Here is a 56,849-nt window from a genome sequence, read left to right as displayed (position 1 = left end):
ACATATGCTTACCGCTTCTGAATACGCAAAGACGAGGTCTCTCCGCAGTCCCATTTACGGTCTTGCGGATTCTGATTTTCTTTTTGAGGCGATTTACTTTTCTATCGCTTGTATGCTTATTAAATTTCAATTTCATATCTTACCTCAATTATTTACCAGCCGACTTACCAGCTTTACGTCTGATATGCTCACCAGTGTAACGAACACCTTTACCAAGATACGGCTCAGGAGGACGGAAAGAGCGAATTTTCGCTGCAACCTGCCCAACAAGCTCTCTGCTTGCGCCAGTGATCGACAAACTTGTTTGCTTATCAACTTTGATTTCGATTCCTTCAGGTATGTCGAAAACCACAGGGTGTGAGAAACCCAAAGAGAGTTCCAACTTCTTACCGGATACGTTTGCACGATAACCGACACCTTGAAGTTCAAGGCCCTTAGTAAAACCTTTAGTTACGCCAGTTACGGCATTTTGAATAAGCGCTCTGTAAAGACCGTGCAATGCGCGGCTTTCTTTAGAGTCATCTTTACGAGTCAATACAACTTTGCCACCCTCTACTTTTGCAGAGACCGCAGGCTGCATGCCGATTTTCAATGAGCTCTTTGCACCTTTAACGACAACTTCGTTAGCAGGTGTTACGCTTACTTGTACTGTGTTATCAAAAACAACGGGTGCTTTTCCAATACGAGACATGATTCACCTACCAAAGTGTCGCAAGCAATTCACCACCGAGCTTTTGCTCAGTAGCTTGCTTACCGCTCATGATTCCTTTGCTTGTGCTAAGAATGGACATACCCATTCCAGAACGAACTGTCGGAATCTTGTCAGATTTAACATAAACTCTGCGACCAGGTCTGCTCACGCGGTCGATAGAGTTGATCACATGGTTTCCAGCTTCGTCGTATTTCAAGTAAACACGCATAATGCCTTGTTTGCTGTCTTTTGCGACTTTGAAGCTTCTGATCAAACCTTCGTTAACGAGGATTTGAGCAATACCCGCTCTCACTTTAGAAGCAGGAAGATCCACTTTTTCGTGTCTTGCTGCTCCCGCATTTCTAATCATTGTAAGGAACTGAGAAATAGTATCCATATTGATCCTCTTACCAGCTAGCTTTCGTTACGCCAGGCAATTTACCATCAAGAGCAAGTTGTCTGAACGCAATACGAGACAATCCAAACTTTCTGTAGTTACCACGAGGGCGACCAGAAATTTCACAACGTGTGATAACACGGTTTGGAGAGGTATCGCGAGGAAGAGCTTGAAGCTTCTTGCGAGCTGTAGCTCTTTCTTCGTCAGAAAGCTTCATATCAACAGTCTTCTCTCTAAGCTCTTTTCTATATTGAGCATAGCGCTTAGAAAGCTCTTTTCTTTTATTATTCTTTTCGATGCTTGCTTTACGAGCCAAGTTACACCCCTCTTACTTTCTGAAGGGCATGCCAAGTGCTTCAAGAAGCGCTCTGCCCTCAGCGTCGTTTTTAGCAGTTGTACAAATTGTGATGTTCATACCACGAACTTTATCTACTTTATCGTAGTTAATTTCCGGGAACACGATTTGCTCTTTTAAGCCCATGTTGTAGTTACCACGGCCATCGAAACCTTTACTTGGCAAGCCACGGAAGTCTCTTACGCGAGGTAGTGCCAAAGTGTTCAAACGGTCCATGAAAGACCACATTCTGTCTCTTCTCAAAGTTACGCGGACACCCAATGGGATCCCAGCACGCAATTTGAAGTTAGAGATGGCTTTTTTTGCTTTCGTGATAACAGCTTTTTGACCAGTGATTGATGTGATTTCATCAACTACTGTATTCAAAATTTTTGGATTTTGAACAGCTTCACTCAAGCACACGCTCAAAGTAATTTTCTCTAAGCGAGGAACTTGCATCACGTTTTTTGCTCCCAATTGCTTCAGAAGAGCGGGAGCGATCTCTTTTTTATATTTTGTATGTAAGCGATTCACATCACACCTCTTAGAGAACTTCCGGAGCCAAAGAAACGATCTTAACGAACGCCTTAGCTCTCAATTCTCTGGCTACGGGTCCAAAGATACGTGTACCGATGGGCTCTTTAGAAGCGTTGATCAAAACTGCAGAGTTGTCGTCGAAACGGATATAAGATCCATCTGGACGGCGAAGCTTTTGCACAGTTCTAACAACTACTGCCTTAGCAACATCACCTTTTTTAACTTTAGCGTTTGGCAAAGCTTCTTTGATAGACACAACGATAATGTCGCCGATAGAGGCAACACGACGTTTAGAACCACCAAGAACCTTTACGCACATAACTTCTTTTGCGCCAGAGTTGTCAGCTACATTTAGTCTAGTTTGCATTTGAATCATGACAACCCTCCCTACGCCTTAGCCGTTTCAACGATTTCAGCCAAAGTCCAACGCTTAGATTTGCTAAGAGGACGTGTTTCACGGATCTTAACGATATCGCCAGTTTTAGCCTGGTTCTTTTCGTCGTGAGCCTTGAATACAGATGTCTTCTTAACATACTTACCGTATTTTGGATGTTTCACCATGCGGTAGATGAGGACAGAGATAGTTTTATCCATCTTGTCACTGATAACTTCACCTACGACTTCAATTTTACGTCCTCTAGTATTAGTTTCAGTACTCATTTCCTACCTCTATCTCGCCACTTTTTTAACAATCGCTGTATTGATTTTAGCGATGCTGCGACGAAGATCACGAATTTCAATTGGGTTCGAAAGTTGACCAATTGAATTCTTGATACGTGCTTGGAACAACTCTTCGGAAAGAGCTGCTCTTTTTTTCTTCAATTCAGTTACAGAAAGATCTTTAATCTCAACGAACTTCATACAACTACTCCCTCACCAAGAAACGAGTTTTGAAAGGAAGCTTGTGAGCTGCACGTTCGAAAGCTTCTTTAGCTTGCTCACGAGTCACACCGTTCATTTCGAAAAGAACTTTTCCAGGAAGAATACGGGAAACCCATAATTCAGGGTTACCTTTACCACTACCCATACGAGTTTCAGCAGGCTTTTTAGTAACAGGAATATTTGGGAACACACGGCACCAAATCTTACCACCACGCTTAACACTTCTAGAGATAGCAATACGACCAGCTTCCAATTGACGTGCAGTTAAGCGACCTTCTTCGATCGCTTGAAGACCGTAGTCACCGAAATCTAGGTGACAACCTCTTACTGCAAAGCCAGTTGCGCGGCCTACAAATTGTTTACGCCATTTTACTCTTTTAGGACTTAACACGACCTGCCTCCTCAACTTCGCGAGCAGATAAGATATCGCCTTTATAGATCCATACTTTCAATCCGATGATACCGTATGCTGTCAAAGCTTCTGCTGTACCGTAGTCGATATCAGCACGCAATGTATGAAGAGGAACGCTCTTCTCATTGTACCACTCTGAACGAGCAATTTCGGCTCCATCAAGACGTCCAGAAACACGGATCTTGATACCTCTCACGCCGCCTTTGATCGCAGCTGCAATTGATTTTTTAAGTGCTCTTCTCCAAGAGATACGTTTCTCAAGTTGTTGAGCAATGCTCTCAGCAACGAGCTGAGCATCGAGGTCTGGTTTGCGCACTTCTTGGATGCTCAAGAAAACTTCGTTGGGTGTAAGTTTTTGAACTTCCGCTTTTAGTGAATCAATACCAGTACCTTTTTTACCAATAACGACACCGGGACGAGCTGTAGAGATGATGATTTTAATCTTCTTTGCAGCACGTTCCATTTCAATTTTCGCAACACCCGCGTGCTTGAGCTTGTCTTTCAAGTACTTTCTCAAACGGATGTCTTCGTGGAGATTGTCAAAATATTGTTGACCCTTCGCATACCAGCGAGAATCCCAAGTTCTGATAACACCAACTCTTAAACCAATTGGATTAACCTTTTGTCCCACGACTATTTCTCCTCGAGTACGACGTTAATGTGGCTGGTCTTCTTACGAACACCGAACGCACGACCTTGAGCGCGAGGACGGAATCTCTTAAGAACGGGGCCTTGATCAACCCAGATAGCTTTAACATAAAGATTATCTACGTCCATAACCTTTTTGTATTCAGCGTTAGCTACCGCAGATTCGATTAGTTTTTTCACCATTCCAGCAGTCTTCTTGTTCAAGAAAGTAAGAGTTTTAACTGCCTCGTTCACGTCTTTGCCGCGAACAAGATCAACAACCAATCTTGCTTTCTGAGCGCCTACTCTTGCATATTTCAAGCTTGCTTTAACTTCCATAATCAACCTCTATTACTTCTTAGCAGCAGCAGGAGCAGCTGCCTTCTTCTCGGCGTGACCGTGGAAAGTTCTTGTTGGAGCAAACTCACCGAGTTTGTGACCAATCATGTTCTCTGTAATGTACACAGGAACGAACTTTCTTCCGTTATGAACCGCAAAAGTCAGTCCAATAGCCTCTGGAAGAATTGTTGAGCGGCGAGACCAAGTTTTAATAACTTTTTTATCATTTTTTTCGATCGCAGTGTCGATCTTCTTTTGAAGATGAGTATCGACGAATGGACCTTTTTTAATCGAGCGTGCCACCTTTTACTCCTACTTACGTCTCTTGATGATTGAAGAGTTGGTTCTCTTGTTATGTCTAGTTTTGTAACCCTTACAAGGCTGACCCCAAGGAGTTACTGGGTGATGACCCTTACCAACACCCTCACCACCACCGAGAGGATGGTCAACTGGATTCATATGCATACCACGAACTGAAGGACGGATACCTCTCCAGCGAGAACGACCTGCTTTACCAAGATTAATGTTCTCATTATCCGTGTTACCAACTTGACCGATTGAAGCCTTGCACACAGACAAGATTTGCTTCAATTCACCAGAAGGCATACGCACTTGACAGTACTGCTCACCTTTACCAGCCAAAGTCGCGGAAGCACCAGCTCCACGGCATACTTGACCACCCTTACCAGGGCGCATTTCGATATTGTGAATCACAGTACCTACAGGGATTGCCGCCAAAGAAAGGCAGTTACCTGGCTTGATGTCCGCTTTATCAGAAGACATCACTGTATCACCAACATTCAAACCTACAGGAGCGATGATATAAGCCTTGGCTCCATCGATGTAGGAAAGTAGAGCGATACGGCAGGTTCTGTTTGGATCGTATTCGATCGCCACAACTTTTGCTGCAACATCAACTTTAGTTCTTTTGAAATCAATCAAACGGTATTTTCTCTTGTGACCGCCACCTTGGTGACGAATCGTGATTTGACCGTGATTGTTACGAGCTGCTTGCTTCTTAAGAGGAGCTAGCAAAGACTTCTCTGGAGATGTCTTTGTGATTTCTTTGAAATCGAAACCAGTCATTCCTCTACGACCATGAGAGCGTGGGGCAAAACTTTTGATACCCATCTTTATACTCCCTCAAAAAGAGCGATCTTCTCACCTTCAACAAGCTTAACGTAAGCCTTTTTCCAGTAAGGGATCTTGGTTAATCCGAATTTAGTGTACTTTGAGTGACCGCGACAAACGCTAGTTCTAACGCTGTCCACTTTCACTTTAAAGTTTTTCTCTACCGCAGCTTTGATATCTGTCTTAGTAGACTTCAAGTCTACTTCGAACACATATACGCCAGCAGCATTGTGATATGTATTTTTCTCAGTAATGAGAGGAGCTTTAATTACTTGTTTCATCGCGCCTTCTCCAATGAACAACGGTCTACGATTTTTGCTACAGAATCTTTAGTGATAACAGCAGCGTCATACTTCAATAGATCGAATACATTCAAACCTTCCACTGGGAAGTACTTGAAAGATTGCAAATTCTTAGAAGCACGGCTGAACTTATCGTTCACTGAAGAATCTACCAATACAGCTTTAGTCAAACCGAAAGCCTTCAAACGCTTGTTAAGCTCAGCGGTCTTACCTTCAGACTGCATGCTGTCCACGATGAACAACTTGCCTTCTTTTTGAAGGTGAGAAAGCGCCATGCTCAAACCTAAACGGCGAACTTTTTTAGGAAGAACGAAAGCGTAGCTGCGAGGTTGTGGACCAAACATAGTACCACCACCAGGCATCAAAGGAGAACGTGAAGAACCTTGACGAGCTCCACCAGTTCCTTTTTGTTTAAATGGCTTCTTACCGCCACCAGACACAAGACCTTTGGTCTTAGTCATGTGCGTACCTTGACGACGAGCAGCCAATTGCCACTGCACAACAGTGTGAAGAACTTCCTTTTTCACAGGAGTCTCAAACACGTCAGCAGCCAATTCAACTGATCCGACTTTTTCTTTTTTCCAGTTTAATACATTTACTGTTGCCATACTATTCTCTCACCAACTTAACCAAAGTGTTTCTGGCACCAGGAACTGGCCCCTTAACCATGAGAACGTTTTCATCAGCTAGAACTTGAACGATCTCTACGTTACGGACTGTAACTGTCTCAGCACCCAAGTGACCGGGGAATTTTTTACCAGGCATTACACGACCAGGCCATGTTCTGTTACCAGAAGAACCAGGACGACGGTGGAATTTAGAACCGTGAGAAGCAGGGCCTCCCGCGAAGTTCCAACGTTTTACTGAGCCCGCAAAACCTTTACCTTTTGACTTAGAAGTGATCTTTACAACATCACCTTTAGCCAAAGAGTCGATAGATACTTGCGCACCAACAGAAACGCCCGCAGGAATAGCTTGGCGAAGTTCTTTTACAAACTGAGCGCCATTCTCAAAGCCAGCCTTATTAAGGTGACCTTTTTCTGCTTTGTTAGAGTTTTTAGCTTTTTTGGGTTTGCAAGCAACTTGGATTGCTTCATAACCATCTGCCTCGTTAGTCTTGATTTGAGAAACAAACCAAGGCTCATAACGAAGAACAGTCACAGGGATGGCCTCACCCTGCTCATTATAAATAGTAGCCATACCTTCTTTGAAGGCGAACAGGCCATTCAGCTTAAGGCCTTGTTCTGATGTATTTGTAGTTTGTGTAGTTTCGCTCACTTGTTACTCCTAGATCGCTGAAAGCTTAATTTCAACATCAACACCAGCAGAGAGGTCGAGTTTCATGAGCTGATCGACAGTCTGTTGAGTGGGTTCTAAAATATCGAGCATACGCTTGTGAGTTCTCACTTCGAACTGCTCACGAGATTTTTTATCAACGTGAGGAGAGCGCAATACCGTGTAACGGTTGATGCGAGTTGGCAAGGGAATAGGACCCGCAACTTTTGCGCCTGTACGACGAGCAGTCTCAACGATTTCTTTCGTCGACTGATCAAGCAGTTTATGATCGAATGCCTTCAATCTGATTCTAATCTTTTGACTTTGCATATGGACACTCTTCTTCTTTTTTTAAAGTATCGTAATTACTAGCAAATTTGTTAACGTTCAACGCCCTAATCCCATCGAAAACTGACTCCGAAATAGCCCTTGCGGCTGCGATTTCGCTCTACGCGGAGAGTTTTTTGTAGATATAGACGCTATGAGTGCGCGAGTATGCGCACACTTAAACACTTTGTCAAAGGGAAATTATTAATTTTTTAATATCTTCCCATTTTATGGAGAATCTCAGTCTTTACCTTAGGAGGAACGACTGCATACTCCAAAAATTCCATACTAAAACTAGCTCGCCCTTGACTCAGACTGCGCACATTTGTGGCATATCCAAAAAGGTTTGCTAAAGGGGCCTCTGCCGAGATCACCTGACCGCCACCGACTTTAGCGTTCATTGTGAGAATCTTTCCACGGCGGGCATTTAAATCCCCCACCACATTCCCAACGAACTCATCAGGGCAAGTCACCTCAAGCTTAAACATAGGCTCCAGAAGCTCTACAGAGGCATTTTTAACGGCATCCCTGAAAGCCAATGAAGTAGCCGCTTTAAATGCCATTTCATTGGAGGACTCAGGACGCACTTCAACGGAATTTAAAGTCCCCTTAATACCAATCATCGAATAGCTCGCCAGAGGTCCAACCTCGGCTGCCTCTTTAAAACCACTTTCCACAGCTTTAAGGAAAGGGGCTGTAAATTCTTTAGACACTGCCACCTTAGAGTGGAACTGAATTCCATCATGCTGAGAAATAGGTTCAATCGTTAAAGACACCTTCGCAAAATTGGCTTCTCCAGCCACTTCGCGCTCATAGACGTACTCAGCCGTCGCCACCGCCGAAATACTTTCGCGATAAGAGACCTGGGGTTTACCCACGTTCGCTTGAATTTTGTGCTCTCGCAAAAGGCGATCGACCAGAATTTCTAAGTGCAGCTCCCCCATGCCAGACAAAAGAATCTGCCCTGTCTCAGGGTCTGTTCTTAAGCGGCAGGAAGGATCTTCTTTTTCAAGCTTCGCCAAACCTTGGAGCATTTTCTCCTGATCCGCCGAAGATTTGGCCTCGATAGCCACGGAAATAACCGGCTCCGGGAACGTAATCGACTCCAAAACAACAGGGTGGGAACTCTCACAAAGAGTATCCCCTGTTCCGGTAAATTTAAGACCGATCACCGCTCCGATATCCCCCGCTTTAAGACTTGTGATCTCTTCGCGGGAATTGGCGTGCATTTTTACTAATTTCTGAATTCGTTCTTTTTTCTCAGTGCGAGGATTTAGAAGCTGGTCGCCCACCTTCACCTCACCAGAATAGACTCGAATATATGTCAAAGTTCCAGCAAACGGATCGTTGGCAATCTTAAAGGCCAATGCCGCCGCATGAGCATCAAAGTCCGTCTTACAAACAATTTCTTTTTCAGGCTTAGCCGGATCGTGACCCACGATATCTGGAACTTCAATAGGGGATGGAAGGTAATCAATCACACCGTCCAACAAGGGCTGAACACCCTTATTTTTAAAGGCAGCACCACAGAAAACTGGGAACGCCTTCAGCTCAAGAGTGCCCTTACGAAGAGCTCGCTTTAGCTCAGCAACGGAGATGTCCTCCCCGTTTAGATATTTTTCAAGAAGTTCATCTTCGAACTCAACAATCTTCTCAATGACCTCAGTACGGAAGCGATTTACTTCTTCCTTCATGTCATTAGGAACATCAGTAACTTCGAAATGGTCACCCATTCCTGATTGATCCCACTGGTAGGCCTTATTCTCGATTAAATCAACAACACCGCGGAAGGTGTCTTCCATACCAATTGGAACTTGAACTGGGATTGGGTTCGCATTGAGCTTGTCTTTGATTGTCCCGTAGGACATCACAAAATCAGCACCCACACGATCCATCTTATTTACAAAACAGATTCTTGGAACTTTATATTTGTCAGCTTGTTTCCAAACAGTTTCAGACTGAGGCTCAACCCCATTCACGCCATCAAAAACAGCGATAGCACCATCAAGAACACGCAAAGAGCGCTCCACCTCAATAGTGAAGTCTACGTGCCCTGGAGTATCGATGATGTTGATTCTGTGATCTTTCCAGAACGCCATGGTCGCAGCAGATGTGATAGTAATACCACGCTCTTGCTCTTGAACCATCCAGTCCATGGTGGCATCACCATCATGGACTTCGCCGATTTTATGACTTTTACCTGTATAGTAAAGAATGCGTTCGGTGGTGGTCGTCTTACCGGCATCGATGTGAGCCATGATGCCGATATTACGAGTGAACTTGAGATCAGCTACAACTTTAGGATCTTTAGCTGACATGTATCTAGATTACCAATTGTAGTGAGAGAAAGCCTTATTCGCTTCAGCCATTCTGTGAACATCGTCTTTCTTCTTAATAGAGTTGCCTCTATTATTGTAAGCATCGATGAATTCACCAGCCAAACGCTTCGCCATATCTTTTTCACCACGCTCACGTGAGTACTCAACCAACCAACGCATAGCCAAAGCCAAACGACGAGAAGGACGAACATCAACGGGAACTTGGTAAGTAGCTCCGCCCACGCGGCGAGAACGAACTTCGATAGAAGGCTTTACGTTCTCAAGAGCTTTTTTGAAGATAGACATAGGCTCTTCACCTTGAATTTTACCTTCTAGCTCTTTCAATGCTCCGTAGAAAAGCTTCTGTGCAGTTGCTTTTTTACCTTGGATCATCATTTTATTTACGAATTTAGCAATTACTAGATCCTTAAAAACGGGATCTGGAATAATTTCTCTCTTAAAGGTCTTTTTACGACGAGACATTTGTCACTACCCCTTATTTCTTAGGTCTCTTAGTACCATATTTAGAACGACTACGTAGACGTCCATTCACACCCTGAAGATCCAATACACCACGTACGATATGGTAACGAACACCCGGCAAGTCCTTCACACGACCACCGCGGATCAAGACCACGCTATGCTCTTGAAGGTTATGACCGATACCAGGGATGTAAGAGATAACTTCGAAACCGTTGGAAAGACGAACCTTAGCTACTTTACGAAGAGCTGAGTTCGGCTTCTTTGGAGTCGTCGTATAAACACGAGTACAAACACCACGGCGCTGAGGGCAAGATGCCAAAGCTGGTGATTTTGTTTGGTTCTTTTGAACTTTACGCTCACTTTTGATGAGCTGGTTAATTGTAGGCACTTTAAAACCCCTTAAACAATTTATTCGAATCCAGGACGCTGGAACTTACATTGCCAAAAGCGCTCTGGTCAAGACTTTGTTATTAAATTTCTATTTCAAAAAGAGGCGTGAGTTCCTCTTTTTGAGTTTTTTACACTTTTTCTAATCCCTAGCCCTGGTGAGGCTGAGTTGAAGCCGACATTCCGGGCAATGCCACGAAACTTGTATCGTCGTCTTCAGCAACAGACACCTTCCAACGCTTGTAGGATGTCAAACCAGTTCCCGCAGGAATCAAGCGACCCATAATAATATTCTCTTTCAGACCACGAAGATGATCTGTACGAGAATTGATCGCAGCTTCCGTAAGGACTTTGGTTGTCTCTTGGAATGACGCAGCTGAAATCCAGCTGTCAGTACTCAAAGAAACTTTCGTAATACCCAAGAGAAGCGGGCTGCATGTAGCAGGCTGGCCGCCCTCACGGTTGATACGAGAATTCTCTTCATCGAAAGCATATCTTTCAGCTTGTTCGCCAGACAAGAAGCGGCTGTCTCCAGCGTCCTTGATCTCTACTTTACGTAGCATTTGACGAACAATCACTTCGATGTGCTTGTCGTTGATACCAACCCCTTGAAGTCTGTAAACTTCTTGGATTTCATTCACAAGGTATGCAGACAAGGCCTTCGCACCTAGAACCGCCAGAATGTCATGAGGATTTGTTGGACCATCCATCAAAGCCTCACCGGCTCTTACGTACTCACCTTCTCTTACTGCAACGTGCTTACCTTTAGGGATGAGATATTCTTTTTGCTCACCCACTTCAGGAGTAACAATCACACGCTGCTTACCTTTTACGTCCTTACCGAATGTCACATAACCATCGATCTCAGAGATGATAGCTGCTTCTTTCGGCTTACGAGCTTCAAACAATTCAGCGACGCGAGGAAGACCCCCTGTGATATCCTTCGTTTTCGAAGCTTCACGGTGCATCTTCGCAATTACGTCACCGGCATGAACCTCCTGCTGGTCAGAAGCCAGAAGCTGTGCACCCACTGGGATCAAGTATCGTGCAGGGATGTCACGGCCAGGAAGATTCAATGTCTTACCATTGCCATCAACAAGGAATACTGTTGGCTTAATGTCAGAAGACTTAGATTCCATGATAACTTTAGTCGCAAAACCAGTTACCGCGTCGACTTGCTCCTGCATTGTCGAACCTTCTTCGATATCATGATATTGGATCTTCGCAGAAACTTCGGCGATGATCGGATTCGAATATGGATCCCACTCAGCAACAGTTTGACCTTTAGTGACTTTGTCACCTTCTTTGAAATTCAAAACAGCCCCGTAAACGAGTTTGAAATTTTCTCTTTCACGTCCTGTTTCATCAATAACAAGGGCAGAACCGTTACGATTCATCACAGTCAACTTACCATTACGGTTTGTCACTGCATGAACGTTTAATAACTTAATAACACCATCATGACGAGTTGTATGAACTGATTGTTCAACTGCACGAGACGCCGCACCACCCAAGTGGAACGTTCTCATTGTCAACTGAGTACCCGGTTCACCGATAGATTGAGCTGCGATAATACCCACAGTTTCACCGAGGTTCACAGTCGCACCACGAGACAAGTCACGTCCGTAACACTTCACACAGACGCCGCGCTTAGATTCACATGTCAAAGCTGAACGGATTTCGACTTTATCGATTCCAAGCTCTTCCACTCTCTTAACGTCAGATTCTGTGATCTCATGACCCGCCTTAAGGATCACGGTGTTCGTCATTGGATCTACAACTTCTTTAAGAGTTGTTCTTCCCAAGATACGATCGCCGATATTTTGGATGATCTCACCAGCTTCATAAACTGGAGTGATTTCCAAACCGTCTGTCGTACCGCAATCAATTTCAGACACAACAACGTCTTGAGCCACGTCAACCAAACGACGAGTCAAGTAACCAGAGTTCGCTGTTTTCAATGCAGTATCGGCCAAACCTTTACGCGCACCGTGCGTAGAAATGAAGTACTGGATAACTGTCAAACCTTCACGGAAGTTCGCAGTGATCGGAGTTTCGATGATCTCACCAGAAGGTTTCGCCATCAAACCACGCATACCACCCAACTGACGGATCTGAGCTGCGGAACCCCGGGCTCCGGAGTCAGCCATGATATAGATAGGATTGAATGAAGGTCCTACGAATTCTTTTCCATCAACTACGAATGTTTGCTTTTCGATCGCATTCATACCTTCTTTTGCGATCTTGTCACCCGTCTGAGCCCAGATATCCACTACTTTATTGTAGCGCTCACCATCTGTGATCAAACCTTCATCGTACTGCTGTTGAATTTCAGTTACTTGTTTCTCTGCATCAGCGATCATCGTCGCTTTTGCTGCTGGGATCACCATGTCATCGATACCGATAGACATACCTGCCGCAGTTGAATATTTGAAACCAAGTTCCATGATTTTATCAGCCAAGATACAAGTCGCTTTGGCACCGGCAAGACGGAAAGTCTTATCGATCAAAGCCGCGATTTGTTTCTTATTCATTGTTACGTTCACTTCGTTGAACGGAACTTCTTTAGGAACGATGTCAGACAAGATAGAACGACCTACGGACGTCTCTTGAACCTTGCCGTTCAAACGAACTTTACAAGCCGCTTGAAGGTCTACAAGGCCCGTCTCATAAGCGTATTGCGCTTCTTGAACACTTGAGAATGCCTTGCCAGTTCCTTTGGCTCCAGGACGAATACGAGTCAACCAGTACAAGCCCAAAACGATATCTTGTGATGGGTTGATGATCGGCTTACCGTTCGCTGGAGAAAGGATGTTGTTCGTAGACATCATCAATACACGAGCTTCAACTTGAGATTCCACAGAAAGTGGAACGTGAACCGCCATTTGGTCACCGTCGAAGTCGGCATTGAACGCCGTACACACTAGAGGATGCAATTGGATTGCTTTACCTTCGTGAAGTACCGGCTCAAACGCCTGAATACCAAGTCTGTGAAGAGTTGGCGCACGGTTAAGAAGAACGGGGTGTTCTTTAACTACGTCAGCCAAGATATCCCAAACCTCTACAGTTTCTTGATCAACCAAACGTTTCGCTTGCTTAATCGTTGTCGCCAAACCTTTTTCTTCAAGTTTGTTGTAAACGAACGGCTTGAAAAGCTCCAAAGCCATCTTTTTAGGAAGACCGCACTGGTGAAGTTTCAAAGTAGGTCCTACCACGATCACAGAACGACCAGAGTAGTCCACACGTTTACCCAAAAGGTTTTGACGGAAACGACCTTGCTTACCTTTCAACATATCAGAAAGAGAGCGAAGAGGACGTTTGTTTGGACCGGTGAAGGTCTTACCACGACGACCATTATCCAACAACGCATCAACCGCTTCTTGCAACATACGCTTTTCGTTGCGGATGATGATATCTGGAGCGTTCAGCTCCTGAAGACGCTTCAAACGGTTGTTACGGTTGATAACACGACGGTAAAGATCGTTCAGATCTGACGTCGCAAAACGTCCACCATCAAGTGGTACCAATGGACGAAGATCAGGAGGCAACACAGGAAGTGCTTCCAACATCATCCACTCAGGCTTGTTGATAGAACCTTTGAAGGCTTCAACAACACGAAGACGCTTTGTTAATTTTTTGATTTGCGCTTCTGATTTCGTCTCTTTTACTTCCATGCGAAGTTTGCGAGACAAATACTCAGGGTCAATTTTACGCAAAAGTTCGCGAACCGCTTCACCGCCCATACCGGCTTTGAAACTTGGGCCAAACTCGTTCAGAGCGGCTTGGTAAGCTTCTTCAGTCAAAATTTGACCTTCTTCCAATGTTGTATCCATTGGATCGATTACAACGTGCGCTTCACAGTATAGAACCTTCTCAACGTCTTTCAAAGAAAGGTTGAGCAAGTTACCAATACGAGAAGGCAAAGAGCGCAAGAACCAAATGTGCGCTACAGGCGTTGCCAATTCGATGTGACCAAGACGCTCACGGCGAACCTTGGTCTGTGTCACTTCAACGCCGCACTTTTCACAGACGACGCCACGGTACTTCATACGTTTATACTTACCGCACAAGCACTCGTAATCCTTAATAGGACCGAAGATTTTCGCACAGAACAAACCATCACGCTCTGGCTTGAATGTACGATAGTTGATAGTTTCAGGCTTCTTAACTTCACCAAATGACCAGTCACGAATCATTTCTGGTGACGCCAACGATACTCGTACGGCGTCAAACGAAAGTGGATCTTTTGGTTTATCGAAAAAATTCAACAAGTCTCTCAAGGAACACCCCTGTTGTTAAAAATTAATTAGTGTTGTCCTGGCTCTTCACTTGGAGCCGGAACAATTGCTTCTTCAACCTCGATACCGTCGTCGCCAAGATCTTCATCTTGATCACGAAGGATATCAGACTCCATCAACTCAACATTCAGCGCTAGAGACTGAAGCTCTTTCACTAGAACGTTGAATGACTCTGGCAAGCCTGGCTCGAGGATGTTCTCACCTTTTACGATGCTTTCATACATGCGCGTTCTTCCTGCCACGTCGTCAGACTTAACAGTGAGGAACTCTTGCAATGAATAAGCAGCACCATAGGCCTCGATCGCCCAAACCTCCATCTCTCCAAGACGCTGACCCCCGAACTGAGCTTTACCACCCAGAGGTTGTTGCGAAACGAGAGAATAAGGTCCGATAGAACGAGCGTGGATCTTTTCTTCCACGAGATGGTGAAGCTTCAACATGTACATGATACCCACGGTAACAGGGTTCGTGAACGGTTCACCAGTACGTCCGTCAAACAAGACTGACTTACCAGATGTTGGAACTTGTGCTTTTTCAAGCAAGCCCTTTACGTCAGATTCACGAGCACCGTCGAAAACTGGCGTACCCACGTGGATACCGTTTTTCATACGCGTTACCATTTGTTTCAACGATCCATCGTCCGCTTTATCAAGCTTCGCGGAGATGTCAGCATCATTGAAGATGTCTTTCATGTCTTTACGTGCATTTTCGGCATTCCACTTGTCGAGGTATGCTCCCAATTGCTTACCCAAGTTGTGCGCAGCCCAACCCAAGTGAACTTCAAGGATTTGCCCGATGTTCATACGAGAAGGAACGCCCAGTGGGTTCAAGACCATGTCAACAGGAGATCCGTCAGCAAGATATGGCATGTCTTCCGCAGGCAATACCTTAGAAACGACACCCTTATTTCCGTGACGGCCGGCGAACTTATCACCGACTTGCATTTTACGTTTAATAGCAACGTAAACTTTAACCATCTTGATCACGCCCGGAGGCAATTCGTCACCCTTACGGAGACGATCGATCTTCTCGTTGAATACCAATTTAACAGCGTCAAGTTGGTTACGAGCGTTGTCGATGATCTTGTTCACTTGGAACTCAAGATCTTGCTCAAGAGGGATATAGTTCAACAATTCGAAAGGAACTGTTTCAAGATCCGCCTCTGTGATGATTTGACCTTTATTAAGAAGCTTTTGGCTTCCGTCTTCGTTCAAAAGAACACCCGTTGTTGTTTTACCAACGAGGATATCACGAAGCTTAGAGATCGCGTTATTTTTGATAACGTTTTGCTCTACGGCCAAGTCTTTCTCAAGTTTACGTTTTTTCTCTTCGATGATGGAAGACAAACGCTCATCGCGGTCTGCGCCTTCACGAGAGTAAACTTGAGCATCGATCACAGTTCCGTATACGCCCGATGGCGCACGAAGTGACGTATCACGAACGTCGCCGGCTTTTTCACCGAAGATCGCTCTCAAGAGTTTTTCTTCAGGAGAAAGCTGAGTTTCACCTTTTGGAGTTACTTTACCAACGAGGATGAAGCCTGGACGGACTTCCGCACCAATGCGGATGATACCAGAGCTGTCGAGGTCTTTAAGAGCCTCTTCACCGACGTTAGCGATATCGCGAGTGATCTCTTCCTTACCAAGTTTTGTATCACGCGCTACGCACTCGAATTCTTCGATGTGGATAGACGTGTAAACGTCGTCTTTCAACAAACGCTCAGAAATAAGGATAGAGTCCTCGAAGTTGTAACCTTGCCAAGGAGTGAAGGCTACCAGGATGTTTTGTCCCAGAGCCAACTCACCAAGCTCTGTAGAAGGTCCGTCAGCGATGATGTCGCCTTTAGAAACCTTGTCACCTACAGTTACGATCGGCTTTTGGTTAAAGCATGTATTTTGATTTGTACGTTGGTACTTCGTGAGGTTGTAGATGTCTACGTTCGCACCAAGTTCCCCGCCTTTTGCAAAACGACGAACTACGATACGAGAAGCATCCACTTCTTCAACGATACCGTCGTTTTGAGCAACGACAGAAGTACCAGAGTCACGAGCAACAAGTCTCTCAACGCCTGTTCCAACAAGTGGAGCGCGAGAACGGAGCAAAGGCACCGCTTGACGTTGCATGTTCGATCCCATCAAGGCACGGTTGGCGTCATCGTGCTCAAGGAAAGGAATCAATGAAGCCGCGATAGAAACGAGTTGAGATGGAGAAACGTCCATCAACGCAACTTTGTCTTTATCTACGATTTCGTATTCACCGTCACGACGAGTGATTGTCGTAGCCGTTTGAATAGCTTTGTTTCCAGCCTCATCACGAGCCGCAGGAGCGATGTGGTGACCAGCTTCTTCAAGAGCAGATAGATAGTTGATATCCTTAGAAACGTTACCTTGATCAACTTTACGATATGGAGTCTCAATGAAACCATAGTTGTTGATACGAGCGTAAGTCGCCAAAGATGCGATCAAACCGATGTTTGGTCCCTCTGGAGTTTCGATCGGGCAGATACGGCCGTAGTGCGTAGGATGTACGTCACGTACTTCGAAACCTGCACGATCACGAGTCAAACCACCAGGGCCGAGAGCTGACAAACGACGTTTGTGAGTGATCTCTGACAATGGATTTGTTTGGTCCATGAACTGAGACAATTGAGAAGAACCGAAGAATTCTTTAACAACCGCGTTCACTGGTTTTGCGTTCACAAGATCGTGAGGCATCATTGTCTCAACATCTTGAAGAGACATACGTTCACGAATCGCGCGCTCCATACGAACAAGGCCGATACGGTATTGATTCTCAAGCAACTCACCTACGGAACGAACACGACGGTTACCCAAGTGATCGATGTCATCGATAACGCCGCGACCATTTTTAAGGTCGATCAATGTTTTAATAGTGCTCAAGATATCTTTATGAGTGAGTGTTCTATGAGAAGGAGGGCACTCGTCCATAGAGATAGAGAATCTGTGGTTGATCTTAATACGACCCACTTCAGAAAGATCATAGGTCTCTGGATCGAAGAACAAGCGACCGAAGAAAGTCGTTGCCGCTTCCAACGTTGGAGGCTCACCAGGACGAAGACGCTTGTAGATCTCGATCAAAGATTCTTCTTTGTTAGTTACTTTATCAACTAACAATGTGTTTCTAAGATAAGGCCCCACAGTCAAACCATCAAAGAAGATCATGAAGAAACGGTCAATGCCCGCCTCGATAGATCTTTTGATGATAGAAGAGTTCAACTCTGCATTGGCGTCAGCAATGATCTCACCAGTAGATTCATCGATAAGTGGTTTCGCCAAAACTTTACCATCAAGGTCCGCGGGCTCAACTTCAAGCTCCGTGATATTAAGATCCTTGATTTTCTTAACGATCGCGCGAGTGATACGACGACCTGCTTTAACAAGCGCCTCACCCGTTTTCGGATCCATGATATCAGTCAACGCTCTTTGACCAGACATTCTTTCGATATCAAGTTTACGATAGAGTTTGCCGTCACGAGCATAAACTTCATCAAGATCGTAGAAGTACTCAAGAAGTTGTTCTGCATTGTAACCAAGAGCCTTCAAAAGGATTGTTACAGGGAACTTACGACGACGGTCGATACGAACGTGGATCAAATCTTTTTGGTCAAATTCAGCATCCAACCAAGAACCACGGTATGGGATCACACGTGCAGAGTAGATCAATTTTCCAGAAGCATTGTTCTTACCACCATCGTGGTCGAAGAACACACCTGGAGAACGGTGCAACTGAGACACAACAACGCGCTCTGTACCGTTGATAATGAAAGATCCATTCGCAGTCATAAGAGGAATTTCACCGAGGTAAACTTCTTGTTCTTTTACGTCTCGGATACTGCGTGCTTCTGTTTCTTCATCAACGTCGAATACGATCAAACGAAGAGTCACCTTGATCGGCGCCGCGAAAGTCATACCACGCTGACGGCACTCGTCCACGTCGTACTTAGCTGGCTCTAGAGTGTAGCTTACGAACTCAAGGCTTGCTGTATTGTTGAAATCTGTGATTGGGAACACAGATTTGAAAACGCCATTGAGTCCCGCATCGCCACGGCGATCTGGGTCCATATCTTTTTGAATGAAAGCTTCGTAAGAGCTTTTCTGCAATTCAATCAGATTGGGAATATCAATGACCTGCTTGTTTTTGGCAAAAGACTTTCTAACTCGAATGTTAGAAGCTGTAACTGGAGTTTTTTCCATTTACTCTCCACAAGAAAATCGGAAGTTCACTTCGGGGGGAAGTTTCCAAGGCCCACATTAAATAAAAGATAAGCAATTTAAACTACCGGAAGTTCTGAAGAAATCAAGTGATTATAATGGTTTTTGGCACTATTCTAGGGCTCGGGATATCGCCAAATGATGCGCCGTGCGGAGCGCTCACTTTAGCACCTCAACTTGTCAAACCACAAGGGCACCCCTAGCATATCATCACGTAAATCGAGGAAACTATGAAAACACTACTTGGACCCACCCTGCTTATTCTTTTATCAGCCTGTTCCCATACGATAAACTTTCGCGCCTCACATTTCGCCGCCCCTGTCGTGAGCGAAAAGCAATGGGGCGGCCACGTCGCCCTTGTTGGAACTGCCGTCACTAAAGTCACCGTCGTCAATGATATCACGAGCAATCCCCCCAGCCGAAATACCCTCACAATAAACGAAGACGTCGACGCCGCAGACCTTCTTCTTGTGAGAAATATCGGCCTTGATGCCAGCTTGTCCCTTTACAGAGGCCTTGACCTCTACCTGGACAACTCCCTTTTGGGCGTACGCTTCCAGTTTCTTAACCACGGTGCCGGTCCAAACAACTGGGTCGCTAGCCTTTTGGGGTCTTATGGAGAAAGAGAAACATCGACCACTCAAGACCCCGGCGGAACTGCCAAATCCAAGGTCATCAGCAGTCAAGCCGGAATCAGTTTGGGTTATACGCTCGAATATATCGTTCCTTACTTCTCATACATCCATGAAGCTCACGAGGTCACAACGGACGTCACGAATAATAGCGGAAACTTTGGACCCTATAAAGACAAGGGGACTCACCAATACTACTCCATCGGCATCGCTTCCCATGGAAAGGGTCTGGTTTATGGCGTGGAATACAGTCGCTTAAATATATCTTGGGATCGCAGCAGCAAAGCCGAGCCTCAAGACGCGCTAGGAATGAAGCTCGGCTTTGCCTGGTAAGATCCAAGCTTCAAAATGCAAAAAGCCCCTGGTTTCCCAGAGGCTTTCGGCATTTTGCTTTTAGAACAAAAATTACTTAACAGTAACTTTCGCGCCCGCAGCTTCAAGAGCTTTCTTGATTTTCTCTGCGTCTTCTTTAGTAGCGCCTTCTTTAACAGCTTTGTTACCAGCTTCAACAAGGGCTTTAGCTTCAGCAAGACCCAAACCAGTCAAGCCACGAACTTCTTTAATAACGTTGATTTTGTTGGCGCCAGCGTCAACAAGGATAACGTCAAAAGCAGTTTTTTCTTCAACAGCAGCAGCAGGGCCTGCGCCAGCAGCAGCTACAGGAGCAGCAGCAGAAACGCCCCATTTTTCTTCAAGCATTTTTACAAGTTCAGCGATCTCAATAACAGTTTTCTGAGACAACGCATCAACTAATTGATCGTTAGTAAGAGACATTTTAAAATCCTCCACGGATAAAAAATTATTTATAATTCAAATATTTAGCACCATTATTCCCCGTTAAGCCGGAGAGCAAGCATTATGCCTGAGGAGCTTCTTCAGTACCAGTAGCGCCGCCACCAAGCTTCTCGGCATATGCATTCAAGCATCTAGCAAGTGCAGAACCTGCACCCAATAGTGTACCAAGGAACATAGCGCGAAGTTGGTCTTTGCCCGGAAGTGTCGCCAAGAACTTAATTTTAGCGTCATCCAAAGCTTCGCCATCCATAACACCTGACTTAATTTGAAGAACTTCAACGTCCTTTGCAAATTCAGCCAATGTTTTTGCAGTAGCGTTCACTTCACCGTATGAGAATACGATGGCGTTAGTACCTTTCATTGAATTAGCAAATGCTTTTTCAATAGCTGGGTGATCTTTGAACGCTCTTTTTGCAAGAGTGTTGCGGACAACCTTCATCTCTGATTCAGCAGCATTCAATTTTTTACGCAAGTTAGTAACCTGCTCAACCTTGATGCCTTTGAAGTCGACGATGAAAGCTCCTTTAGCTTTACCAAACTTTTCAGTGATAAGCTTAATCTCTTGCTCTTTATCTGCGCGAGTGATCATAAGTGAGCCTCCTTTCGTTAGATTTTGCGTGCCCCGGCTTTCACCGAAGCAGCCTGTGCGAATCAGGTCGGGTTGGAGGTTAGTGAAACCTTTTTGCCTTATCTCGGTAGGCCCCTCACAATCGAGGGATTACATCCACAAGAAGAAACCTACTGTCTCTGATCGCAATTTAAAAAACTTAAAATACTCCGACCGAAGCCGGAGTATAAAAATCAACTTAGTTCAAACCAGCTGCAGCTGCTGCCGCATTTGGTTCGATCTTAACACCAGGACCCATAGTTGAAGCTACGGATACGGTTCTAAGATAGATACCTTTAGAAGACGCAGGCTTCGCTTTCACGATAGCACCCAAAAGCGTCATGAAGTTTTCACGAAGCTTAGTGTCTCCCATAGATTTTTTACCGATACCAGCATGTACGATACCTGCTTTATCAACGCGGAAATCAAGTTTACCTTTTTTCTCAGCAGTAACTGCTTCGCCCACGTTCATAGTTACAGTACCGATCTTTGGATTCGGCATCAAACCACGAGGTCCGAGAATTTTAGCAACTTTAGAAACAGTCGCCATCATATCTGGAGTCGCGATACATTTATCAAAATCCAACCAGCCGCCTTGGATCTTAGCAACAAGATCGTCAGCACCAACGAAGTCAGCGCCTGCCGCTTTCGCCTCAGCCTCTTTAGGGCCTTTTGCGAAAACAACAACTTTAACTTCTTTACCAAGACCGTGAGGCAATGCGATCGCGCCACGAACTTGTTGGTCAGATTGCTTAGGGTCAATACCCAAGCGCAATGCTACGTCGATAGATTCATCAAACTTCGCTGGAGCTGTCTCAACAACGAGTTTGAATGCTTCTTCAACAGTGTACTTTTTTTGAGAATCAACCTTCTTAGAGGCTGCTTCGAATTTTTTACCTGCCATAGATCACCACCCCTTACGCGATGTCGATACCCATGCTCTTAGCTGTACCAGCAACTTGTGACATTGCGGATTCAACTTTCAAGCAGTTCAAATCAGGCAACTTCGTTGTAGCGATTTGCTTAATTTGATCGTTATTGATTTTGCCAACTTTGTCTTTTTGAGGTTGCTTGGAACCAGATTCCAATTTCAACGCCTTTTTGATCAAAGAAGACACCGGTGGTGTTTTTGTGATGAAAGTAAACGATCTGTCTTGATAAACAGTGATGATGATAGGGATGATGCTATCACCCAACGCTTGTGTACGAGCGTTGAACTGCTTACAGAATTCCATGATGTTTACCCCGTGCTGTCCAAGTGCCGGTCCAACGGGAGGAGCTGGATTAGCTTTCCCTGCCGGTATTTGCAGCTTGATCATTCCTGTAACTTTTTTTGCCATGACCCACTCCTGCAAGAGGTTGTGTTTTGTTAATTTCCAATGACCACCCTATGTGGCCACTAGCTTAATTCTTTTCTACTTGAACGTAGTCCAACTCCACAGGAGTTGGTCTACCGAAGATGCTCACAAGAACTTTGAGTTTCCCCTTGTCCTCGTTCACTTCTTCTACGGAACCCTGGAAGTTACTGAACGGACCATCGACAACAGTCACATTCTCTCCAATGGAGAACTTCACTTTAGGTTTTGGTTTTTCGCCGACACCAGCCATTTGCTGGGTCACACGAAGAACCTCGGCTTCCGGAACCTCAGGAGGACGAGTTTTAGTCCCACCCACGAAGCCGGTCACTTTAGACGAATTTCGTACCAAATGCCAAGTCTCATCGTTCAAAAACATCTGAACAAAGATGTAACCTGGGAAAAATTTACGCGATTTGGTTTGTTTTTGGCCTTTAACAAGCTCAACCACGCTTTCAGCGGGGATGAGGATTTCGCCGAAGAACTCTTCCATTTTTGAAGATTTGATCTTTTCTTCAATAGCTTTTTTTGCTGTATTTTCACAGCTCGTTTGAACGTTAACGATGTACCACTTTTTTTCCATGTTTCCGTCCTACTTCATGAGGTAGTTAATAAAAAAGCCTGAAATCAAATCAAATGAGCTGATAATCACGCTAGAGATAAGAACCATGATCACACAGGCGATAGTCATTGCCGTTGTGTCTTTACGAGAAGGCCATACCACCTTACGAATTTCGGTCACAACTTCTTCACCCCAAGCTAAAACACGTGGGTTGAACTGAAGAACCGCAAATACAGCAAAACCTAAAACAACGGGAAACCCGTGTCTTACTATGTCGGAGTCAGCAGCTCTCGCAACTACACCAAAAGCTCCAGCGAAAGCTTTGATGAGGAGAGAGGTTGTTAAACCGACCAAGATAGCTGCAATCGCAAAGCTGAGAGTCAAAATCTTAGAGTTGGCTTTTTCCATAGTTCCTCTTTTGAATTATCAAATTGGCAGGGGCGGAGGGATTCGAACCCACGACCTAACGATTTGGAGTCGTTCGCTCTACCACTGGAGCTACACCCCTGCACTTCAAAAAATTAAAAAACGTACGTGCCAAGAAACACCGAGGGGGACCCTTTTGTCAAGGAGTCCCCCGGGTGATTTTAAATAGCAGTTACGCTGCGTTACTACTCAAGGATTTCAGTAACAACGCCGGCTCCAACAGTACGACCGCCTTCACGGATCGCAAAGCGAAGCTCTTTCTCCATAGCGATTGGCGCGATAAGCTCTACAGCTACTTCTACGCGGTCGCCAGGCATAACCATCTCAGTTCCAGCTTTCAAAGTACAAACGCCTGTAACGTCAGTAGTTCTGAAGTAGAATTGAGGACGGTAACCGTTGAAGAATGGAGTATGACGTCCACCTTCTTCTTTAGTAAGGATGTAAGCTTCAGCCTTGAATTTCTTGTGAGGCTTAACTGAACCTGGCTTAGCCAAAACTTGACCACGCTCAACGTCTTCTTTTTTAGTACCACGAAGAAGAACACCGCAGTTGTCCCCTGCTTGACCTTCATCAAGAAGCTTACGGAACATCTCGATACCAGTAACAGTTGTTTTTTGAGTTGGACGGATACCGATGATCTCGACCTCGTCACCAACTTTAACGATACCACGCTCAACACGGCCAGTAACAACTGTACCACGACCAGAGATAGAGAACACGTCCTCTACAGGCATCAAGAAAGTTTTGTCAGTAGCACGAACAGGCTCTGGGATGTAAGCATCACAAGCGTCCATCAATTTCATGATAGCTGGACGACCGATTTCAGAAGTATCACCTTCCAAAGCTTTCAATGCAGATCCTTTAACAACAGGGATCTCATCGCCAGGGAATTCGTATTTAGAAAGAAGCTCACGAACTTCAAGCTCAACTAGCTCAAGAAGTTCTTTATCATCAACCATGTCTACTTTGTTCATGAAAACAACTAGAGCAGGCACACCTACTTGACGAGCAAGAAGGATATGTTCACGAGTTTGTGGCATTGGACCGTCAGCAGAAGAAACTACCAAGATAGCTCCGTCCATTTGAGCGGCACCAGTGATCATGTTTTTTACGTAGTCAGCATGGCCTGGGCAGTCAACGTGAGCGTAGTGACGTTTGTCAGTTTCGTACTCAACGTGAGTTGTAGAGATAGTGATACCACGCTCTCTCTCTTCAGGAGACTTATCGATTTGATCGTAAGACATCGCCTGAGCTTTACCAGCCGCTGCAAGAGTAGTAGTGATCGCAGCAGTCAAAGTTGTTTTACCATGGTCAACGTGACCGATTGTGCCGATGTTCACATGCGGCTTCGAACGGTTAAATTTCTCTTTAGACATTCATTCCTCCTGCAGAGATTTTTTTTAATCTTAATAACCCGTTTTAACAAAAAAAACAAAGTAACAAGTGGAGCCCATGATCGGAGCCGAACCGACGACCTCACCCTTACCAAGGGTGTGCTCTACCACTGAGCTACATGGGCACAAGTTCTGAATTTGGAGCGGGAGACGGGTCTCGAACCCGCAACCCTCTGCTTGGAAGGCAGATACTCTAGCCAATTGAGCTACTCCCGCCCATCAGAACGCCCGAAGAGAATAAATTCTCTTCCCATTCCCTTCTAAGTCAACATTCAAATGGTGGGCAGGGAAGGATTCGAACCTTCGTAGACGTGAGTCAGCGGATTTACAGTCCGCCCCCTTTAGCCACTCGGGCACCTACCCATTGTGAATGTATCCTCAGAAAAAAATGGAGCTGGTTATGGGACTCGAACCCGCAACCTGCTGATTACAAATCAGCTGCTCTACCAATTGAGCTAAACCAGCATTACTGAGATAACCGGAATGTTTTACGGATAAAATCTACATCCGTCAAAGACAATTATTTGGCAGATTACGATTTTTTTCGATTTCCGCGCGGCGCGTGCTGTCTCAGAGTTTCAGTCAAAGCCATGGCTGTCGCCACAGATGCGTTGTAACTCGCCGAAGAACTAGCCTGCGGAATGAACACCAATTCATCACAGAGGCGCTCTGTTGTCACTCTCAAACCTTTGTCTTCTGAACCCACGGCCCAGACCACTTTATCCGGCAAATCTAATTCAAAAATAGACCGCTTCCCGCGAGGACTCAAGCCAAAGATCCAATATCCTTGTTTCTTTAGATCTTCTGCATACTTAGAGAAATTTGTCGTCTCTTCCACCGGAACATGCTCGACGCCTCCGCAGGCCACCTTGTGGACCGTCGGGGTTAGACCCACCGCGCGATCTTCAGGTATTAAGACCCCATGAGCCCCTGTTAACCAAGAAGTTCTCACAATCGCCCCTAGGTTATGAGGATCTTCGATCCCGTCTAACATCAAAATGATCGACTTTTCAAAACCTTCTAGACCTTCGATATCTAATACGGGAGCTCCATCGACAAAAATAGCCGCGCCCTGCTGAGAGGATCCGAACTTTTCGATCACACCTTCAGGCTTGATATCGACCTTCACCTTTTTTTGCAGAGCCAACTCATGCATCTCTCGCAAATCGCCAGAATTCTCCCAGCCCTGACGAATCCACATCCCCTTCACCTGATGAGGGCGAATATTTAAAACCTCATTGATTGCGTGAGTCCCAATGACAATTCTCCACTCGCGAGGAATTTGATTTTCAGAGCGTGCCGCTGGGGCAGGGCCACGCCCACCGCCCTGAGGACGACGCTGCGAAGTTTGAGAGTGAGATTTACGAGCAGGGGGACGAGAATTATTTTTCTTCATAAACAGCCATTACAAAATCAGTTGCAGTTTCTTTGATATCTTTTGCCTCAAGAATGGGGCGACCCACGACCAAAGCTGAAGCCCCTTTACGCAGAGCCTCTTTAGGACCCATGATCCGCTTTTGATCTCCAGAATCCTGCATACTAAAGCGAATTCCCGGCGTGACAAGGTAAAGCTCGCGGTTTTGTAAAAGGTCCAATTCGTGCGGGGAACAAACAACGCTGGATAAACCCGACGTTTTCACCAAAGTCGCCAAGTCCGTCACATGCTGAGCGATCGGCTGTTCCTTCATATTTACTGGCAAGGAGTTTTGATCCCAAGAGGTGAGGATTGTCACAGCAAGGATCTTAAAGGGACGTATTTGATTGAGCTCCCTTTCAACCTCTGCCATCTTTTTAAGAGCCTCTGCTCCACTCAAAGCATGAACTGTCACCAAAGATGCGCCCGCCTCAAAGCTTGCCCGTACGGCAGCCTCCATCGTCGAGGGAATATCAAAGTGTTTATTGTCTAAAAAAATGGGGCCCCGTTGCGCCACTTCCTTCACGAAATCCATTCCATAACGAAGACAAAGACGAGGGCCTAACTTAAAGCCTCCCACCACTTCCGAGAGATCATCGGCAATCTTCAAAGCCTGATCTCGGGTGTCCACATCCAATGCTAAGATGATGGGGTTTTTCATGGGATGGGCACGCAGATTTTTATTCATTATAGACTCCACAGCGAAGAACTTCTCACTCTTGCGCGGTCGAGGCAATCGTCGGCGCACACCGCCGCCATAAACTTTGGCCAAGTTCTATTTTTTTTAGCAGTAAGTCTTGGATCTAGAATGAGCCCTTTGACACATCCGCAAGACCGACCTTGGATGACAAGAAGTGCATAGTTGAGATAGCTTTTGCCCCCACGAACCTCCCTCGAAAGAATAGAACTATCAGGAGGTGCTTATGAAACGTCTATTGCTTCTTCTGCTGGGATTTTGCTTTGCGAATCCGGCCCTTGGAGATAAGTTGCCCACCCCAAGTCCCCTTTCGCAAGAAGAATCTTTTCAGATCAATTTGAATCAAGAGGTTCAAGTACAAGATCAAGACTATTACTACAACTTTGGACGGACCCCCATCAACACCAGCCGGTCTGTGCGTTTTTATCTGCGCAACGACGGGCGTATCCCCATCTACATCAATGACATCAACATTCAAGGCGATGGATTTCGACAAAATGAAAACTGTCCAAACTTCCTTTTTGAAGGCCAGCGCTGTTCGGTTCGCGTGGTGTTCCGGCCTACACATACTGGGCCCTATAACGGCCGACTGGATTTTGAGCTGACCGCCGCCGAAGATATTCAAATTCACTTAAGAGGCCGCGGCGTCTTTAGATTTTGATAATTTAAGGGCATTGCCTAGCCTGCAAGCCGTACTAAAAAAACAGCCAGTTAATTAAGATCGAAATCTTTTTCTTAACTGGCTGCCTTGTCGACTCAGATTTTCAAACCCGTCATTTGAATCTCTCCCCGGCCTTCCTCAATCTCTCCCAAACGCCATGCTTTGACGTTCTTTTGAGAAAGAAAATCCAAAACGGCTGATGCCTGGGCCTTTTTTACTAAAAGAGTTAAGCCCACTCCCATATTGAAGGTGCGAAAGAGTTCCTCTTGAGGGAGATCCACCCTTTGCATAATCGTTTTAAAGACCGGAGCGACCTCCTCTAAGGAGGGCCATGATGTGATCTTATAGTCAAATCGTTCACTCATGCGCGGAATATTGTCGATGCCCCCGCCGGTCATGTGAGCTGCGGCTAAAAGTCCCGTAGGAAAGGTGCGACGAAGCTGCGTGAAAATCTCGACGTAGATTTTTGTAGGCACCAAAAGCTGATGAAGAAGATCTGTTTCGCCGTCTTTGACAAGTTTTCTGAGCAAAGAATATCCGTTGGAGTGAAAACCGCTGGAGGCCAGACCGAGCAACACGTCCCCCGCCTCCATATGTTTGTCAGTGAACATTTCTGAAGGGGCCAATTCCCCGACGCTGAAACCCGCCAAATCGTACTCCCCGTCTTGGTAGACGCCGGGCATTTCTGCGGTTTCTCCTCCAATAAGAGCCATCCCCGACTGGCGGCATCCATCAACCATTCCCGCAATCAACTCTTCACTGACTTGGGTGTCGAGTTTGCCAAAGGCCATATAATCAAGAAAAAACAGAGGACGCGCGCCAACACACAGAAGGTCGTTCACGCACATCGCAACCAGATCGATCCCGATACCGTGATGTTTGTCCAACTTCTGGGCAAGTTTCAATTTAGTGCCGACTCCATCGGTGCAAGAGGCGAGATATTTCTCTTCGTTCAGCTTATAGACGGCGGCAAAACCGCCAATACCCTGAAGGACTTGTTCATTAAAGGTGGTCGGCACGAGATTCTTGATTCGCTCGACAAAGGCATCGGCCTTGGTTACATCCACTCCGGCTTCTTTGTAATCAATCTTCGACATATTCTCTCCTCGAAATTTTTAAACCTATGACTATATCCCTCGCCATAGCGTCATGTTTAACTCCCCGCACTGCAAAAAGGTACGGCGTACCTCTAGTGGAGGAAGTGGCGGCGGTGGGTGAAGATCATGGCGAGGCCGAGGTGATTGGCTTCGGCGATGACTTCGGGATCTTTGATTGAGCCGCCAGGTTGGATGATGTGTTTTACGCCGAGCTTCGCGGCGACTTGCACGGAATCTGGGAACGGGAAGAAGGCGTCGGACGCCAGAACGACGCCGGAAAGATCTTGGATTCCTTTATCAGCCAGTCTGGAAGTGATGAGCTTTTCAATGCAATCAATGCGATTGGTTTGGCCGGAACCCATCGTGAGAAGTTCAAACTCGGGGCCTTGCTGACGACAGAGGGCTATGGCGTTGCTCTTCAAGTTTTTCACCGCGAGCATCGCAAAACCGGCCAGACGTTGTTTGTCTTCTGCAAAGGTCTTCTGCGTGACCACCTTCATATTCGCAAGGTTAAAGCTGTCGGATTCTTGCATCAGAAGACCGCCCTCGATGGAGCGTGCCTGCCAGGCGTTTGATGGCATCAGCGCCACCTCCATGAGGCGACAATTTTTTTTGAGTTTTTCACGAGCCCCCTCCTGAAACGAAGGAGCCAAAATCACTTCGACGAATTTTTCAGAGAAAAACGCCGCGATGTCCTCGGTGACTGCAAAGTTCAAGGCAATGATGCCGCCAAATGAACTCTTTTCGTCCCCTTTCCACGCCATCTCCAAGGCGCGCAGAGGCGTTTCCCCAACGGCCAATCCGCAAGGCGTGTTATGCTTCACAACCACAACCGTCGGGAGGGCTTTAGGCCCCTGCCAGGAATGCACATCTTGCAACGTCTTAAGGGCAAAGTCCGCATCGAGGTAATTATTGTAAGACATCTCTTTCCCCTGTAAGGACCGCGCGTGCGCGAGCCCCTCTTGGAAGGGATCTTTTAAGACAAATGCTTTTTGATGAGGATTTTCGCCATAACGAAGGACGGCCCCCGTTTTCTGTGTCAAGAAACCGGCAATGGCCATGTCATAAAAGGAGGTCATCGTATAAACTTGAGCGGCACATTTTTGACGAAACTCAAAAGTAGTTGTGCCCTTGTGTTCTGCGAACTCTTTCATAAATTCTCGATATTGAGTGGGCTCACAAAGCACAGTGACTGACTGAAAGTTTTTCGCTCCCGCGCGGAGTAATGTCGGTCCGCCGATGTCGATGTTCTCGATACATTCGGCAAAACCGCGGACTTCGCTTTGTTCTTGTTGTTTTTTTAAAGTCTCGTGGAAGGGGTAAAGATTCACCACAACCAAATCAATGGGTTCAATTCCCAACTGCGCGGCCTGATCACAGTCCTGGGGATCTTCACGGCGAAACAACAACGAGGACGCAATTTCAAAGCTGATCGTCTTCATTCGTCCTTGAAAGGCCTCCCCCTTGCCACTTAAGGTTTCCACTGGAGTGACTTTGTAACCAGCCTCTTGCAACGATTTTGCGGTTCCCCCACTGGCAATCAACTCAACGTTCTGAGCGACCAGAACTTTCGCCAAATCCAAAAGTCCGGTCTTATCTGAAACACTCAAAAGAGCTCTGCGAATTTGTGTCATCTTTCACCCCTTAAAAAATCAACAGCACTTTTAAAAAATTCCAATCCCCAGGCTTTCCCTTCAAACGGCAGATGCCAATCATGAAGGGCCGCTTCTGGATGAGGCATCAACGCAAAAACCAAGCCCGATGAGTCACAGACCCCGGCAATTTGTGCCATCGCCCCATTGACATTTTCTGTGTAGCGCAAAACCGTTTGATGATTGTTCAGCAAACGCTGCAATGTCTTTTCTTCCTGACAGACAAAACGCCCTTCGCCATGACGAATAGGTAAAACAAAATTTTTCGGCAACGATCGCGTCCAGATGCAGGGAGACTGTTCATCGCGATCGAGTTCCACCCAACGATCGATGAAATGACCTTGTTCATTTTTAACCAAAGCGCAGGTTCTTTGAAAATCCGCATCTGGCAACAGACCCAGGCGAAGCAAGGTTTGAAATCCATTACATATACCCAGGACTGGCTTTGTCTTTACAAACTTTTGAAGTTCTTCCTTCAAGGTTTTTTCCAACTTCAGAGACAGAATCTGCCCACTTCCCAGATGATCCCCAAAAGAAAACCCTCCGGGAAAAACCATCGCCTGATAGTCGTGAAGACTTTGTGGATTCTTAAGAAGTTCATTCACATGAACCTTGTGGGCTGTCCCGTTCGCCAATTCAATGGCTCTGGCCGTTTCATTCTCGCAGTTAATTCCGTCACCCCAAAGAACTAAGAACTTAGGCTTCGTAGACATTCTGCACTCCTTGTGACCAGATGTTTTGTAGGTCTTGGATGGACACTTGGCATTTTTGTCCTTCAAAACTCCACTCTAATTGTGTGGAATCCGTGACAACTCCCAAGTGACGGAAGTTATTTGCAAAATGCCCTTCAAAGTCCGCCTTCTTTTCCTGCGGCACGCTGACGACAAACAAAGAGCCTGTCTCAGACCAAAGCTGATTCCAGGTCATTCCGTTAAAGTCCACAGAGGCCCCCAAGGAGTTTCCAAAACAAGATTCTGCCAGTGCCCCGAGAAGTCCGCCCTCGGAAATATCATGGCAAGACGAGAGAAGACTTTTTTGAATTCCCGCATAGATCAATTCATAGAGATTTCGATTGGCTTTCAGATCGGGATATTCGGGAGCCCGCTCTATTTTCACTGCAAACTCCTGGGACAGAGTTGAGGCATAAAGGCTCTCGGTCAGACGACCCAAAACATAAATTTCGTCCTTCGCTTTCTGAAAAAATCCGGGAACTACTTTTTGTGCGTCAGGAATTTGACCTATCGCAGTCACAAGCAACGTCGGAGGAACCGAGATTTTGACGGTGTCGCCCGACTTCGTTTTGCCAATGAAGTCATTTTTCATGCTATCTTTGCCGCTCACAAAAGGGGCCGAGAAATCTTGGGCCGCCTTGTACAGTCCCTCACACGCCCGCACCAGCTGGGCCATCTTATGAAGAGCATCGGGATTGCTGGATTTAGCAACAGGATCAGGCCAGCAGAAGTTATCCACTAAAGCCATCTTTGACGGATTCACTCCCGTCGCCACTAAATTTCTGACAGCTTCATCGACCGCTTTTTGCGCCATCAAATAAGTGTCATAGTAAGAAAACTGCGGGCAGAGGCCGTTGGAAACCGCCACCGCATTATTTTCTTCGCCTCCGTGGACAGACAAATCCAAAACACCCGCATCGTTCGCACCCTGTTGTGTTTTTCCACCATAGGGTTTTAAACGGGTCGCTCCTTGGACTTCGTGATCATAATATCGCACCAAAGGTTCCCGTGACGCCACATTCGGAGAAGCCAAGACCTGCTTCAACACCTCGCCAAGTCCTGCGGCCGTATTTTCTGGCATCGCCTTCTTCGCGTGTTCACGATGAAACTCGGAATACGCCTGGGGCCCCTCAAAATGGGCTTTGAGTTTCATGCGGCTTAAACCTTCGTGAAGAAAATGAAGATCTAAAGAGGCCAAGGGAGTGTCACCATGATGAACCTCAAAAGTGCCGCTGTGAGTGAACTCTCCCAACACACTGGCCTCAACACCCATATCCTGAGCGAGCTGCAGAAAAGCTGGGACGTTTTGCGGCTTCACCGCATAGGACATACGCTCTTGGGATTCACTGACTAACATTTCCCAGTATTCAAGATGACCGTACTTGAGAGGGTGTTTGCTAAGATCCAAACGAGCTCCACCGCATAACTGTGCCATTTCTCCAATGGAGGAGCTGACACCGCCGGCGCCATTGTCGGTGATGGCTTGTATCCAACCACGATCCCGCGCCTGCAAAGTGAAATCCAACAAACGCTTCTGTGTGATGCTGTCACCGATTTGCACAACGTTTGACGAAACCTGATCATGAAGAGCGAGCGAACTGAACGTCGCCCCGTGCACTCCGTCTTTTCCAAGACGTCCTCCAGCCACCACAATTAAATCGCCGGAATGGATCTCTTTGACCTCGGAAGCGCGGCCTTGAACGGATTTGGGCATTACCCCCAACGAGCCAACAAAGATCAAGGGTTTTGCGGCAAACTCACTCGCAAAATAGATACTTCCATTGATCGTGGGAATCCCACTTTGATTGCCCCCTTCTTCGACACCTTGATGAACACCACGGAAGATGACTCCGGGGTCTTTCAGAAGCTCGGGGCGCTTCGCGGAATCTGACTGTGGAAAAAGATCTTTCTTTGAAAGACAGAAGACATCGGTATTGGCGATGGGTTTTGCCCCCAATCCGCATCCAAGAATATCTCGATTGACCCCCAAAATCCCCGTCAGCGCCCCTCCAAAAGGGTCCAACGCCGAAGGGCTGTTGTGAGTTTCGACCTTTACACAGATATTGACGTTCTTATCGAAATCAACGATCCCGGCGTTGTCTTTAAAGACCGACACAAGGTAACCGCAATTCTCAAGGTCTTTTGTGGCCTTTTGAATATAGCTTTTATAAAGACTGATGATCTTTTTATCCCCGAGCGCAGGATAAACACCTGGGGCTTCAGAGTAGTCTACTTCGGCTGCGAATATCTTATGCTTGCAGTGTTCACTCCATGTCTGTGCAAGACATTCCAACTCCACTTCGGTGATTTTTTGAGACCACCCCTTGTGGGCTCTTTGTGACTGTAACTGGGGTTGGGAAAAGTGAGAAATGATGGTGTAAATTTCTTCGTCGCTGAGAGCCAATCCCCGCTCTTCATTGATTTTCTTTAGCACTTCTTCTTTGAGTTCAAACAACTGCAAGGTGCGGTTTTCCATTTTTGGAGAATCCCAAAATTTCGTGAAGTGCTGCCACGGATTGTATTTCGCGAGTTCTGCTCCTTGTGCAAATTCCACCTTATTCAACAAAGGGTTGGCCAAAGATTGAAACAAAACATTTTCAATTTGTTTTTTAGAAATATCCCCTTCGATTTCAAGAGCCCACCCACTGTGAACTTCGATGCCAAACTCCTGCCAAGAAGAATTATGTTGCGAAGAAAATAGCATTAAGGCTTCCGTGGCTGATCGAGCCAGATTGTCAGTAACACCGGCAAGAAATCGAACCTCGACGTAAGTGGCCGAGTCCTTAAACTGAGGAAAGCCGTGTTGAATTTCTTCGGCGATGGGGTCAAAAAAGACTTTATCCAGCAAAGCTTCCAAACGCAGCTCTTTAGCCAATCCCGGTTTTTTTTCAACGAGCCAATACACCCGGCGCAGATGAAGACCCGTCACTGGCGCTTCTTTTTCTAAAGCTCTTTTGAGGGCTTTTTCCGTGCTGTGGTCATAGAGGCTGCGAACAGAAATTCTTTGCATCACTGGTTCTCCTCAAAATAAAAAGTTTTTTGTTGGCCAAGAGAAAGAGATTCTAAAAAATTCGAATACATTCGGTGTTCCAAGCGGTGAATCATTTCCTTCCAATCCGCCAGAGAAGCCTCTGGAGATAAACTCAAAGCCTCTTGATGTATGATCTTCCCGGTGTCCATGCCCTCGTCAACGAAGTGAACTGTGACTCCGGTGTGCGAAACCCGATCCTGATATGCCCGCGCAATCGCTTCCGCCCCCGGATAAGCTGGCAATAACGACGGATGAATATTGACGATCTGAGAAGCGTCCCCGTGCCACAATGCAAACTGCCGTAAAAAAGTTCCTGATAGCAGGCGCATATAACCCGCCAGAAAAATCCAGTCGATGCGATGCTCGCGCAAGATATTCAGAATGGCTTGTTCGTGGTTTTGGCGATCTAGCTTTTTTTCTACCAAGTAAGTTCGCACTCCCAGCTCTTCAGCTTTTTTAAGAACAGGTGCTGTTGCTTTATCAGAAAGCACAAAAGAGATTTCAAGCGTTTCTCCTAAGGCCTGTGCTTTTTCGATCAAGGTCCGCGCATTGGATCCCGTTCCCGAAGCAAAGATAGCGACTCGCAGGGGTCTCATTCGGCAATGTCCTCTCTGAAGTACATGCCTTCGAACGAGATCTTCTTCAAATCCTGGTAAGCCTGAACCCGCGCCTCTTGACGTGTGGGCGCAACGGCCGTAACCCCGAGAACGCGTCCTCCGGTGTTTATGAGGTGATTCTGTTTTTCTGAGACACCAGCGAAGTAGATTTGATTTCTTAATGTCGCCAGAGCGGGATAAGAAATCGGACTTCCTAGAAGCATGGGCGTTTGGGGGTACCCTTGACTGACGGCCACAACGTGCACCGCCTTTTCACTGGAGAGTTCACAGCTTTGACCCATAAGTTCATGAGTGACGGCGGCTACAATCAACTTTGCCAAATCAGTTTTCAATCTTGGCATTAAAGCTTGAGTTTCTGGATCCCCCATACGCACGTTGTATTCTAGAACATAAAGCCCTTGCGCCGTCTTCATCAGACCCGCAAAAAGAAATCCCTGGTAAGGCTTCTTCTGTGATTTGAGATACTTTAAGGTTTTAGCGAAGATCGAGTGAAGAGCCACCTCGTCCTCGGGCTCTAAAAAATCGCAGGGACTGTAAGCTCCCATCCCTCCGGTATTGGCACTGAAGGGATCGGCTGTGATGCGCTTGTAATCACAAGCTGTTCCCAGGACAACAAAGTCTTCCCCATCACATAGAGCAAACGCGGAAAGCTCTTGGCCCTGCAAACACTCTTCAAGAAGCAGAGGGAAACCAAACTGACTTCCCAAAACTTGTACGGCTTCTTCCGCTTTTGCTAGACTGTCGCAAACCCAAACGCCTTTCCCTGCCGCAAGACCGTCGGCTTTGACGACAAGTGGCTCTATAAAATCATGCTCTCGAACCGACTTTAAAGCCCCCTCTGCAGAATAAGCCACCATACACGGGGCTGTCGGAACTTGGGCGGCATTTAAAACACCTTTGCAAAAAAGCTTAGATGATTCCAGTTCTGCGACATTCGGAGAAGGTGCAAAACAGTAAATCCCTTTTTCTTCCAAGCGCTCTTTGAGGTCCGAAAGGATGAAGGCCTCGGGGCCAATCACGACTAAAGAAACTTTTTTCTCAAGACAAAACTTTTCAATGGCTTCAGGGCTTTCCACCGGCGCGCACAACAAGCCCGCCTCTCTCATGCCGGGATTCCCAGGGCAGACCCATAAATCCGTCACCAAAGACGATTCCTTCAGCTTTTTTGCCAAGGCATGCTCACGTCCGCCTTTACCAACAACCACAATATTCATAAAGAGTTCCCTAAAACCTGCTGAGCTCTTTGATGCCACAGCTTCAACGTGACGGATTCGGCAAAAGGCTTCTTTCGTCCCACAACTCCGGCCACTTCGTTTGCTAAAGCCTGATAAAGTAACGAGCTGACTTCGATCTGTTCTTGAGAAAGAGATTTCGGATCTTCCTTGAGTTCCTCACGACAAATGGATTTCCAGTTTTGTGTTTTTCTTTCTTGCGCCAGTTCTTTGGCTTTTTTTACAGCCTCGTGCCAGGCCGTCTTTCCGTAAAGCTGGCGTAAAAATTCTTTTGAGAGAGGAAGGCCTTCATAAGTGAGGCGCAGTTCATCCGGCCCGATCGAGTCGACCAAAAGAAGCTGGCGCGCGCCTTGTGTTTCAGGACCAAATGCAAACTCTACTTTGCCATCCCATAACTTCACACCAAAAGAGGCAAAAAGTTTTTCAAGTTCTGTGGCGACTTCCTGAGTCTGCGTGCGCAGATTTGCTAGCTCCCCTTCTGACAAGATGTTCATCTCTGCAATTTCTTCGCGGGTCAGATATCGATCCGAGGTTTCAAGTTTGGTTGAAAACTCAATAAGAGGCGGAGTGAACGTCGTTTCTCCCGACGGCATCTGGCTTAGTCCCAAATCAGCAAGGTAAGCCGGGTTCTTTTTGAGACGCCCCTCTAAAGAGTTGCCTTGGCCCAAGTGTTTTCTAAAAATAACTTCCAACGGAACAAGGCAGTGGATGGGGCGATCTTGATAGGCTGAATAATCATACTGTCCCTCGATCCAATCGGGACGCAAGACGTTGACGGCTTGAACTTCGATCGAAGTTGCATCTAAAGATGAAATAAAATGCGAGGGAATTCCTTTTTTTGCCAGGTATTCAAAAAAGGAGGCCGCCATGGAGGCTAGAGCTTCCCCTTTATGAGGGACCTCGTCGGGCATTTCTCCCCAATCAAAAATAGAATAACGATTGCTGTATTTAAATACGAGATGATTTTCTTTTTTATAAAGATCTTTAACGGATCCTTTGTAAATTAGTTCCATGCGGTTTTCCCCATCTCAATAAGTTTTTTCCATTGCGCCACATAGTTACCAATATTGTTGGCGCCAACCCATGCACCCCCGTGGCGAGCTTTGGCAAAAAAATCCAAAGCCAGGTTGGAACTGGCCAGTTGTTCTTTTTCACATAAAAAAAGATTTAAACCACTGACGTGAGGCAACTCCCAAGGGCTGACAATTTCCCCCAGACATTGGATCTCGTTCACATCACACCATTCCACCTCAACACCACTTTGTGCTTTGATTTCTTCAAGAGCTTTCTGAATGGGCGAGTAGGACTCAAGATGACGATTCCAATGCAAGAAGATTTTGTCCTGAGGTAAGGCCTTCCACCGCAGCAGAAGATCCGCGATGCCCGAACTGTTTTCTTCTGTGACCGCCATCACGGGAACGCCCTTTGGCATTTGCACGATCGACAAAAAAGCATCCAGTCCCGCAAAGGCGCCGTTCACCGCAACCCCAAAGACCGGTTTTGTCGTGAGAGAGGCGACCACTCCAGGAAGATGGGCGGCCAATCCCGCACCGGCAACAAACACGTCAGCTCCACATTGAGCCACGACTTCATGCACGCGATCCGGGTTGCGATGGGCCGAGGCGACTTCCATCTTGACCTCTCCGCATTTTTCAAGGAAACGACAAAGCGGCCCATAAACTCTTTCATCACTGGGACTACCAAAAAGAACCTGAATTTTCATAGAGGCACCTCACTCTTACCATCACCACCGATATTCACTTTTCGGGTCTGTAAAAAACTTTCGCTAGAGACCGGCACAGGATAGTCACCGTCAAGACAAGCACTGCACAGGCTTTCCAAGCCAAGGCCTTCCTTTAAGCGCTTCAAAGGCAAAAACACCAATCCATCGACTTCTAAAATTTTTGCCACGTCCTCTTCAGTTTTCTGATAGGCGACCAAGGATTCACCCTCGGGAAAATCAATGCCGTAAAAGCAGGGATGACGAATCGGAGGACAGGTGCTGGCAAGATAAACTTTCTCGGCTCCCGCCTCTCGTAATAAACGAATGATTCGCGCCGAGGTGGTTCCCCGCACAATACTGTCATCGACCAAAAGAATCTTTTTCCCGCGAATCTCACTTTGCACCGGAGACAATTTAAGATTCACCATCATCTTACGCAGCTCAGGTTGATTGACGATGAAGCTGCGTTGTACATAACGATTTTTAATAAGGACTTCGCGATACGGCTTTTCCAGAACCTCCGCCAAACGGCACGCAGCCGCACGAGAGGTGTCGGGGACGGGAGCCACCACATCGACCTCAAGACCTTTCGCTTTGACTTCTTCGGCTAAGATGCGGCCGAGATTAAGGCGCACCTCATAAACGGGGCGTCCATGCCATTCGGTTTCAGAACCGGCGAAATAGATCCATTCAAACATGCACGGGCGCGCCTTTTTTTCGCTCAAAAGAAAGGAATGAAAATTCAAGTCTCGATCGACAAAGATCAACTCGCCCGGACGCAGATCCCGCCAATACTCGTAGCCAAGACCAAAGAAGACTTGTTTTTCCGAAGCAAAACAGTAGCTGAACTTATCACCCTTCTTTTTTCTTCCGATCAACAGGGGGCGAATGCCGTGTTTGTCACAGAAGGCGAAAATTCCTTGATCTGCTAAGATGCCGATCGCACTGTAAGCTCCTTGGACGGTTCCAAGGAGCTCAGAGATCGAGGCGGCCAGGTTCTCTGGTAAATTTTGATTTTCTTTGCGCGAAGCCAAGCCTACCGCTGTCATATGCAAAAGAATTTCCAGATCATTCCTACTGAAGGTCCAACGTAATTTTCGATTGCGAAGGTAGTCGACGACCTCGTCATAATTTGTGACGTTCCCATTGTGAATCATGCCGATGCCGTAGGGATAACTCAAAAACAGCGGCTGTAAGTCCTCTTTATCGACGGTTCCAATCGTCGAATACCGAGTGTGGCCCAAGGCCATGGAACCTTTCAGGCGCTGCTGACGGTCCACCGTAAAAACATCTTCCACAAGTCCCAAGTCTTTTTCCAGATGGAACTGCGAACGCTCAAAGTCATAACTTAAGATCCCCGCCGCATCCTGCCCCCGATGCTGGAGAGCAAAGAGAGCCGGATATAGTTTTTCGCCTGCGTTGTCTTCACCAATCAGACCGACGACTCCACACATTCAAAGGACTCCCTTAAAAAACAAAAACGGCGTCATTGAGACGCCGTTTTTCATATTGATATTCAAATTTTTTAGACACTTCGGGTTTGCGGACACACGGAGGGCATGAAGTCGGGATTTTTCCCCCGGACTGCCACCCGACGAAGGGGGCCTGAAAAGCGATTTATCTTTGAAGAACAGTCGCTGAGCCATACTCTCTCTTTAATAACTTTGTTTGGTTTTCCAAAGCTATCGACGATGACAGAGTTTGGTCAAGGGCCCTAACACAATCCTGACAATTCAACACGGGCTGGCGGGAGCCCCTTCTAGTACCCAGCCGGAGTCGCCGCAGACATCACCTTTTGCATCATCGGATTGACCAGAAAATCGCTTAAAATCCATTTAGGACTAGGCTCCTTCTTGAGAATATCAATCAAGAGCAGGATCAGATCCTCGCTGGTCACGATTCCCTCGATCTCATTGTCATTGGTCACTAAAAAGGCCGACATCTTTCGTTCGACCATGGCAGAGGCCACCACTAACATCGGAGTATTGATATCGAAAGAAAGAATGGGCGAGCTCATGAGTTCGTAAACGGGTTTGTCTGGATGAGGACTTCTGAGAAGATCTCGATCCGAAAGCATCCCCAGAACTAACTCCCCTTGCTCGTCAACGACAGGAAGATGGCGAATCAGTTGATTCCGCATGATGGCTTGCGCTTCGTGAGCCTTCACGTTTCGTTTTACGGTGACAACTCTATGGGTCATATTATTGGTCAATAACGGTTTCATGAATACCTCCCCATGTCTGCTTTATATCACCCGTCCATGCAGGTAACTATGACCGGGGTCACACTCTGACGAGTTCAACGGCGAAGGGCTGGGGCCGCCATCACCGAGGTCGAAATACCGACGACCACAAGGGCCGCAAACATGTTCCCGTCAATCAATCCGGACTGATATGCATAGTGAGCCGCCAAAACCTCCATGGCCCCACGAGCATTTAAAAGAGCCGCCAAATTCCAAGCCTCTTTGAAGGACACCTTTGAAAAACGAGAGGATATATAGACTCCCAACGACTTGCTGATGATTGCAATTAAGAAGGTCTCTACAAAGACCGCCCAGGAGAACAGGGATACAATATCAATCTTCCAACCCAGTCCGACAAAAAACAACGGAGCTAAAACCCACATCTGCAAACTCATGATTTGGTCTGGAAGGCGAAGTTCACGGATTTTTCCAATAAATAGTCCAAGAAAAAAAGCCAGAACAATCCAATGACTTAAAATCCAGGAAGAGAGCCTCTGTTCCGGCAGAAGAAAGGCAAAGACCACCCAGGCAACGATGTCACAAAGACTGGCCAGTGTGATGGCTCGTCTTGCCAAGGCGGTATCGTAGAGCTTCTTTTCTTTAAGAATCTGAATCGCCACAGGCAACGCCGACAAACCGAGTGCGATCGCCATAAAAAGGTTGTGGTTGAAATATAAATACCCTGCGACGAAAGGAACTCCGAACGCGCCAAGAAAGTTCCACAAGTAAAAGCGTCGATCTTTCCACAGGTCTAAAAACTTAAGTTCCCATCCCGCGAAAAAAAGAAAAATACCGCCGGCGATTTGCGCCAGTGTTGAAAACCAGGAAGGTTGTGGAAAATTGCTTATCGATGGCCCCAACAATAAACCCAAAACCAGCCACCCAACAAACTTCATAAGTTAGGAGCCTTTTTTCTTTCGGGACTTACGAATTGCAAACCAAGCCAAAGAAACAAACGAAAAAAGAATCGCAAGAACCACATAGACCTTGCCCTCGGTCGTATCTTCTTGCGCAGATTTAATTCCGAAATAAAAGACCGCCGTCTTTGTGATAAAAACTGTTTGCAACAATGCCCAGATATAAGAAAAGAGCTCCCAAAAGATCTTGTCACTTTCGGTCTGAATCTTCTTTTCCTTTTTTTGCAGACGTTTTTCACCCCAACAATCTTTATGGAAATCCCGAACCACCTCGATCCAGGCTTTTTGAAAATCCTCAAAGGTTTCGCCTTTAGAAAAACTTGCCAATTTTTCCATTCCAACCTGTCGAAAATGCTTCACGGACTCTCGACTCCAATTGCCCCCGGCACTCTTCCACAGGTCTTGAGCAATGTTCGACTCAAGCTGAACAAGAAAACGCTCCCCCTCTGGAGAAAGGCTGCGGTGTTGCTTAAATTCGGTGACCAAGGATTCAGACATAGACCCTTTTTCTACCCCAGAACATTCTGCCTGACAACAAAGGGGGACCCTCAACACAGTCCATGAGTGCATTTTTGCTCTCAAAAAAAGCCTTTACTCCTATTTTGATCCCTGTTTTCATTTTGTTATGACACAAACCGTGAAGACGCCCGATCTATTCACCTATCTCAATGTCAACCAATACCTTGAAGACCTCTACGCCTACCGAAAGAAGAAAGATCGGTCCTTTTCTTATGAAGTCTGGGCCCAGGAGTTGGAGTTTACGAACCGCTCTTTTTTGCGCCAAATAGTTATTGGCAGACGCTCTCTCACTGAAAAAACGATCAAGATTATTTGTGATAAAATGGCTTTCTCGACGGCCGAGCGCGAGTACTTCCACCTTTTAGTCCTCTACTCGAAAAGTAAAACCCAAGAACAAAGAAATCTGTATGGTCGAAAGCTCTTGCACCTGATTAAATCCGACTATCCTCAAACTGAAGTTCAAAATTACTACGAATTTCTATCCACTCCTTTTTTACCTCGCCTACAGACATTGCTCAGCTTTGAAGACATCGAAAAAAGCACCGCAAATCTCTCGACCCTTTTAGGCGCGACTCCTCATAAAACCGAATCCGCCCTGCAGTTACTTGAGAAGATCAAAATGGCCCAATCTGAAGTCAATACGAACGGACTGCGCGAGTGGAAAAGCCTACAAAGAGCTTTTAAGATTCCCGACAAAATGGGTGACGACGCCCTCTTGGGTTATCATGAACTGAGCCTCAAGGAAGCGATTCAAGCCCAAAATCTCCCCCCTGAGCAACGAAGATACAAGAGTCTTCTTCTTCCACTAAGCCCTCAAGAGTTTGAAGAATTTGTTGAAGAACTGCAGGTTTTCATCAAGCAGGCGTTGAAAAGATACGACGTGGATGAACTTCATTCTCGCCGACTTCATCAGATCAACTTCAACATCCACGCTGTCTCTGAAGAAGCGTGAGTGTGGTCATTTTTTTCCGCGCCCACAATCTGCTCTCAAAACTCCGTTGAGACCACCAAACGCGGCCTCTGTCTAAGTCCTCTACAATCTCTGTGTGGAAGAGTTTGTTTATACCCATGGCATAGCCCTTGCTTTCCCTGTCCTCATTAACATTTAAGCTTCCGTTTCACCCAGTGGGAAACGCGCTCTTAAAGAGACCTAACTATCTAACGAGGATTATATGAAAAAAAATATCGCAGCATCTCTTCTGATGTCTTCAGTTCTGGGAGCCTCCCTTTCCGCTTCTGCTGGTACTGGCCAAATTGGCTCAGGTGCCGTTGAAGTTAAAAGCTGTACAATTCAACTGGCCGACTATGCATACCAACTCCCCCCGGCACCCATTCTGAAATTATTGACTGAGAAGGGTTATTACCCCATCAGGAAGTCCAACCTAGAAAGTCTAGTCCTGGACCTCGAAAGCGCCGGTGAGATCTTTACGGGATACAAATATAGCAAACTGGCCGAGCAGTTCCTCAAAACCTATGCGCCTGTCTACTCTTTGAATCTCTATGGTGAAGAGAGAATCGGAGACTTCAACTCGACCGTAAAATACGCCTCCGTTAAACAATCCAACAGCGATGCTATCGCAGGGAAAGACAGATTCTATGACGAGTATCTCACATTAAGCCCCGAATCTTTTCTGAATATGATTCGTCAACTTCCAAACTGCAAAAACAACATCTTGGTCCCTGCCGTAGCCAGCGAACGTGGCGGCTCACAAGGCAATGGTGTTGATTGGTCCAATTTACCTTAGATTTAAACGGCTCCTAGAACTGTAAAGGGCTGCAATATGCAGCCCTTTATTTTTGTAACAGCACACCAGCCTGGTCCAAAATGACCACAATGACATTTCCTTTTTTCTTAGAAATGCCTCATCGTAATGACAGGGAGGCTTTTATGAAAACACTTAAGTTTTTGACTTCCTGCACGTTTCTTTCAGTTCTTCTTTTCAGCGCTCAAGGTCTGACGTTCCCGTCCATGCTTTCCGCAGAAAGCACCAACACCATGACATTCACGGAGGCCACGAATTACTGTCGCAACCTGAGTGCCCCCTGCGATCTTGCCGTCGACGGCAGCGCCTGTGGAGCCGACACATTGAAAGGCTGGTATCTACCGTCTGCGGATGAGTTGGGAAGATTTGTGGGGCTTTCAAGTTCTGAATCCTATCTTTGGACTCGTTCTCAATACTCTGAGTATGACAAATACATCGCATTGAGTTTGTTGGATGGTTCCTGGGGATGGGCTGAATACGGGGCTGCCGTCGGAGCTCGCTGCGCGCAATAAAAAAAGCCCCGGGAAATATCCGGGGCTTTAAACTCTGTCTGCTCGAGGGACTCAATTCCTAGTAAGACTTAGCGAAAAGAACCCATTTTGTCGCAGGTTTGCCTGAGAAAATGCAGTTCCCTTGAACGGCCTCCTGCTGCAATGGAATACAGCGTGGAGTGACTTTCAATTTCGCTAGCAACTCATGGCCAATTCCCGCTTCACTCCAGGGAACCATGGCAAAGCCCGGCGCCGAAGATTCGTCTCCCTTAAAGTAGTCTTCAAATTCTTTCAAGGACGTGATGCGCTTAATATTCTCATCACGGAACTTCTTCGCTTTTTCGAAGAGCCCATCTTGAATCTCTTGAAGAAGATTTGCGATGTTCTCAACAAATGCTCCTTTAGCAAAAGAGGCTTTGTCTTTTGGACCACGATCACGACGTCCCACGAAGACTTCCCCTTTTGCCATATCGCGAGGTCCCACTTCGACTCTCACAGGCACACCTTGTTTAATATACTGCCATGCTTTTTCGCCACCACGAAGGTCACGATCATCAATCTTCACTCTTACGGCAGAGTCAGAATAGTTTTGCTGTTTAAGCTCTTTGGCCAAGTTTTGCACGTACTCAAGAACCTGCGCCTTTTCTTCGTCATTGCGATAGATGGGAATGATCACAACATGCAAAGGAGCGATTCGAGGAGGAACGACAAAACCATTGTCATCACTGTGGGTCATGATCAAACCGCCGATAAGACGAGTTGATACTCCCCAAGACGTCGTCCACGCAAACTCTTCCTTACCTTCCGCACTGAGATACTTGATCTCAGAGGCTTTAGCAAAATTCTGTCCTAAGAAATGAGAAGTTCCCGCCTGAAGGGCCTTACGATCTTGCATCATCGCTTCGATGGTATAAGTATCCACGGCCCCAGGGAACCTTTCATCCGACGTCTTCATGCCTTTAATGACCGGCATCGCCATGTATTTTTCAGCAAAGTCAGAATAGACGTCCAACATCTGCAAAGTCTCTTGTTGAGCTTCTTGGGCAGTGGCGTGAACCGTATGGCCCTCTTGCCACAAGAACTCGGCCGTTCTTAGGAACATGCGCGTGCGCATTTCCCATCTCATAACGTTACACCACTGATTCACCAAAATAGGCAAATCACGATAGGACTTCACCCACTTGGCAAACTGGTGACCGATAATAGTTTCACTGGTAGGACGAATGATCAGAGGCTCTTCCAATTCTCCGTCAGGAATAAGTTTTCCCGTTCCGTCGCCTTTCAGACGATGGTGAGTCACCACCGCACATTCTTTCGCAAACCCCTCGACGTGTGCCGCTTCTTTTTCTAAAAAGCTCAATGGAATCAAAAGAGGGAAGTAAGCATTAACGTGCCCCGTGTCTTTAAACTTGCGATCCAAAACCGCCTGCATGTTTTCCCAAACAGCGTAACCCCAAGGTTTAATCACCATACAACCGCGAACGGGAGAATTTTCGGCCATGTCCGCTGCGACAATAACCTGCTGGTACCATTCAGGATAATTTTCTGAACGAGTGGGTGTGATTGCTGTATCTGCCATTTCAAGTCTCCTAGTTGTCTTTCGTATCGATTCCGTATGCCTTGATCTTTCGGTGAAGATAACTTCTTTCCAGACCAATCACTTCCGCCGTTTTACTGATATTGCCACTGTTCTCTGAAATCTTGCGAAGCAAGTATTCCTTTTCAAACTGCGCACGAGCTTCTCTGAACGTGGAAAGATCCTGCATCTCTACGGCCTTTTCGTCGTCTTTATCGATCAAGCCCGCGAAACGAAGATCATGCACGTCCACAAAGTCACTCGGAGTTAATATATACACGCGTTCGATGAAATTTTTAAGCTCTCGCACGTTGCCTGGCCATTGGTAAGAGATCATTTTCTCTACCGCCTGTTCCGAGAAAACTTTTTTCGGATAACCGCTTTCCCGAGCCACATTGTCCGAGAAGTATGAAACCAAAACCGGAATGTCTTCCATGTGCTCTCGCAACGCGGGAACACGGAACGGAATAACGTTTAAACGATAGTAAAGATCTTCGCGGAAACGGCCCTCTTTCACTTCCTTCTCCAGGTCTCTGGAGGAAGCGGCAATCACGCGAACATCATTTTCAATCAGCTCATTTCCACCAACGCGAGAGTATTTCTTTTCATCAAGATAACTCAGAAGTTTTGCCTGGGCGGCCATGTTCATTTCACAGATCTCTGCAATGTACAGAGTTCCGCCTTGAGCGAGGTCGAGCTTTCCTTTTTTAACACGATCTACACCAGGCATCGCGCCTTTTTCAATTCCGAAGATTTCGGCTTCAAGAAGATCTTCCGGAATACCGCCGCAGTTGATTTCTACAAACGGACGGCTGGCACGGGCACTCATGTAGTGAACGTTCTGGGCTACCAGTTCTTTCCCGGTTCCCGCCTCTCCTTGAATTAAAATCCAAGAGTTTGTCGGAGCCACGCGAGCGATAATTTGTTTTGTTTGCACAATCGAAGGTGCTTCACCGATCAACGCTATAGACTTGCGAAGTTTATTGAGAAGAAGAATCTTTTCTTCCTTCTGCTGTTGGTAACTCAAAATATTCGCGATAACGATCAGGATCTTATCCATCGACAACGGCTTCTCGATAAAATCCCAGGCTCCCAATTTCGTCGCTTTCACTGCCGTTTCAATCGTGCCGTGACCGGAGATCATGATGAACTCCAGATGAGGGAACTCTTTACGGGCCATCGTCAGCACTTCAATACCATCGTATTTGCCGGGCATCCAGATATCCAAGAAAACGATATCTGGCTGAGTGTCGCGAATGGCTTGTAGACCGGACTCTCCGTCGTGGGCCAATGAGACTTGATAACCTTCGTCTCTTAAGGAAGCCGAAAGCACGTCACGAATGGGCGCTTCGTCATCAATAATCAAAATTTTAGTCGTTGGAGCTGTCATGATGGACCTTCCTTCTTACTCGCCCGCAGGTTTCCACGCACCCACTTCGTTGACAGGCATTTCGATCACCATTTTTACCCCTTTGGGATCATTGGCTGTAGCACGAATGAAACCATTATGGTCTTCGATGATCCTTTTCACAATGGCTAAACCTAACCCAGTTCCACCCTCTTTTGTAGAGTAGTATGGCTCAAAAATGCGACTTCGATCCGCCGCCGGAATGCCATCGCCATTATCAGCCACGGTTAGACGCACCGTTTTGATGTCCCTGTCGTATCGAGTCATGATTTGCACGGCCCCCTGTGGCTCTTTTGCAACAGCCGAAACCGAATTATCAATCAAATTGACCAGGACGCGCTTGATCTGATCCGGGTCAAACTTGAACTCCGGCAGTTCGACATCTTTGGCAAACTCGAAACGAACTTGAGGATGGGCCTGGCGATAGAGCCCCAAGGACTCTTCCACAACACTGTTGAGGTCCCCCACGACCGGGCGAGCCTGCGGGAGGCGAGCGAAATTACTAAATTCATTCACCAAGTTCTTCAAACCATCAACCTGCTTCACGATCATCATCGTGCAATCACTGAAGGCCGGGTCCGTGATTGTCGCTCCGAACTTTCTTTGCAGGCGCTCGGCGGAAAGTTTAATGGGCGTCAGAGGATTTTTAATCTCATGAGCAATTCGTCGAGCCACCTCCGTCCACGCCGCCGCTCTTTGGGCATTTACGATCGGAGACATATCATCAAACACCAAAATCTTACCGATCTCTTGCCCTTTTTCATCTTTCAACAAGGAAAGATTCATCATCAACGGAACAGCCTCACCTTGGATATTAAGACGAAGCTCTTTCTGGATACTTTCAATCTTGTGATCCATCATGGTCTTTTGTAATTCCGCGAAAGTGCGGAAGTACTCTAGCGTCAGCAGATCACGAACGGATTTTCCAATAAACTTTTCGGGGTCTATCTTTAACAACTGAGCCGCATGACGATTGATTGTCGTTACTTCTCCAGTAGAATCCACGGAAATCACACCGGCGCTGACGTTTCTAAGAACCGTGTCGGTGTAACGTGCGTGTTGATCCAACTCTTCTAGGGTTTTTTCCAGGGTGACCGTCATCTGATTAAAACTAGAAATCAGATCATTGATCTCTTCAGAACCTGCTTGAATTTGCAGAGGCGTATAATCTCCCCCCGCCACTCGGCGTGTCGCCCGTCCCAATTGCACAATGGGAATAGAAAGCTGTTTAGCCAGATAGAAACCAAACCACGTCGCCGCCAAAAGAATCACAAAGGTCATCAAAACCAGAATGTAGAGATAAATAGACTTCAGCGGATACTCGAGGGGATTGATATCGCGGAACTCATCATAGGCGGTCGAAATATCGTTCATTTTGGAAATCAACGAAAGAGGGAGGAAGCTAGAGACAACGACCGCACCTTTTTCGGCTCCTTCTTGAACCGGCACAATCACGCGCACCAGATTTCCATCCCCGAATTGATGGATGATACTGGCCTCGGCCTGTAACTTGATACCTTTTTGCAAGAACTCCAGGGACACTGCGGGAACCGTCGGAACCGTGTCATCCTCTGCCGAAACCACCGCTCTTTTACCAAAGAGCGACGGATAGTACTCTACGGCGTCCAAGCTAAATTCCTTGCGCAGACGAGTGATCTTATCCGAGATTTCTTTTTGATTTTTCAGAGGGCGAATGGCATCGGCAATTTGATGGGCAAAATGATAGTTCTTCTTTTTCGCATTGAAGTAATAAGCGTTGGTCACTTCGATGGAGCTTTTTAAAACCCCGGCCATCTTCGCACTAAACCATTTATCGAAGCTGGAGTTGATATAAAACACCGAAATAATAAACATCAAAACAGTCGGAACAAAACTGAACGTCACAAAAGCGGCAATCAGTTTCGCCTTCAGACTGCTTCCGAAAACCTTCCCTTGTCTTTCCACGAAGACCTTCACCACATTTCGGAAGATCATGAAAAGCAATAAAAGCAGTAAAATGATATTAAAGTTTACCAGACCAAAGAAGAAGATACTGTGAACAAAGGGCAGTTGTTGGCTGGTTGCAAAGAGGCGGATCTCAAACCAAGTGAGAAGACCAAATAAAAACGACACCACCAGAACCAAGAGGATCTCGCGGCGTCGTTTTTTAAATTCCTGGGGACCAGGAGGAAGAAACTCGTCTGTTTGTGGTGAATTTTTCATCTCACCTTATGCTAGTTTACTTTCTAGCTTTTTTCTTCTTTTTTTGTGTTTTTGTTGGAGCTTTCGGTGATTTTGAGGACTTCGCAGGTTTTTGCTTGGCCATCATCACCGCCGTCTTCAAAGCAGCCGGAATCTCTTGGGTCAGACCGATCATTTCCATCACGACTTGAGCCGCCTCGGCCCCCTTGTTTCCGTGAGCACCGCCGGCTCTCGCCAATGCCTGCTCTTCGTTTTCAGTCGTCAACACGCCAAAGCCGATGGGCTTTTTATAGTCCAGCATCAAACGGGTCACACCATCAGTGACTGAGTTACAGACGTAGTCGTAATGTGAAGTTTCTCCACGAATCACGGCGCCCAAACAAACAACGCCATCACAGCCCGCCTCTAAAAATGCCTGACAGGCCAAAGGAAGCTCGACTGCTCCAGGAACTAAAGCCGCAAAAATCTCAACGCCCTCACAAGACTCAAGGTAGCTGATCGCCCCTTCTTCAAGTTTTTCAGTGATCTCGTTGTTAAAGCGTGCAGTTACAACTCCGACTTTAATATTTCCCATTACATGTGCCCCTTTACATTTTCAATAGCGACAATTTCAACAATCTCAATATCAAAGGCCTTCAGGCCGACTTTCTTTTCAGGCTTGTTCGTCAAAAGACGAATCTTGTGGGCGCCGATCTCACGAAGAACCTGTGCCCCGATACCGTAGTCTCTCTCATCCATCAAGGGTGTCGGAGGACGCACATCCGCCATCCCCATCAACACCTGCAACTCTTGCGCAAGACCTTGAGTACGGTTATTCCCACGAAGCAAAATAAAGGCTCCGCTTTTCTCTTGGTTAATAAGCTTTAAACTTTCTAGAACCGTCGAAGCTCCTCGCTGCAAGATCGCCATGAAGTCGCGCGTGAAGTTATCCACATGAACACGAACCAGAGTTTCTTGGTCTGGCGTGATTTCACCTTTTTGAATCACTAAATGTTCAAGACCGTCCACGGTGCTACGGAAAACTCGCGCCTTCATGCTTTCACCAAAAGAAGCCGGCAAATCAAAAGAAGCCACTTCTTCGACCAAAGTTTCATTCGCCAGACGGTAAGCAATCAAATCAACGATCGTTCCGATTTTAATGCCGTGTTTTTTTGCGAACTCTTTAAGGTCTCCAACACGAGCCATCGTTCCATCAGGATTCATCACTTCACAAATAACGGCTGCCGGATTGAGTCCCGCAAGTCTTGCCAAGTCAACGCTCGCCTCTGTGTGACCGGCGCGTTTTAGAACGCCCCCTTGCTGAGCCCGGATAGGGAAAATGTGACCCGGCATATGGATGTCTGTCGGTTTTGCGTGGGGATTAGCTGCCACTTTCAAAGTATGCGCCCGGTCTGCGGCAGAAATTCCAGTTGAAATCCCCTCGGCCGCCTCGATACTCACTGTGAATGCCGTTTTGTTTGGCGCAAAGTTCATGTCATCGCGAACCATCAAAGGCAGTTGCAAACGCTCAATCTGTTGCGCCGTCACTGTCAGACAAACAAGCCCGCGAGCTTCCGTAATCATAAAGTTGATCGCTTGAGTCGTTACATGGTCTGTCGCAAGGATAAGATCACCTTCATTCTCGCGATCTTCATCATCAACGAGTATGACCATCTTGCCGTTACGAATATCATCAATGATTTCAGGAATTGTATTAAACGACATTAGTTCTTCCTCACTTCAAGAGAGCGCTGAATCGCGCGCGCCATATAGTCGGGTTCAACATTCACCAAAGACCCCACCTTGAGATCACCCAGGTTGGTGCGTTTCATAGTTTCGGGAATCAAACAAACCGAGACCGTGCTTCCAGAAAGTTCATTCACGGTCAGACTCACACCATTGAGGGTGACACTGCCCTTCTTCCACACGTAAGGAAGAATGCTGTCTTGAACTTTCACGTCCAAAAAGAAGGATTCTCCCTCCAAAGCGGCTCGAGTCACAGTTCCCAGGCTGTCTACGTGCCCAGTCACCAAATGGCCGTGGATTCGATCACCAAAACGTAAAGATCTCTCGAGATTGACCTTTTTGCCGATCCAACTTTGCGGGTTCCACTGAAGAACTTTGATCGTTTCCGCAGCCAGGGCAAAGGTCATTTGCTCAAGGTCAAAGGCCTCCACAGTCAGGCACACACCGTCACAGGCGATGCTATCCCCCAACTTTATGTCATTGAATTCACTTGGTTTTTTTATTTTAATACGATACGCATTTTGCAGCTCTTCCGAACTTACAATGGGCATCACAGATTCAACGATTCCTGAAAACATAAGGGCCTCAGCTTGAATGCCGAGACCCTACACTTTTGCCCTTGGCTTGGCAAGGGAAGTGGCACTTTTACAGCCAATTCCCCTTAGTTACGGCCTGGTTTTGTGGGGTTTGTGGTATTGCCGGAACTCCCCCCTGTATTAGAGCCAGGGTTGCTAGGATTGACAGGTTGCACACCGGGATCTTGAGGCTTGTAGTTCGCATCATGGAACTTGAAGAGTTTTACCTTGGCCCCGATCACGGCATTATCATCATTCTGTTCTATCACGCGGCCACGAGAAATTTCATCTCCCACCCAATCAATCTCAATTTTTGCAACCGCAGAGCTGGCTTGAGCTCCACCCCCTAAGTAGCGGGAGTCACAAGGCTCCCCTTCCCAATAGTAGTCTTCATTATAAACCAGCAACTGATCGCCGGGCTCAAGCTTCACGTCGGCCCCGCCCACCACAATCAAATGCGTGTCATGATTTGCGAGAACCCTTGTGTACCACTCTTCTGATTTCAACTGATCATTCAAGGAGGTCACAGATTTCACCAAGGCGTTCTTTGTAACCTGCGCCAAAGGAGTTTGATAATAAGCACTTGGACCCAACGTAAAGGCCCCGAAGTTCAAACCAAAGTTGACCTTGGTTTTGGTTTGTTTTGAAGTCACATTCGCCGCCGCAATCACTTTGGAAGTGAGCGGACGAAGGGCCACCATCGACAAATCCAGCTGTGCCCATTCCACATTAAATCCTGCCGACGCCAATCCATTTGTCGGATAAGCTCCATTCGGAGTGAAACCCAAAGTCAGTCCACCACCACCGATCAGCTCGAATGAATTCACAGAGCCCGCGATCTTGGCTTGCGGAATATTCACCATGCACCATGCGGTTTTCGCGTACTGCACATTGTAGTTATCTTTACCCGCTGCTTGCGCAAAGGCTTTCATCATCTGACCGTCCGCTTTGGTCAGATTGAAGAAGCCCTCATCCCCTCGTGTCGCTTCCTGCGGAGGGATCGCGATAGGCGGGTTGTACTTCAATGCAAACTCTTTGCTCTCCATGAGCACGCCATAAATTTGTTGATTCGCGACAAAACGAAAGTCAAAAGAACTGCCTCCGGGAAACATCACCGAACTCGAAGCGATAGACCCCAAGTCGACAATCTTTTTTAGTGAACGAACAGGAGCCGCTTGAGGCTGTTGCTCACACTTCTGGTTTCCCATGGTCATCGCTGCACCTGCCAAGAGGATGCTGGCTTTGAAAACTTTTTTTGACCAATTCATTCCCTGTGATTTCATGACGTCTCCCTTTCCACTCATTCACGGTAAAGGCGGTTCATGCACAGTATACGGAATAGAACGTCTAGACCTTAAACTGGGGCTAAGTCTTTGTTGTCACTTGCAAAAGCAAAACCGATTTCACTCTGAGACACGCTAAGTGATTGAATTCTTTGTGAAGAGAAAAAATTTGGAGTTTCAAAATAATTTTCGTGCGTCGAAAGTTTTGACTGTTTCATCAAAACTTGGTCACCGTGTTTGGGGAGTTTTCACTCGAAGTGTTTAGTTGTTTTTCGGAAAGTGGAAAGATGGTGGAGAGTGGCTTTTACAGCAACTCTCGGTAACGAACCAAGTCTGGCCATCCATGAGCAGCCTTCCTGACGAGCTTCCTGCTCGTCAGGCCAAGAATCATGGAGACACCTCAGGTAAATACTCTTCTTTCCTGGCCACGATAGCCAGGAAACAGCCTTCCATGGATGGCGGAAGATCATGCCATTGTCTCTGCTGAACGAAGACTCTCCCCGCTTCGAACATCAAAGACTCCCGCCCCCCGTCAGCGTAATAAAATACTGCACTTCATCTTTATTCAACACATTGTCATTCTTATCCGTACGATCTTCCAAATAATGAAGCGCCTGGGCACCGCCTCCAATTCGCAAGCCACCGATCGCGAATGTGACACCCGCCTTGCCAAACACGGCATTGGATTTCTCACTGGCCAAACGCACACCCGGCCCCGCAAAGAGTTCAATCCCAAGGGCGCGCGACTGCGTGTAGGCCTCGTAATTTAGCAAAGCTTCAGAGTCCAAGCCGTTGATAGTTTTAATATCGGTTCCAAACTGTGTAAAAACAGAATTGCGCCAGTTCAACCACTCATCAACATACCAATTCAATCCCAAATGAACTTCACTAAAAGAGCTGCCATCGCGAGTTCCCGAAGAACCACTAAGATCATACGTCACACGGGCCTCGACCAGACTGCCGACAAAGAAGGCCTTCAAAAGTATCAAAAATAAAAACGACTTTTTCATGGATCCATTGTGAGAAGAGGACGCCAACGAGGTCAATTTCTTTTTGTCAGCAAGTGAAAACATCCGAAGATCGGGACGACCTCAGGGTGAACTCAAGTTCTCCATGGTTTAACTTAGATGCGTTTTTTGCAAAAAAAGAAAGTGGCCATCAAGGACCACTTTCTTATGGACGAGAATCCCTTTCTACAGAAAGGAGATTCTCATGAAAAATACCACACACTACGGTACTTTTCGTCAGAAGAGGAAAATTCTTGAGATCTTGCTGTTGATTTTGCTCTTGCTTTTGAGCAGCTGCAGCTAAGAATCAAGAAACGATCTCAATATGATCCATAAGGGCTTAAGATTCTTTTGATAGGTTTTGGCTTTGGGCGAAGTCAGGCTTAAAACCTGGGGCTTCTTTCATGGATGAGGTGGAACTTGGTGGCCGCTTCCTTGCGGCCACCTTTTTTTAAATTATCAGAAAACCAAATGCTGGTCTCCACCTTTGACTTTCACGGTATCCCCGGCTTTGACTTTGCCCGAGATGATCTCTTTCGAAAGCGGATTCAAAAGTTCAGTTTGAATCACACGCTTCAAAGGTCTCGCACCATAGATAGGGTCGTAACCTTTCTTAGCCAAGAAATCGATCGCAGAAGGATCAAAGTCGATGGCAATCTTCTTCGCTTTCAAACGTTGCGCCACCAAATCCAGCTGCACTTTCACGATGCCGGAAATTTGCGACTGACCCAGCGAATTGAACATCACAACTTCGTCGATACGATTTAAGAACTCAGGGCGGAACCGCTCTCTTAATGCGTCGTTCACTGCCTCGCGTTTTTGAACCTCTGTCATGTGAGGATCCAAGATGGATTGAGAGCCCACGTTGGATGTCATAATCAACACCGTATTCTTAAAATCCACGGTGCGCCCCTGACCGTCAGTCAATCGACCATCATCCAAAACCTGCAACAAGATATTGAAGACATCGGAGTGAGCTTTTTCAACCTCATCCATCAACACGACACTGTAAGGACGTCGTCGAACGGCTTCCGTCAACTGGCCGCCCTCTTCATATCCCACATAGCCCGGAGGCGCACCGATCAGACGAGCCACAGAGTGCTTTTCCATGTACTCACTCATATCAATGCGAACCACGGCTTGTTCATCATCAAAGAGGAACTCCGCCAAAGCTTTCACGGTCTCAGTTTTACCAACCCCCGTCGGCCCCAGGAACATGAACGTTCCGATGGGACGATTCGGGTCTGAAATCTCTGCCCGCGCACGGCGAATCGCATCCGCTACGATGGTCAAAGCGTGATCCTGACCGACCACACGTTTTTGCAAAGCTTCTTCCATATGAAGAAGTTTTTGCGTCTCACTTTCCAACATCTTGCTGACCGGAATTCCCGTCCACTTCGCCACCACTTCGGCGACGTCTTCAGGACCGACTTCTTCCTTCAACATGCGGTTTTCAGAGCTGGACGCTTTTTCTTTACTTCGCTCTTCCAAAGACTTCATCTTTTTTTCTGTTTCAGGAAGTTTTCCGTATTTTAGTTCCGCGGCTTTGCCCAGATCTCCTTCACGCTCGGCCTTCGCAACAGCGACCTTGAGGTCTTCGATTTCGGCTTTGAGTTTTTTAATCTGCTCAATGCCGCCCTTTTCAAATTCCCACTGCTCGCGAAGCAATTGATTCTTGGCATTGAGATCCGTGATCTCTTTTTCGATCACCATCAGGCGATCTTTGGCGCCTTCTTCTTTTTCTTTTTTCAAAGCTTCTTTTTCAATGCGAAGCTGCATCAACTCGCGCTCGATCTTATCCACTTCTTCAGGAACAGAACGAGTTTCAATCCCCAACTTGCTGGCTGCTTCGTCGATCAAGTCGATCGCTTTATCCGGCAAGAAACGGTTGGTGATATAACGATGCGACAGCTTCACTGCAGAAACCAGAGCCGAATCGGTAATACGAATTCCATGGTGGACTTCGTATTTTTCCTTTAACCCACGCAAGATGGTGATCGCATCCTCAACACTGGGTTCTTCGACCAGCACCGTTTGGAAACGACGCTCGAGGGCCGCATCTTTTTCAATGTACTTACGATACTCATCCAAGGTGGTCGCACCGATACAACGAAGTTCACCCCGCGCCAAAGCCGGCTTTAAAAGTTGTCCCGCATCCATGGCCCCTTCTGATTTTCCGGCGCCAACCAGAGTGTGCAACTCGTCGATGAATAAAATGATTCGCCCTTCACTGGAGGTCACTTCTTTGATCACGGCTTTGAGGCGATCCTCAAACTCACCGCGATACTTGGCACCCGCAATCAAGGCTCCCATATCCAAGGACATCAGTTTTTTACCCACGAGATTATCCGGAACGTCTTGCTTTAAAATTCGGATGGCCAACCCTTCGGCAATCGCGGTTTTACCCACGCCGGGTTCCCCGATCAGAACCGGGTTGTTTTTGGTTCGTCGTGAAAGCACCTGGATTACGCGACGGATCTCTTCGTCACGCCCGACTACGGGGTCCAACTTACCTTCTGCCGCTAAGGCCGTCAGGTCTCGGGCGTACTTTTTTAAAACTTCGTATTTATTTTCAGGGTCATCATCGGTGACCTTCTGATTGCCGCGCATCTCTTCCAATGCGGCCTTCACGGCATCCGCATTCACTTTGGATTTCTTAAACAAGCCGCTCAGTTCCGCATCTCCGGAACGCAACATTGCCAAAAAGAAGTGTTCAGTAGATATGTAAGAGTCTCCCCATTCTTGGGCGACATCCTCGGCCAACTTAAAGATCTTTTCCAAACGAGGGCCCGCAAAAAGCTTTTGGTTCCCACCACTCACCTGAGGAAAACGATCCATTTTGGCGCGCAGTTCCGTCAGAAACTGGGCTTGATTCACGCTCATTTTATCCAATAGACGGGGAACAATGCCTTCAGACTGCTGCACCAGCTCCATCAAAAGGTGTTCAGGCTCTACGGAGGGGCTCCCTTTACGCTCTGCTAAGCGAGCCGCTGCCTGCATCGCCTCCTGACTTTTTCGCGTCATTTTTTCAATATCGTTGCTCATAAACCCTCCATCTGAAATAAAGGATGAGTCTTATTTTAGCTTTGTCAATGGAGGGATTAAACAATGTCTGTGGGTATTGTAAATCCAAAGGGAAAAGGGAAGTCTCAGCCTCGTCTGCATGCCTCTATCAAGAAAGACCGCGTGAGTCCCAGTGATTACCTAAAATACGACACACGCTTTTCCTGCGAAGACTGTTCTCACTTTGATGGCGAAAAGGTCCTTTGCACCATCGGCTACAACCCTGCCCATCACCTCAAACAAGAACAAGAGCACCAATATTTTTTGGCCGGCAACATGGCCTTTTGTCGCTTTCTAGAAATTGACTGAGCCAAAGTCCGTAAATTTGTCTTTTTTCTCTCTCAAAGTACTGTTCCTTTATGATTCAGGACAACCCTAGGTCCGGAATCCTCGATCTATCTTTTGGCTAGTATTGTAAAAATCAAACAAATCTCGCCTGACGTCCTGTCAAGAGATCGTCTCAAATCCCGATCAATTTCACATCAACGATTCACTCAGAAG

General features: G+C 46.6%; 58 protein-coding genes and 5 tRNA genes (1 of these 63 only partly in view). 6 read left to right on the top strand and 57 right to left on the bottom strand.

The annotated features are described in order from the left end of the window. The 22 genes from rplR to rpoB form a co-directional block, all read right to left on the bottom strand. Nucleotides 1-136, bottom strand: the beginning of a protein-coding gene (gene rplR / locus ACM64D_RS03885) for a 50S ribosomal protein L18 (RefSeq protein ID WP_415061870.1). Its footprint begins 230 nt before the window's first position; 136 of the gene's 366 nt are visible here — the first part of the coding sequence; the start codon lies at nucleotides 134-136; the stop codon falls past the left edge of the window. Between the two features lie 12 nt (nucleotides 137-148). Continuing rightward, entirely contained in the window at nucleotides 149-691 is a 543-nt protein-coding gene (gene rplF, locus ACM64D_RS03880; protein WP_415061869.1) for a 50S ribosomal protein L6, read from the bottom strand. A gap of 7 nt (nucleotides 692-698) precedes the next feature. After that, a complete protein-coding gene (gene rpsH / locus ACM64D_RS03875; protein WP_415061868.1) occupies nucleotides 699-1,088 on the bottom strand; it encodes a 30S ribosomal protein S8 in 390 nt (129 codons plus the stop codon). Between the two features lie 10 nt (nucleotides 1,089-1,098). After that, complete coding sequence (gene rpsN, locus ACM64D_RS03870; RefSeq protein WP_415061867.1) at nucleotides 1,099-1,404, bottom strand: 30S ribosomal protein S14; 306 nt, start codon at nucleotides 1,402-1,404, stop codon at nucleotides 1,099-1,101. A gap of 12 nt (nucleotides 1,405-1,416) precedes the next feature. Then, nucleotides 1,417-1,956 (bottom strand): 50S ribosomal protein L5, encoded by a 540-nt coding sequence (gene rplE / locus ACM64D_RS03865; RefSeq protein WP_415061866.1) that lies wholly within the window; start codon nucleotides 1,954-1,956, stop codon nucleotides 1,417-1,419. Nucleotides 1,957-1,966: 10 nt separating this feature from the next. After that, nucleotides 1,967-2,335, bottom strand: coding sequence for a 50S ribosomal protein L14 (gene rplN / locus ACM64D_RS03860; protein ID WP_415061865.1), 369 nt, complete (start codon nucleotides 2,333-2,335; stop codon nucleotides 1,967-1,969). 11 nt (nucleotides 2,336-2,346) lie between these two features. Beyond that, complete coding sequence (gene rpsQ, locus ACM64D_RS03855) at nucleotides 2,347-2,619, bottom strand: 30S ribosomal protein S17 (protein ID WP_415061864.1); 273 nt, start codon at nucleotides 2,617-2,619, stop codon at nucleotides 2,347-2,349. 9 nt (nucleotides 2,620-2,628) lie between these two features. After that, entirely contained in the window at nucleotides 2,629-2,820 is a 192-nt protein-coding gene (gene rpmC, locus ACM64D_RS03850) for a 50S ribosomal protein L29 (protein WP_088615301.1), read from the bottom strand. 4 nt (nucleotides 2,821-2,824) lie between these two features. Next, nucleotides 2,825-3,232, bottom strand: coding sequence for a 50S ribosomal protein L16 (gene rplP / locus ACM64D_RS03845; RefSeq protein WP_415061863.1), 408 nt, complete (start codon nucleotides 3,230-3,232; stop codon nucleotides 2,825-2,827). Beyond that, nucleotides 3,219-3,884 carry a 30S ribosomal protein S3 gene (rpsC, locus tag ACM64D_RS03840; protein WP_374074743.1) on the bottom strand — a complete coding sequence of 222 codons (666 nt, stop codon included), beginning with the start codon at nucleotides 3,882-3,884 and terminating at the stop codon, nucleotides 3,219-3,221. Before rpsC ends, rplP begins: the two co-directional genes overlap by 14 nt. A gap of 2 nt (nucleotides 3,885-3,886) precedes the next feature. Further along, nucleotides 3,887-4,219, bottom strand: a complete 333-nt coding sequence (gene rplV, locus ACM64D_RS03835; protein ID WP_063204857.1) for a 50S ribosomal protein L22 — start codon at nucleotides 4,217-4,219, stop codon at nucleotides 3,887-3,889. 12 nt (nucleotides 4,220-4,231) lie between these two features. Further along, nucleotides 4,232-4,522, bottom strand: a complete 291-nt coding sequence (gene rpsS, locus ACM64D_RS03830) for a 30S ribosomal protein S19 (protein ID WP_415061862.1) — start codon at nucleotides 4,520-4,522, stop codon at nucleotides 4,232-4,234. A gap of 9 nt (nucleotides 4,523-4,531) precedes the next feature. Then, nucleotides 4,532-5,350 (bottom strand): 50S ribosomal protein L2, encoded by an 819-nt coding sequence (rplB, locus tag ACM64D_RS03825; RefSeq protein ID WP_415061861.1) that lies wholly within the window; start codon nucleotides 5,348-5,350, stop codon nucleotides 4,532-4,534. Between the two features lie 2 nt (nucleotides 5,351-5,352). Beyond that, nucleotides 5,353-5,631: a 50S ribosomal protein L23 gene (gene rplW, locus ACM64D_RS03820; protein ID WP_415061860.1), complete on the bottom strand. Its 279-nt coding sequence runs from the start codon at nucleotides 5,629-5,631 to the stop codon at nucleotides 5,353-5,355. Further along, on the bottom strand, nucleotides 5,628-6,260 hold the full coding sequence (gene rplD / locus ACM64D_RS03815) for a 50S ribosomal protein L4 (protein WP_415061859.1): 633 nt from the start codon (nucleotides 6,258-6,260) through the stop codon (nucleotides 5,628-5,630). The genes rplW and rplD overlap by 4 nt, the downstream gene beginning before the upstream one ends. Before the next feature lies 1 nt (nucleotide 6,261). Further along, nucleotides 6,262-6,930, bottom strand: coding sequence for a 50S ribosomal protein L3 (gene rplC, locus ACM64D_RS03810; protein WP_415061858.1), 669 nt, complete (start codon nucleotides 6,928-6,930; stop codon nucleotides 6,262-6,264). Between the two features lie 9 nt (nucleotides 6,931-6,939). Beyond that, nucleotides 6,940-7,257 (bottom strand): 30S ribosomal protein S10, encoded by a 318-nt coding sequence (rpsJ, locus tag ACM64D_RS03805; RefSeq protein WP_025308875.1) that lies wholly within the window; start codon nucleotides 7,255-7,257, stop codon nucleotides 6,940-6,942. 209 nt (nucleotides 7,258-7,466) lie between these two features. Further along, the gene (gene fusA / locus ACM64D_RS03800) at nucleotides 7,467-9,572 is read right to left on the bottom strand and encodes an elongation factor G (protein WP_415061857.1); all 2,106 of its coding nucleotides are present in this window, start codon (nucleotides 9,570-9,572) and stop codon (nucleotides 7,467-7,469) included. A gap of 9 nt (nucleotides 9,573-9,581) precedes the next feature. Beyond that, a complete protein-coding gene (rpsG, locus tag ACM64D_RS03795; protein WP_284608056.1) occupies nucleotides 9,582-10,055 on the bottom strand; it encodes a 30S ribosomal protein S7 in 474 nt (157 codons plus the stop codon). Nucleotides 10,056-10,068: 13 nt separating this feature from the next. After that, nucleotides 10,069-10,443 (bottom strand): 30S ribosomal protein S12, encoded by a 375-nt coding sequence (rpsL, locus tag ACM64D_RS03790; RefSeq protein ID WP_415061856.1) that lies wholly within the window; start codon nucleotides 10,441-10,443, stop codon nucleotides 10,069-10,071. 148 nt (nucleotides 10,444-10,591) lie between these two features. Then, entirely contained in the window at nucleotides 10,592-14,722 is a 4,131-nt protein-coding gene (rpoC, locus tag ACM64D_RS03785; protein ID WP_415061855.1) for a DNA-directed RNA polymerase subunit beta', read from the bottom strand. Between the two features lie 26 nt (nucleotides 14,723-14,748). Continuing rightward, nucleotides 14,749-18,954: a DNA-directed RNA polymerase subunit beta gene (gene rpoB / locus ACM64D_RS03780; RefSeq protein ID WP_415061854.1), complete on the bottom strand. Its 4,206-nt coding sequence runs from the start codon at nucleotides 18,952-18,954 to the stop codon at nucleotides 14,749-14,751. A gap of 248 nt (nucleotides 18,955-19,202) precedes the next feature. Between rpoB and ACM64D_RS03775 the strand changes: the two genes are divergently transcribed. Beyond that, nucleotides 19,203-19,937, top strand: a complete 735-nt coding sequence (locus ACM64D_RS03775) for a hypothetical protein (RefSeq protein ID WP_415061853.1) — start codon at nucleotides 19,203-19,205, stop codon at nucleotides 19,935-19,937. Between the two features lie 72 nt (nucleotides 19,938-20,009). Here ACM64D_RS03775 and rplL read toward each other — a convergent pair whose 3' ends face one another. The 14 genes from rplL to pyrF form a co-directional block, all read right to left on the bottom strand. Beyond that, nucleotides 20,010-20,378 carry a 50S ribosomal protein L7/L12 gene (gene rplL / locus ACM64D_RS03770; protein ID WP_415061852.1) on the bottom strand — a complete coding sequence of 123 codons (369 nt, stop codon included), beginning with the start codon at nucleotides 20,376-20,378 and terminating at the stop codon, nucleotides 20,010-20,012. 82 nt (nucleotides 20,379-20,460) lie between these two features. Continuing rightward, entirely contained in the window at nucleotides 20,461-20,988 is a 528-nt protein-coding gene (gene rplJ, locus ACM64D_RS03765) for a 50S ribosomal protein L10 (RefSeq protein WP_415061851.1), read from the bottom strand. A 217-nt stretch (nucleotides 20,989-21,205) separates the two neighbouring features. Beyond that, nucleotides 21,206-21,910, bottom strand: coding sequence for a 50S ribosomal protein L1 (gene rplA / locus ACM64D_RS03760; protein WP_415061850.1), 705 nt, complete (start codon nucleotides 21,908-21,910; stop codon nucleotides 21,206-21,208). A 13-nt stretch (nucleotides 21,911-21,923) separates the two neighbouring features. Further along, nucleotides 21,924-22,346, bottom strand: coding sequence for a 50S ribosomal protein L11 (rplK, locus tag ACM64D_RS03755; protein ID WP_038448239.1), 423 nt, complete (start codon nucleotides 22,344-22,346; stop codon nucleotides 21,924-21,926). A 64-nt stretch (nucleotides 22,347-22,410) separates the two neighbouring features. After that, nucleotides 22,411-22,944: a transcription termination/antitermination protein NusG gene (nusG, locus tag ACM64D_RS03750; protein WP_415061849.1), complete on the bottom strand. Its 534-nt coding sequence runs from the start codon at nucleotides 22,942-22,944 to the stop codon at nucleotides 22,411-22,413. Nucleotides 22,945-22,953: 9 nt separating this feature from the next. Next, on the bottom strand, nucleotides 22,954-23,331 hold the full coding sequence (gene secE, locus ACM64D_RS03745; protein ID WP_415061848.1) for a preprotein translocase subunit SecE: 378 nt from the start codon (nucleotides 23,329-23,331) through the stop codon (nucleotides 22,954-22,956). A 24-nt stretch (nucleotides 23,332-23,355) separates the two neighbouring features. Continuing rightward, nucleotides 23,356-23,431 (bottom strand) — tRNA-Trp (locus ACM64D_RS03740). 103 nt (nucleotides 23,432-23,534) lie between these two features. Beyond that, nucleotides 23,535-24,725, bottom strand: coding sequence for an elongation factor Tu (gene tuf, locus ACM64D_RS03735; RefSeq protein WP_415061847.1), 1,191 nt, complete (start codon nucleotides 24,723-24,725; stop codon nucleotides 23,535-23,537). Nucleotides 24,726-24,793: 68 nt separating this feature from the next. Continuing rightward, nucleotides 24,794-24,868 (bottom strand) — tRNA-Thr (locus ACM64D_RS03730). 14 nt (nucleotides 24,869-24,882) lie between these two features. Next, nucleotides 24,883-24,959, bottom strand: a tRNA-Gly gene (locus ACM64D_RS03725). 61 nt (nucleotides 24,960-25,020) lie between these two features. Continuing rightward, nucleotides 25,021-25,106, bottom strand: a tRNA-Tyr gene (locus tag ACM64D_RS03720). A 26-nt stretch (nucleotides 25,107-25,132) separates the two neighbouring features. Beyond that, nucleotides 25,133-25,208, bottom strand: a tRNA-Thr gene (locus ACM64D_RS03715). A 67-nt stretch (nucleotides 25,209-25,275) separates the two neighbouring features. Next, nucleotides 25,276-26,139 carry a TrmH family RNA methyltransferase gene (locus ACM64D_RS03710; protein ID WP_415061846.1) on the bottom strand — a complete coding sequence of 288 codons (864 nt, stop codon included), beginning with the start codon at nucleotides 26,137-26,139 and terminating at the stop codon, nucleotides 25,276-25,278. Further along, nucleotides 26,126-26,845, bottom strand: coding sequence for an orotidine-5'-phosphate decarboxylase (pyrF, locus tag ACM64D_RS03705; RefSeq protein WP_415061845.1), 720 nt, complete (start codon nucleotides 26,843-26,845; stop codon nucleotides 26,126-26,128). The genes ACM64D_RS03710 and pyrF overlap by 14 nt, the downstream gene beginning before the upstream one ends. A 235-nt stretch (nucleotides 26,846-27,080) precedes the next feature. Here pyrF and ACM64D_RS03700 point away from each other — a divergent pair, with 235 nt between their 5' ends. Continuing rightward, on the top strand, nucleotides 27,081-27,515 hold the full coding sequence (locus ACM64D_RS03700) for a hypothetical protein (RefSeq protein ID WP_415061844.1): 435 nt from the start codon (nucleotides 27,081-27,083) through the stop codon (nucleotides 27,513-27,515). Between the two features lie 95 nt (nucleotides 27,516-27,610). Here ACM64D_RS03700 and purM read toward each other — a convergent pair whose 3' ends face one another. From purM to ACM64D_RS03640, 12 genes are all read right to left on the bottom strand, one after another. Further along, entirely contained in the window at nucleotides 27,611-28,612 is a 1,002-nt protein-coding gene (purM, locus tag ACM64D_RS03695; protein ID WP_415061843.1) for a phosphoribosylformylglycinamidine cyclo-ligase, read from the bottom strand. A 92-nt stretch (nucleotides 28,613-28,704) separates the two neighbouring features. Continuing rightward, nucleotides 28,705-30,246: a bifunctional phosphoribosylaminoimidazolecarboxamide formyltransferase/IMP cyclohydrolase gene (purH, locus tag ACM64D_RS03690; RefSeq protein ID WP_415061842.1), complete on the bottom strand. Its 1,542-nt coding sequence runs from the start codon at nucleotides 30,244-30,246 to the stop codon at nucleotides 28,705-28,707. Continuing rightward, nucleotides 30,243-30,977, bottom strand: coding sequence for a phosphoribosylformylglycinamidine synthase subunit PurQ (locus tag ACM64D_RS03685; protein ID WP_415061841.1), 735 nt, complete (start codon nucleotides 30,975-30,977; stop codon nucleotides 30,243-30,245). The genes purH and ACM64D_RS03685 overlap by 4 nt, the downstream gene beginning before the upstream one ends. Continuing rightward, complete coding sequence (locus ACM64D_RS03680) at nucleotides 30,961-34,005, bottom strand: phosphoribosylformylglycinamidine synthase subunit PurL (RefSeq protein WP_415061840.1); 3,045 nt, start codon at nucleotides 34,003-34,005, stop codon at nucleotides 30,961-30,963. The genes ACM64D_RS03685 and ACM64D_RS03680 overlap by 17 nt, the downstream gene beginning before the upstream one ends. Next, nucleotides 34,005-34,622: a phosphoribosylglycinamide formyltransferase gene (purN, locus tag ACM64D_RS03675; RefSeq protein ID WP_415061839.1), complete on the bottom strand. Its 618-nt coding sequence runs from the start codon at nucleotides 34,620-34,622 to the stop codon at nucleotides 34,005-34,007. The genes ACM64D_RS03680 and purN overlap by 1 nt, the downstream gene beginning before the upstream one ends. Beyond that, nucleotides 34,619-35,857, bottom strand: a complete 1,239-nt coding sequence (gene purD, locus ACM64D_RS03670; RefSeq protein WP_415061838.1) for a phosphoribosylamine--glycine ligase — start codon at nucleotides 35,855-35,857, stop codon at nucleotides 34,619-34,621. The genes purN and purD overlap by 4 nt, the downstream gene beginning before the upstream one ends. Next, nucleotides 35,854-36,888 (bottom strand): phosphoribosylaminoimidazolesuccinocarboxamide synthase, encoded by a 1,035-nt coding sequence (locus ACM64D_RS03665; RefSeq protein ID WP_415061837.1) that lies wholly within the window; start codon nucleotides 36,886-36,888, stop codon nucleotides 35,854-35,856. Before ACM64D_RS03665 ends, purD begins: the two co-directional genes overlap by 4 nt. Next, a complete protein-coding gene (locus ACM64D_RS03660; protein WP_415061836.1) occupies nucleotides 36,879-37,598 on the bottom strand; it encodes an AIR carboxylase family protein in 720 nt (239 codons plus the stop codon). The genes ACM64D_RS03665 and ACM64D_RS03660 overlap by 10 nt, the downstream gene beginning before the upstream one ends. After that, nucleotides 37,595-39,052, bottom strand: a complete 1,458-nt coding sequence (purF, locus tag ACM64D_RS03655) for an amidophosphoribosyltransferase (protein ID WP_415061835.1) — start codon at nucleotides 39,050-39,052, stop codon at nucleotides 37,595-37,597. Before purF ends, ACM64D_RS03660 begins: the two co-directional genes overlap by 4 nt. Nucleotides 39,053-39,357: 305 nt before the next feature. Further along, entirely contained in the window at nucleotides 39,358-39,822 is a 465-nt protein-coding gene (locus ACM64D_RS03650) for an HPP family protein (protein WP_415061834.1), read from the bottom strand. Nucleotides 39,823-39,896: 74 nt separating this feature from the next. Then, the gene (locus ACM64D_RS03645) at nucleotides 39,897-40,736 is read right to left on the bottom strand and encodes a cation:proton antiporter (protein ID WP_415061833.1); all 840 of its coding nucleotides are present in this window, start codon (nucleotides 40,734-40,736) and stop codon (nucleotides 39,897-39,899) included. Nucleotides 40,737-40,739: 3 nt separating this feature from the next. After that, the gene (locus ACM64D_RS03640) at nucleotides 40,740-41,255 is read right to left on the bottom strand and encodes a hypothetical protein (RefSeq protein ID WP_415061832.1); all 516 of its coding nucleotides are present in this window, start codon (nucleotides 41,253-41,255) and stop codon (nucleotides 40,740-40,742) included. Nucleotides 41,256-41,382: 127 nt separating this feature from the next. Here ACM64D_RS03640 and ACM64D_RS03635 point away from each other — a divergent pair, with 127 nt between their 5' ends. From ACM64D_RS03635 to ACM64D_RS03625, 3 genes are all read left to right on the top strand, one after another. Then, nucleotides 41,383-42,228, top strand: a complete 846-nt coding sequence (locus ACM64D_RS03635) for a TIGR02147 family protein (RefSeq protein ID WP_415061831.1) — start codon at nucleotides 41,383-41,385, stop codon at nucleotides 42,226-42,228. Nucleotides 42,229-42,448: 220 nt separating this feature from the next. Then, nucleotides 42,449-43,021, top strand: coding sequence for a hypothetical protein (locus ACM64D_RS03630; protein ID WP_415061830.1), 573 nt, complete (start codon nucleotides 42,449-42,451; stop codon nucleotides 43,019-43,021). A 143-nt stretch (nucleotides 43,022-43,164) separates the two neighbouring features. After that, complete coding sequence (locus ACM64D_RS03625; protein WP_415061829.1) at nucleotides 43,165-43,551, top strand: hypothetical protein; 387 nt, start codon at nucleotides 43,165-43,167, stop codon at nucleotides 43,549-43,551. A 58-nt stretch (nucleotides 43,552-43,609) separates the two neighbouring features. On the opposite strand, the gene proS is transcribed toward ACM64D_RS03625, so the two are convergent. The 9 genes from proS to clpB all read right to left on the bottom strand — a co-directional run bounded on the left by proS (nucleotide 43,610) and on the right by clpB (nucleotide 56,330). Next, a complete protein-coding gene (gene proS / locus ACM64D_RS03620) occupies nucleotides 43,610-45,109 on the bottom strand; it encodes a proline--tRNA ligase (protein ID WP_415061828.1) in 1,500 nt (499 codons plus the stop codon). 10 nt (nucleotides 45,110-45,119) lie between these two features. Beyond that, nucleotides 45,120-46,496 carry a sigma-54-dependent transcriptional regulator gene (locus ACM64D_RS03615; protein WP_415061827.1) on the bottom strand — a complete coding sequence of 459 codons (1,377 nt, stop codon included), beginning with the start codon at nucleotides 46,494-46,496 and terminating at the stop codon, nucleotides 45,120-45,122. A 15-nt stretch (nucleotides 46,497-46,511) separates the two neighbouring features. Beyond that, nucleotides 46,512-48,716, bottom strand: a complete 2,205-nt coding sequence (locus ACM64D_RS03610; RefSeq protein WP_415061826.1) for an ATP-binding protein — start codon at nucleotides 48,714-48,716, stop codon at nucleotides 46,512-46,514. Between the two features lie 16 nt (nucleotides 48,717-48,732). Beyond that, the gene (ribH, locus tag ACM64D_RS03605) at nucleotides 48,733-49,269 is read right to left on the bottom strand and encodes a 6,7-dimethyl-8-ribityllumazine synthase (RefSeq protein ID WP_415061825.1); all 537 of its coding nucleotides are present in this window, start codon (nucleotides 49,267-49,269) and stop codon (nucleotides 48,733-48,735) included. Next, nucleotides 49,269-50,399, bottom strand: coding sequence for a 3,4-dihydroxy-2-butanone-4-phosphate synthase (gene ribB / locus ACM64D_RS03600; protein ID WP_415061824.1), 1,131 nt, complete (start codon nucleotides 50,397-50,399; stop codon nucleotides 49,269-49,271). The genes ribH and ribB overlap by 1 nt, the downstream gene beginning before the upstream one ends. Further along, the gene (locus tag ACM64D_RS03595) at nucleotides 50,399-50,998 is read right to left on the bottom strand and encodes a riboflavin synthase (RefSeq protein WP_415061823.1); all 600 of its coding nucleotides are present in this window, start codon (nucleotides 50,996-50,998) and stop codon (nucleotides 50,399-50,401) included. The genes ribB and ACM64D_RS03595 overlap by 1 nt, the downstream gene beginning before the upstream one ends. 83 nt (nucleotides 50,999-51,081) lie before the next feature. Beyond that, nucleotides 51,082-52,278, bottom strand: coding sequence for a hypothetical protein (locus ACM64D_RS03590; protein WP_415061822.1), 1,197 nt, complete (start codon nucleotides 52,276-52,278; stop codon nucleotides 51,082-51,084). 512 nt (nucleotides 52,279-52,790) lie between these two features. Then, nucleotides 52,791-53,288, bottom strand: coding sequence for a hypothetical protein (locus ACM64D_RS03585; protein WP_415061821.1), 498 nt, complete (start codon nucleotides 53,286-53,288; stop codon nucleotides 52,791-52,793). 456 nt (nucleotides 53,289-53,744) lie between these two features. Next, the gene (gene clpB, locus ACM64D_RS03580) at nucleotides 53,745-56,330 is read right to left on the bottom strand and encodes an ATP-dependent chaperone ClpB (protein ID WP_415061820.1); all 2,586 of its coding nucleotides are present in this window, start codon (nucleotides 56,328-56,330) and stop codon (nucleotides 53,745-53,747) included. 63 nt (nucleotides 56,331-56,393) lie between these two features. On the opposite strand from clpB, the gene ACM64D_RS03575 reads away from it, so the two are divergent. After that, nucleotides 56,394-56,657 (top strand): hypothetical protein, encoded by a 264-nt coding sequence (locus tag ACM64D_RS03575; RefSeq protein WP_415061819.1) that lies wholly within the window; start codon nucleotides 56,394-56,396, stop codon nucleotides 56,655-56,657. Nucleotides 56,658-56,849: the final 192 nt, after the last annotated feature.

This window comes from Bdellovibrio sp., from assembly GCF_047637665.1.
Lineage (GTDB): Bacteria > Bdellovibrionota > Bdellovibrionia > Bdellovibrionales > Bdellovibrionaceae > Bdellovibrio.
The sequence above is the reverse complement of the archived record's forward strand: the minus strand, read 5'-3'. Positions and strand labels throughout refer to the sequence as shown.

Excerpts from the sequence above, each read along its gene's own strand:
- rplW (WP_415061860.1), bottom strand. The coding sequence starts at position 5,631 with ATGAAACAAGTAATTAAAGCTCCTCTCATTACTGAGAAAAATACATAT.
- ACM64D_RS03625 (WP_415061829.1), top strand. The coding sequence starts at position 43,165 with ATGAAAACACTTAAGTTTTTGACTTCCTGCACGTTTCTTTCAGTTCTT.
- rplK (WP_038448239.1), bottom strand. The coding sequence starts at position 22,346 with ATGGCAAAAAAAGTTACAGGAATGATCAAGCTGCAAATACCGGCAGGG.
- rpoB (WP_415061854.1), bottom strand. The coding sequence starts at position 18,954 with ATGGAAAAAACTCCAGTTACAGCTTCTAACATTCGAGTTAGAAAGTCT.
- ACM64D_RS03615 (WP_415061827.1), bottom strand. The coding sequence starts at position 46,496 with ATGACAGCTCCAACGACTAAAATTTTGATTATTGATGACGAAGCGCCC.
- rplD (WP_415061859.1), bottom strand. The coding sequence starts at position 6,260 with ATGGCAACAGTAAATGTATTAAACTGGAAAAAAGAAAAAGTCGGATCA.
- rplF (WP_415061869.1), bottom strand. The coding sequence starts at position 691 with ATGTCTCGTATTGGAAAAGCACCCGTTGTTTTTGATAACACAGTACAA.
- pyrF (WP_415061845.1), bottom strand. The coding sequence starts at position 26,845 with ATGAATAAAAATCTGCGTGCCCATCCCATGAAAAACCCCATCATCTTA.
- ACM64D_RS03640 (WP_415061832.1), bottom strand. The coding sequence starts at position 41,255 with ATGTCTGAATCCTTGGTCACCGAATTTAAGCAACACCGCAGCCTTTCT.
- purD (WP_415061838.1), bottom strand. The coding sequence starts at position 35,857 with ATGAATATTGTGGTTGTTGGTAAAGGCGGACGTGAGCATGCCTTGGCA.
- ACM64D_RS03610 (WP_415061826.1), bottom strand. The coding sequence starts at position 48,716 with ATGAAAAATTCACCACAAACAGACGAGTTTCTTCCTCCTGGTCCCCAG.
- ACM64D_RS03585 (WP_415061821.1), bottom strand. The coding sequence starts at position 53,288 with ATGAAAAAGTCGTTTTTATTTTTGATACTTTTGAAGGCCTTCTTTGTC.
- clpB (WP_415061820.1), bottom strand. The coding sequence starts at position 56,330 with ATGAGCAACGATATTGAAAAAATGACGCGAAAAAGTCAGGAGGCGATG.
- ACM64D_RS03595 (WP_415061823.1), bottom strand. The coding sequence starts at position 50,998 with ATGTTTTCAGGAATCGTTGAATCTGTGATGCCCATTGTAAGTTCGGAA.
- rplJ (WP_415061851.1), bottom strand. The coding sequence starts at position 20,988 with ATGATCACTCGCGCAGATAAAGAGCAAGAGATTAAGCTTATCACTGAA.
- ACM64D_RS03680 (WP_415061840.1), bottom strand. The coding sequence starts at position 34,005 with ATGCAAAGAATTTCTGTTCGCAGCCTCTATGACCACAGCACGGAAAAA.
- rpsG (WP_284608056.1), bottom strand. The coding sequence starts at position 10,055 with ATGTCTCGTCGTAAAAAGACCTTTAAGAGAGAAATTATTCCAGATCCC.
- ACM64D_RS03650 (WP_415061834.1), bottom strand. The coding sequence starts at position 39,822 with ATGAAACCGTTATTGACCAATAATATGACCCATAGAGTTGTCACCGTA.
- rplN (WP_415061865.1), bottom strand. The coding sequence starts at position 2,335 with ATGATTCAAATGCAAACTAGACTAAATGTAGCTGACAACTCTGGCGCA.
- rpsH (WP_415061868.1), bottom strand. The coding sequence starts at position 1,088 with ATGGATACTATTTCTCAGTTCCTTACAATGATTAGAAATGCGGGAGCA.
- fusA (WP_415061857.1), bottom strand. The coding sequence starts at position 9,572 with ATGTCAGCTAAAGATCCTAAAGTTGTAGCTGATCTCAAGTTCACTCGT.
- rplL (WP_415061852.1), bottom strand. The coding sequence starts at position 20,378 with ATGTCTCTTACTAACGATCAATTAGTTGATGCGTTGTCTCAGAAAACT.
- rpsJ (WP_025308875.1), bottom strand. The coding sequence starts at position 7,257 with ATGCAAAGTCAAAAGATTAGAATCAGATTGAAGGCATTCGATCATAAA.
- purM (WP_415061843.1), bottom strand. The coding sequence starts at position 28,612 with ATGTCGAAGATTGATTACAAAGAAGCCGGAGTGGATGTAACCAAGGCC.
- tuf (WP_415061847.1), bottom strand. The coding sequence starts at position 24,725 with ATGTCTAAAGAGAAATTTAACCGTTCGAAGCCGCATGTGAACATCGGC.
- rpsQ (WP_415061864.1), bottom strand. The coding sequence starts at position 2,619 with ATGAGTACTGAAACTAATACTAGAGGACGTAAAATTGAAGTCGTAGGT.
- purN (WP_415061839.1), bottom strand. The coding sequence starts at position 34,622 with ATGAGACCCCTGCGAGTCGCTATCTTTGCTTCGGGAACGGGATCCAAT.
- rplB (WP_415061861.1), bottom strand. The coding sequence starts at position 5,350 with ATGGGTATCAAAAGTTTTGCCCCACGCTCTCATGGTCGTAGAGGAATG.
- ACM64D_RS03575 (WP_415061819.1), top strand. The coding sequence starts at position 56,394 with ATGTCTGTGGGTATTGTAAATCCAAAGGGAAAAGGGAAGTCTCAGCCT.
- proS (WP_415061828.1), bottom strand. The coding sequence starts at position 45,109 with ATGGCAGATACAGCAATCACACCCACTCGTTCAGAAAATTATCCTGAA.
- ACM64D_RS03700 (WP_415061844.1), top strand. The coding sequence starts at position 27,081 with ATGAAACGTCTATTGCTTCTTCTGCTGGGATTTTGCTTTGCGAATCCG.
- nusG (WP_415061849.1), bottom strand. The coding sequence starts at position 22,944 with ATGGAAAAAAAGTGGTACATCGTTAACGTTCAAACGAGCTGTGAAAAT.
- ACM64D_RS03665 (WP_415061837.1), bottom strand. The coding sequence starts at position 36,888 with ATGGAACTAATTTACAAAGGATCCGTTAAAGATCTTTATAAAAAAGAA.
- ribH (WP_415061825.1), bottom strand. The coding sequence starts at position 49,269 with ATGGGAAATATTAAAGTCGGAGTTGTAACTGCACGCTTTAACAACGAG.
- ACM64D_RS03685 (WP_415061841.1), bottom strand. The coding sequence starts at position 30,977 with ATGTCTACGAAGCCTAAGTTCTTAGTTCTTTGGGGTGACGGAATTAAC.
- ribB (WP_415061824.1), bottom strand. The coding sequence starts at position 50,399 with ATGTCGTTTAATACAATTCCTGAAATCATTGATGATATTCGTAACGGC.
- ACM64D_RS03775 (WP_415061853.1), top strand. The coding sequence starts at position 19,203 with ATGAAAACACTACTTGGACCCACCCTGCTTATTCTTTTATCAGCCTGT.
- ACM64D_RS03710 (WP_415061846.1), bottom strand. The coding sequence starts at position 26,139 with ATGAAGAAAAATAATTCTCGTCCCCCTGCTCGTAAATCTCACTCTCAA.
- ACM64D_RS03660 (WP_415061836.1), bottom strand. The coding sequence starts at position 37,598 with ATGAAAATTCAGGTTCTTTTTGGTAGTCCCAGTGATGAAAGAGTTTAT.
- ACM64D_RS03590 (WP_415061822.1), bottom strand. The coding sequence starts at position 52,278 with ATGAAATCACAGGGAATGAATTGGTCAAAAAAAGTTTTCAAAGCCAGC.
- rplA (WP_415061850.1), bottom strand. The coding sequence starts at position 21,910 with ATGGCAGGTAAAAAATTCGAAGCAGCCTCTAAGAAGGTTGATTCTCAA.
- ACM64D_RS03630 (WP_415061830.1), top strand. The coding sequence starts at position 42,449 with ATGAAAAAAAATATCGCAGCATCTCTTCTGATGTCTTCAGTTCTGGGA.
- rplV (WP_063204857.1), bottom strand. The coding sequence starts at position 4,219 with ATGGAAGTTAAAGCAAGCTTGAAATATGCAAGAGTAGGCGCTCAGAAA.
- ACM64D_RS03645 (WP_415061833.1), bottom strand. The coding sequence starts at position 40,736 with ATGAAGTTTGTTGGGTGGCTGGTTTTGGGTTTATTGTTGGGGCCATCG.
- ACM64D_RS03635 (WP_415061831.1), top strand. The coding sequence starts at position 41,383 with ATGACACAAACCGTGAAGACGCCCGATCTATTCACCTATCTCAATGTC.
- purH (WP_415061842.1), bottom strand. The coding sequence starts at position 30,246 with ATGACACAAATTCGCAGAGCTCTTTTGAGTGTTTCAGATAAGACCGGA.
- secE (WP_415061848.1), bottom strand. The coding sequence starts at position 23,331 with ATGGAAAAAGCCAACTCTAAGATTTTGACTCTCAGCTTTGCGATTGCA.
- rpmC (WP_088615301.1), bottom strand. The coding sequence starts at position 2,820 with ATGAAGTTCGTTGAGATTAAAGATCTTTCTGTAACTGAATTGAAGAAA.
- purF (WP_415061835.1), bottom strand. The coding sequence starts at position 39,052 with ATGTGTGGAGTCGTCGGTCTGATTGGTGAAGACAACGCAGGCGAAAAA.